Consider the following 50,042-nt stretch of genomic DNA (forward strand, 5'->3'; position numbering starts at 1 on the left):
TTTCGACTGGGGGCTGGCCTACGCGTCCGTCTCCGGCGACATCCTTCTCGACACCGCGCGCGGACTCGCCGAATCGCTGGCGGCCAAAGCTCCGTTGCCGCTGGCGCGGATGAAGGCAGCGCTGCGCCGCGACGATCCCCTCGACGTCGCCCTCGCCACCGAGCCGCGCCAGATCCTCGAGTTGATGGCGACCAGGGACTGGGCCGAGGGCGTCGCGGCCTTCGCCGAACGCCGCACTCCCGTCTTCGAAGGGAAGTGACATGACCACACTCGACGCACCGGTGCGCACCGCGCTCGAACGGCTGCTCGACCCCCGCTCCATCGTGGTGGTCGGCGCGTCCGCCGACCCGGCGAAGCGTGGTCATCAAGTCATCCGGGCCCTGCGAGAGGGCGGATACGCCCACCCCGTCTACCCGGTCAACCCGAACACGGATCGGATCCTCGGCCTCGACGTTCACGCATCGATCGATGAGGTTCCCGCAGGCGCCGATGTCGCGTTGATCGCCGTGCCCGCGGCCGCCGTGCCGGGGGTGCTGCGGGAGTGCGCGGCCGCGGGTATCGCCGGAGCGGTGGTGCTGGCCAACGGTTTCGGCGAGATCGGGGCGGACGGCGCGGATCTCGCCGCCGCGCTGGTTGAGGTGATCGAGGAGACCGGGATCCGGGTGATCGGCCCGAACACCTCCGGGCTGCTGAATCTGACCTCCGGTGCGAATCTCGTCGGCTTGCGGGATGTTCCGCGCGGACCCATCAGCGTCATCACGCAGAGCGGGAACATGTTGTTGTCGTTGGTGAACGACGATCGCGCGGCGAAGGGTCCCGGCTTCCACGCGTACGTGGGGTTGGGCAATCAAGCCGACGTCCGCTACGACGAATGCCTCGTCGAACTCGCCCGTCATCCGGAAACCGGTGTGGTGGCGATCCACTCCGAGGGATTCGCCGACGGGCGCTCGTTCCTGGTGGCGGCCGCGCGGACCGTGCCGGAGACGCCGGTCGTGCTGCTGCGCGGCGGGCGTTCGGAGGGCGGCCGCCGCGCGGCGGCCTCGCATACCGGTTCGATCGCCGGCTCGGACGCCGTGGCGACCGCCGTCCTGCGCCAGGCCGGGGTGGAACTGGTCGACCGTTCCGACGAACTCGCCGTCGTCGCCGGAGCGCTCGCCCTCTGCGCTCCCATCGCTCCCGGCCGCACGGTGGCGGTCCTCAGCGATGGCGGCGGTCACGCCGCGCTGGCCGCGGATGCCCTGGCCGCGCGGGGCATCGAAGCGGCGCGGCTGAGCGAGCGAACGCAGCAGCAGTTGCGGCACCTGCTCGGCGCCGCCGCCGCGGTGGCGGGCCCGGTGGACCTCGCGGGCGCCGCCGACGCCGACCCGATGGTCTTCGCCGAAGCCGCCGAGATCCTCATGCGCGACCCGGCTGTCGGTCTCGTGCTGATCATCGGCCTGTACGGCGGCTACCACCTCCGGTTCGATCCAGCGCTGCGCGAGACCGAGGACGCCGCCGCGGGCGCCTTGCTCGCGCTGTCGGCCGAATACGATGTGCCGCTGTTGATCCAGAGCTGCTACGCGAATCTGGACATCGCCAACCACGACCGCCTGCGAGCCGGCGGCGTACCGGTGCTCGGCTCGATCGAGCACGCTGTACGGGTGGTCGCCGCTTTGCGGCGGCGTGGCCTGGCGCGGGCCGACCGCGCCCAGCGCTCCGCGCTGCTCTTGCCGCCGCCCGCCCGGCCCATCCCGGGGTCGGGCGTTCTCGACGAGCCCGCCGCGCGGCGGGCGCTGGCGGACGCGGGAATCGACGTCGGCGGATGGACCTTCGTGCGCGGCGTCGACGCGGTGGGCCCGGCCGTCGCCGCGTTCGGGCGGCCCTGCGCGGTGAAAGTCGTCTCCGCGCAGGTGATCCACAAGTCCGACGTCGGAGGGGTCAGGCTGGGCGTGGTGGCCGCCACCGCGACCGAGCACGCCCAAGGCATCGTCGACGCGGTCACCGCGGAAGTGCCCGGCGCCCGCATCGACGGCATGATCGTGACGCCCATGGCCGAGGCCGGTGTGGAGTTGCTCGTGGGCGCCACTTGCGATCCGGTCTTCGGACCTGTGCTGGCTTTCGGCACCGGCGGGGTGCTGGTCGATGCGGTGCGGGACGTCACCTTCCGGGCCGTCCCCCTCACCGAACCGGAAGCCAGCGAGATGATCCAGGAGACGATCGCTGCTCGGATGCTCGACGGTTACCGGCATCTGCCCGCCGTCGATCGCGGCAGCCTCGCGCGGTTTCTCGTGCGGGTCGGGGACTTCGTCGCCGCGCACCCGGAGATCTCCGAACTGGATCTGAATCCGGTGATCGCGTCGGGGTCGGTGATCACCCCGGTCGACGTGCGAATCGTGCTGGCCGAGAATCTCGCTGGAGAACGTGATGAGTGAGCCGATACTGATCGAGCGGACCGGAGACGTGGTCGTCTGGACGTTGAACAACCCGCGAGCCCGCAATCCGATCTCCGACGCCGACACCATCGACGCCATCGAGGACGCGGTGGCGGCGGCCAACCGGGACCACAGTCTGCGGGCGGCGATCCTCACCGGCGCGGGCCCGGCGTTCTCCTCCGGCGGCAACGTCAAGCACATGCGCGGGCGGACCGGGATGTTCGGCGGCGCACCGGCGCAGTTGCGCCAGTCATACCGGCACGGCATCCAGCGCATTCCGAAAGCCCTCTACCACTGTGAGATACCCACCATCGCCGCCGTCAACGGCCCGGCCGTCGGCGCGGGTCTGGATCTGGCGCTGATGTGCGATATGCGCGTCGCCGCCGCGACCGCGGTCTTCGCCGAGAGCTTCGTCAAGGTCGGGCTCGTCCCCGGGGACGGTGGCGCCTGGCTGCTGCCGAGGGCGATCGGCATGGCCAGGGCCTGTGAGATGGCCTTCACCGGCGAGCCGATCGATGCGAACACCGCACTCGACTGGGGACTGGTCTCCGAGGTGGTCGAGCCGGGCGCGCTCATGGCGGCCGCCCGCGGGCTCGCCGCCCGAGTGTGCGGCAATCCGCCGCACGCGCTGCGGATGACCAAGCGTCTGCTGCGCGAAGGAACACAGCAGACCTTGGACAGCCTGCTCGAACTCTCGGCCGCGATGCAGGCCGCCGCGCACCACACCGAGGACCACCAGGAGGCCGTCGCGGCAATGTCGCAGCGCAGACCTCCCGAGTTCACGGGCCGCTGAGCCGAGTGTGTGCCGCGATCGACCGGGGCGCGGAGGCCGGACGGGGCAGGAAGCCGATATCGATGAGATGGTCGAGATGGCGGTCGAGCAGTTCGATGGACATCGGTGGGCAGCTGATCGCGGATCCGGCCAGCGCGGCGGTGGTGTTGGCGTCGTCGAAGTGGACGGCGCCCGCGCCGGTCCGCTGGCTCAGCGCGAGAGCGCGCGCGAGGCCGGGGTCGCCACCGGCGGCGGAGGTCAGTCTCGCGACGAGTTCGTGCGACGGCAACGGCCGGAGGCGGAACCGCTTGCGCCGCAGCAGGTCCCACAGTGCGGAAAGTGGAATCGAAGTCTGGTTCACCACATGGTGCACCCGGGCGCGGGCCCCGTGCAGCAGGACGTGGACGATGACCGCCGCGACGTAATCGGCCGGCACGAGTCGAACCTCGGCGTCCTCCGCCGGTACGGCGCCGAGGACGACGGCGGCGCGCACGAGTGTCCAGAACGCGTCGTCGGTGCTCACCGCGCCGACGGCGACGCGTCCACAGACGCGGTCGGGCCGATGAACGACCACCGGAAGACCGTGAGCGGCCGCCTGGGCCATCAGTTCTTCCCCAGCCCATTTGGTCAGCGTGTAGCCGCTGCTACGCAGCTGTCCCAGCGTAGGACGAGCGGATTCGGGCACCGGTTCACGCGGCGCCCTTCCGTCCGCGACCGCCACGGACGTGGTGGAAACGAAATGGACAGGGACGCCGCGTGCCAGCGCCAGGCGCAGCACGGTCCGCGTGCCCGTGACATTCGCCGCCCGGAGCCGCGCATAGGGTTCGACGTGATTGACCCGCGCGCCGTTGTGCACGATCGCGTCCACTCCGCAGAGCCCGCGGAACTCTGCTTCGCGCAGTCCGAATCGCGGTTTCGTGAGATCGCCGAGCACCGGCACGATCCGGTGACGCGCGCTCGACCGCCACAAGCGGTAGTGCCGCAGCGCGGCCTCGATCCGTGCCTGCGCCTCGCTTCGATCCGCCGCGCGCACCAGGCACAGTATCTCGGCGTCGGTGCGAGCCGTCAGTTCGCTCAGTTGATGTGCGCCGAGGAATCCGGTCGCGCCGGTCAAGAGAACCCGTGCCGGTGCGGGCACGGACATTCCCGCCGCCGGACCCGGGATGGGTCCGGACTCCCATGCCGTGTCCGCCGCTATCCGCGCGCGCAGCTCTTCGGAGAGCGAGGGCGGCGATGCGGAGGCAGACGAGACGCTGGATCCGATCAGCTCGGCGATCGAGCGCACATATCCCCGCATCCGGTGTCCCATCGAACCGCGACCATTCGGTCCCACCACTATCGTGTGCGGCCGCGGGTGCGGCGAGACCCGTGATCGAGGGGCAATCGGCCGAGGGGCACCAGTTCCGCGGTGGCTAGACCTTGCGATTCTCCGACTTGATGAGCCACGCCAGTTTCTCCAGCGAGGCGGTGATCTGGTGGAGCAGATCGCTGGTGCTCGGGTCTTCGGCGTCCACGGCGTCGTGCACGTCGCGGAGGGTGTCGATCGCCGCGTACGTCCGGGTCGTGATCAGGTCGACGACGTCGGCGGAGTTCACCTCTTGGGCCGGGAAGGGGGAAGGCTCGTCGTCGCGGCGACGGTGTCGGAGCGTCCGTCGGGCACCGCGTCGAGGGCTCGCATCCGCTCGGCGATGGTGTCGCTGCCCTCCCTAGCCGCATCGACGAGTTCGTCGAGCGCCAGGTGCAGGTCGCGGAAGTTGGGTCCGACGACGTTCCAGTGGGCCTGCTTGCCTTGCAGGTGCAACTCGACGAGATCGACGAGGACGCGCTGCAGATCGGCCGCCAGCCGAGGGGAGCCGGTGAAATTCCCGACCTCGTCGGCGAGGCGACGGTTGGTTCGCTGCTGGGCCTGGTGTGCCGTGGTCATGGTTGCACTCCTTTCGAATCTTCACGGAGAACAACGCGGGCTTTATTGGAACCATTCCAGATTGTAGTGTCGGGTAGGTCACGCGGCGGCAGGACCCCGCGCTCATCTCGCCCGTGGCGCGGCGCCGCCGCCGGGGATGGCGGCAGCGTGGACCGTCGTGTATTCGGCTTGCACCTTGTAGTAGCGCGATCGCGGGCCGTAGGCGGCGTAGAGGGTGATGCCGCGTGGCCCCTCGAAGGCGCGCGGCGCTCCGTCGACGAAACGAGTCAGCACCGGATCGAGGTCGCGCGGGAAATTCGCTTCCTGATAGCGCTGCGGGAAGCAGATGCGTCGCATGCGCGGCGACGTCCAGGAGAACGTGCGGTAGACGTTGAACGTGCCGTCGAACAGCGCCAGTTCCTCGTCGGTGGCCGCCACGAAATCCAGATCGGTCAGCATGGTGGCGATGTCGCCGGAGGTGATCGTGCCAGGGGGCAGCACCTGGGAGTACAAGTTCATGGTTCGCCCGGCGAAATCCACCGCGAGGATGCCGATCTTGCCGCCGTAGCGGGTCAAGTGCTCGGCATGCGAGCGTGCCGCGTCCGGAATGCCGGGGAACGCGAGCATCCGCTCGACATCGAGGACATCGGCGAAGAACAGCCAGACCTTCTGCACACCGCCGGTGAGGGAGAGGTCGACGGCCGACCCTGCCGGGACCTCGGCGCAGACCTCGGTCAGCAATCGCTCCATCGGATGTCCGGTGAAGCTGATCAGCCCGGCTTCGCGCAACGTCTCCAGCAGCTCGGCCGGTGCGCCCGAGTGCTGCACCCTGGCGTTGACCTCGCGGTCGGGGACCGGATGGGTCGTGGTGCGCACACCGACCACCGACCCGGTCCATAGATCGGCGAGGGCCTCCAGCGCCGGATCCACCACCGCGGGGTCGTAACCCGCTCGTGCCAAGCGCGCGAATTCCCGCAGATCCCGGCGCAGCCGGTCGAGCGTGACAGTGGCCGATGTGCTGCTCATACGTCAACCCCGAATACTCTCACCGCGGGGTGAGAAGCCAAGTGCATCAACAACGATCGTCACCATAGCCGCGCGGTCCGCCCGGCCGCTACGCGGTGGCCGGCGATCCCTTCGGGCAGAAGACCGCGAAATGCGCTGTCGCCCGAACCATGGCATGTTTGCGGCGTGAACGTGTCAGAGTTGATCTACAACGTCGTAGTCGTCGCGCACCTGCTCGGCATGGCCGCCGTGGTGGGTGGTTATGTGGCCGGGCGCCCCGGCGTCTCGGAGGTCATGGTCTGGGGTGCGCGGTTGCAGGTGGTCACCGGGCTGGTCCTGGTCGGCATGGCCGAATCGATCGACTCGCTCGGCAAGGATCCGAACATGGTGAAGATCGGCGTGAAGCTGGTCGTCGCGGTGGCGGTGGCGGCCTTCGCCGAGATCGGGCACGCGGACCGGAAGCGAGGCAAGCCGGTGCCGTGGCTGACCGACGCCGCCGGTGTGCTGGCGATCGTGAACGTCCTGGTGGCCGTGCTCTGGACCTGAGAGGTGTCCGGCGCCGCGGGGCGCCGGACCTGGCTCAGGACTCGAACAGCGATTGCCCGAGATAGCCGCCCGGTGCGGCGACCCCGGGCGGGATCGCGAACACCGCGGAACCGATCGGTGTCGTCCATACATTGAGGGCGTCGAACTCCGCGAGTCTGCGCTGCACCGGAAGGAACTGGTTGTCGACGTCCCGCTGATAGGCGGCGAACAGCAGACCCGAGTTGGAGGTCGCCCCCGATGCCGGCGCGTCGTCGTAGTTGTAACCGCGGCGCAGGAAACGTTCGCCGTCGTTGGTGTGGTGCGCGCGAGCGATGTGTGACGACGGCGGGATGACCGGAATCCCGTTCGGGTCGACGGCCGTGAAGTCCGGTTCGTCGAACTCGTGTGCTCCGGTCAGCGGCGCACCGTTGGCGACGGTGCGGCCGATGGTGAGTTCCCTTTCCTCCCGGTCGATCTGATCCCAGGTGTCCAGCGTCATCGCGATCCGCCGCAGCACGCACGAGGTCCCGCCGCCCAGCCAGGGCTGCGCGGCACCGTCGTCCCACACCAGCCGGTCGAACTCCGGTGTGCCGGGCGCCAGGTTCACCGTGCCGTCGACCTGACCCATCAGGTTGCGCGGCGTCCGGCCCGGTGCGGCGTCACGGAACCCGCGCTGCACCCAGCGCACGGTGACCAGCGAGGTGACGCTGCGGCACAGCGCACGCACCGTGTGCGACACCGTGGTCGCCTCCTCGGCGCACACCTGCAGAAGCAGATCGCCTCCGGTCCAGGCGGATTCGAGCCGGTCGATGGGGAACGGCGGCAGCGGCCGCAGCCAGGACGGCTTGCGGTGCTCCAGCCCGGCCGCCGTGAACATCGCGGGCCCGAAACCCACCGTGACGGTGAGTCGCGCCGGGCGCAGTGCGAGTTCGGGTTCGGTGTCCGCGAGGGCGGGGCGGCCCTCGGTCAGCCGGGCGGCGTCGCCGGTCCATATCTTCAGCAGGCCCACGAGGTCGTCGCGTCGGACACCCGGTCGCAGATCGAAGGCGACGAACGCCGCGTGCGCTTGCGGGCGGGTGCCGATCCCGGCTTGATGCGGTCCGTAGAACGGCTCCGTCGCCGCGGAGGCCGGTGGATCGGCTTCGCGCCGTCCGGTGCGGGCGACCGCGCCGAGCCCGACACCGGCGGCGCCAGCCGCGGCGGCCCCGCCGCCGACCAGACGCCGCCGGTTGATCCGTGCGGGACGCGGTCCGTTCCGGTCAGCCACCGTGCGCGGGGGTCTGCGCGCCCGCGTGCGTCGCGCCGTCCGCGTGATCGGGCACGTAATTCTCCTGGTTGCCCGCGAAGTCGCGCACCTGAGCGGTGAACGTGCTGGTCGAGCCGTCGTCGAAGGTCAGCGTGACCGACGTCTCCGACCCCGTGCGCAGCGGCGCGCGCAGGTCCATGAACATGATGTGGTCCCCGCCGGGACGCAGCTGGGTGCGGCCGTGCGCGGGAATCACGAAGCCGCCGCGTTTGGGCCGCATCGCCTTCGTCCCGTTCGCGTCGGCGACCACCTCGTGCAACTCGATCCGGCCGGAGGCGGGACTGGTCGCCGAGACGATGGTGCGCGGGGTGTCGCCGCTGTTGATCAGGTCGCCGAAGGCGGCCGACATCCCGCCGTCGGCGGCCTTGACCCACTGGTCGGAGATGGTCACCGCGTCGGCGGATGCGACGGCCTCGGGCTTGTCGGCGGACGAGCACGCGGTCAGGAGAAGAGGCACCGCGGCGACGGCGAGCGCGCCACGCAGAAGGCGAGCGGCGCGCGGTGGAACGGAAAGGTTGTCAGGCATGGAAACTCCACAAGTCGTGAGATTCGGTGTGGTGCGCGCGGACGAGAGCGCCGGGCATGGGCCGATCCGCCGGCGCGCGTCGATCAGCCGCGCTGTCGGTGCACACGCCGGGCATCGCGACGAGACCGGGTGGTCCGGCATCGGGGCCTTCGATCGAATCCCGAAGCCGCCCTGCGGATTCTTCGAAATCGCAGAGCATTCGCGGAGATCCGAATCGTCGGTCGATGCCTCTGTCGCGTACTGCGGGGGCCCGTTGCCGGACGGCGTGTGCCAGTCGCAGCGGACGGCGTGTGCCAGTCGCAGCGGACGGCGTGTGCCGCGACGAGCTGGTCATCCAGCGACGACGGCGACACGAGCGCGACCGCTCGGCGCACCGAAGGCCGCGCCGGCAGCGCCGTCTCGATCCGCGGCCGCGGACCTTGACCCTGGAAATCGGTCCGGCCGAGACAGTCGAGCACCGGCGGGGATTCGCCAGCCGCAGACGACAGCCTGTGCCGGCGCGGACGACCGCGTTCGTGAGCCGCAGCGGCACGGCGACGATCCGAGATCGGAGCGATCGTCGAGCGCGGCCCGGGGTGACGGTGTTGCTCGTCGGCGCGAGGAAGAGGTCAGCGCGGCGGTGGCGGCCCGCGCAGGCCGGAGCCCGAACTGAGCAGTGGGCGACGTGGTTGGGGCAGAATGTGCCCGAAGGCGGGCGACCCGATGCGGGGCGGTGCGCTCGGCCCTTCGCCGAGCACGCGCACCGTGTCGCGCACGTCGGAAGCCGCGCGCAGCACCGCGTGTTCGGCGGCGCGAATGAGCAGCGCGCCCAGCGGGACGGCCGCCAGATGCGTGCCGAGCATGACCGAGGTCGCGCCCGCGTCGTGATGATGCGGGGCCGACAGCGTGGACGCGATGTGCGCGACGGCTTGCGCCACCGCGAGCGTGACCATCATCCTGCCGAGGCCGTGCCGACGAGGTCGCGCCCCGGCCAGCACGCCCACCGCCGCGCAGGCGGCGATCAGCAGGGCGATCGGCGCGGCACCGGGCGCCATCGCGCCACCGCCGAGCGCGTGCGCGGCGATGCTCACCGCCGCGGCCGCGGATCCGACGAACGCGCCGCGCAGTCGCGCCGCCACTACCGTCGGATTACGCACCGGCTCATACTACCGCCTGTCGTAGCGTTTGTTCGCACCGGAACGGATGCCTGCCGGGACGTCCTGCCGAACTCGCCTCGACCTGCCCGGCCGCGCGAGCGGAGTCCAAAGACTGTGTATCGCGGCATTTTTGCCCACAAGTCGGCGACGCATTCATCATCCGGCCGAGCGGGCTACCCGGCACCTGGCATCGTTCCGGTAGGTCAGGCGCTCTTGCGGCATCACGCGGCTCGGCAACCGGTCGGCGGGTCCGGCGGCGCCCGTCGCCACGAAAGACGCGATAAGAGAGGGAATTCGGGACCATGAACGTCCCAGCACTCCGGACGTCGCCGCTCATGTCGTGGAAACCAGCCCGCGGTCGCGTTCTCCCGCACGGCTCGCAACCGAATTGCCGCGGTACCGAGCTCGCGGCCCTTCGGCGTCGGCAGGGCGACAGTCATGAACGTGAACCGGGCGGAACCTCACACCGTGACGGTCGCGTGCACCAGATTGTGGTCGGACACCCCGCCGATGTCGTGGACCGACGCCGTGGTGACGGTCGCGCCGTGCACTACGACATGGTCGATGTGCTGTGACTTCGTGCCCGAGGAACGCGGACGGGTCGGTGGTCCGTCGGCGCTGTGTTCGGCGACCACGAAGTCGTCGCCCAGCGCGGCGGCGACGGTGGCCCGGTCGGTGTTGAAGTCTCCCAGCAGCACCGCGGCGTCCTCCGGAGCGTCGGTGGCGAGTTCGGCCAGGCGGGCCAGCTGATCCGCGCGCCGCCGGTCTCCGGTGACATGGGTGGCGATCACCGTCAGGCCGCCGACGTCCACGACCAGCGCGCCCTTGCCGTGGTCCTGTGCGAAGGATTCGGCGGTCACCTCCCTGCTCGGCTCCGCGGTGAGCACCACGAGGTACTCGCCGCCGTCGAGCAGCGAGCTGGGCATGCGCCGCGGCGTCGGCAGCCGCTGATACCGCATCGCGTGGAAGGTCCGGTCTGGCAGCGCCATTCGCAGGCTGGCCAGCTGATCGCCGCTGACCTCCTGTAACGCGATGATTCCCTCGGTGCGTTCGGCCACTCGCGCGGTGACTTCGGCGATCCGCGCGCCCTCGTCCGGCCAGCGGGTGGCGACGTCCTCGTACCAGTTCTCGGCGTGGACGCGATGCAGGACGTTCCAAGTGGCCACCGTGATCACCTTCGCGATGGTAGGCGAACCGGGTGGAACAGGTTGCGGTGCGGGCGTGCCGATCCGGTGCGCGCTCAGCTCGCGCCGTCGATATCGATGCCCTGCTGCAGCGATGCGATGGCCTGATCGAGGACGCGGTAGAGGGCCGGAACCGAATGGTCCGCCCCCATCATCCAGTGATCGAGGCCGACGCCGAAGGCCGCGAAACAGGCCGAGGCCGTGAGCTGCGGTCGCAGGTCGTCGGCGGGAAGCCGGGCGCGGGCAGCGAAGTTCAGCGCCATCGCGCGCTGGCGTCCCAGTGCTCCGATGAAGTTCTCCCGGCGCAATTCCGGGTTGCCGACCAGCAGCTGCCTGGCCCGGCGCGCCGTCTCCGCCTGGCGGTCGCGCGACGGGACGTCCCGCTCGTCGAGCAGGAAATCGCGCAGCGCCGCCCGCAGTGCGGTGAGCACCGATTCGCTCGCCGGGCGCCGGTCGACGGCGGCGAGCAACTGTGCCATGAGGTCTTCCTCGTGGCTGAAGACCACCGCGAGCTTCGACGGGAAGTGACGGTGGAAGGTGCGCCGGGAGACCAGCGCCGCGTCGGCGATCTGCTGCACCGTGGTCTGCTCGAACCCGTGCGACTCGAACAGCCGCAGCGCCGCGTCGACCAATTCCCGTCGCACGCGTGCCTTCTCGCGTTCCCGCGCGCCGTTCACACCCGTCATGCCCGCACTCTCTCCGCGCGATGTCGCCCACCATTGATGTCTCAAAGTGACACTTTAGCGGCTACAGTGTCTCGACGAGACACCAAACCGATGACCGAGAGGTGGCGCCATGTCGGTGCGACGCGCAGGAATCACCGTGGCCGTGGCCGCACTGCTTTTCGCTGGTCCTCCGGTGGGTTCGGCCCTGGCCGATCCCGCCCGTGGCGCGGCCGCGGGCACGGTCGCCACCGACGAGGCGCTGCCCGGACAGCTCTGGATCGAAGGCGCGGGCGCGGCTCGCCGCTTGACGTACTGGACCAGGACCTCCGACGATCGACCCGCGCTGGCCGGCGGCGCTGTCTTCGTTCCCGCGGGGACGCCGCCGAGCGGCGGCTGGCCGGTGCTGTCCTGGGAGCACGGGACGGTCGGCCTCGCCGACGAATGCGCGCCGTCGGCCGCGGGCCGCAGCAAGCGCGACCTGGATTATCTGGCAACCTGGTTGCGCCAGGGCTACGCCGTCGTCGCGACCGACTACATCGGCCTCGGCACCCCGGGGCCGCACGCGTACCTGGACGGGCGCGCCGAGGCGCACGCGGGGATCGACATGGTGCGCGCGGCCCGCGCCGTCGACGATTCGCTGTCGTCGAAATGGGTGGCGATCGGGCAGTCCCAGGGCGGCGGGGCCGCGGTGTTCACCGCCTCGCTGGCCACGGCTTACGCCCCGGAACTCGACTATCGCGGCGCCGTCGCCACCGGCCCTGCCTCCAATGTCGTCGAGGCCGCCTCGTTCCTGGGGCCCGACGCGCCCCCGATCGACAACGCGCACCTCACCGCCTATGTCGCGTACGTGCTGAACGGACTGAAGGCGGCACGGCCCGGCTTCGATCTCGACAGCTACCTCAGCCCGGTCGGCAAGCAATTGGCGACCGCCGCCGAATCGCTGTGCTTCCAGCCGCTGGCCGACCGCGCGCAAGGGATCTCGGTCGACCGGCTGTTCTCGCGTCCGCTCGCGGACGGCGATTTCGTCGCGACGGCCCGGCCGGTGATGGACGTTCCGCTCACCGGCTACGACCGGCCGCTGTTCATCGGGCAGGGCACCAACGACACCGACGTCCCCGCCCCGCTGACCGCGAAGCTGGTCACCGATATGGAATTGCACGGAGTCCGGCCCGAAGTCCACGTGTATCCGGGCAAGGATCACAGCGCCACGATGGCCGCTTCGCTGTCGGACAGCATTCCGTTCGTCGCGCGCCTGTTCGCCTGACCCGCGTACGGGCCGCGGCGCTCAGGCGCGCGCGGCCGCGGGCTCGGGGTCGGTGGTCTCCGGCAGCGCCGAGGTGGGCTTGCGCGCCGGAATGGCCAGTGCGACCAGCGCCGCGAGCACCGAGACGGCACAACCGATCAGCAATCCGGTGCGGAAACCGGCCTCGGTGGGGATGGTGTGCCCGCCGAGACGGGTGCTCATCTGCGCGAGGACGACGCCGACGACCGCGGCCGAGACCGTGGTGCCGATCGAGCGCATCAGGGTGTTGAAGCTGTTGGCCGACGCGGTTTCCGACAGCGGGACCGCGCTCATGATGAGCGCGGGCATCGAGCCGTAGGCGAGGCCGACGCCGCCGCTGCACACGCAGGTCACGATGAGCAGCCCCCAGGTCGAGCCCATCAGAGCGACCGACGAGCCGTAGCCGATCGCGATCACCATGCTGCCGACGGCGAGCGTCACCTTCGGCCCGCGCGCGGCCGAGAGCCGGGCGCCGAGCGGCGAGACCGCCATCATCACCAGCCCGGCGGGCGCCATCCACAATCCCATCGCCAGCATGGATTGCCCGAGCCCGTAACCGGTCGCCACCGGCAGTTGCAGCAATTGCGGCACGATCAACGACTGCGCGTACATGGCGAATCCCACCACGATCGAGGCCGCGTTGGTCAGCAGCACCTGCGTGCGCGCGGTCACCCGCAGATCGACCAGCGGGTCCGCGGTACGCAGTTCCCACCAGCCCCAGACCGCGAGGACCAGGACCGCGACCGCGAACAGGCCGAGGACGGTTCCGCTCGTCCAGCCCCAATCGCCGCCCTTGGACACCGCGAGCAACAGGCACACCAGCGCCGTGCCGAGGCCGAGCGCGCCCGGGACGTCGAAACCGCCGCCGCCGCGCGCCGGGATGGCGGGCACCAGCAGCCAGATCAGTGTGGCCACACCCGCGCTCAGCGCCGCGGAGCCCCAGAACAACACGCGCCAGCTGGCGTTCTCGGCCACCGCGGCGGCCAGCGGAAGCCCCAGCGCGCCACCGATGCCCATCGACGCGCTCATCACCGCGATGGAGGTGCCGAGGCGTTCGGCCGGCAGGACATCACGCAGCGCGCTGATGCCGAGCGGTACGACGCCCATGCCGATGCCTTGCAGGCCGCGACCGGCGATCATCGGCACGACCGAACTCGCGAGCGCGCAGACCACCGATCCGGCGATGAGCGGAACCGTGCAGGCCAGCAGCATGCGGCGCTTGCCGTAGAGATCGCCGAGGCGTCCGGTGATCGGGGTGGCCACCGCGCCGGCGAGCAACGTCGCCGTGATCACCCAGGACGCGTTGGACGCGGTGGTGTCCAGGATCCGGGGCAGGTCCCCGATCAGCGGCACCACCAGGGTTTGCATCAGTGCCGCGACGATGCCCGCCGCCGCGAGGACGCCGACGATGCCCTCGGACCGAGCTGCCGATGGTGCTGTCACGCGGGTCTCCCTCTCTCTCAATTCTTGTGCACCGTACACATGAATTGCACTATGCACAAGAGTTGTATTATGCAAATGCGCTGGTCCGGCCATGGGGGTGTGGTATAGGTGCGGAGATAAGCCCGGCAGCTGGCGAATATCGGCAGGAGCGTTGTGTGGACAAGCCCGTATCTTCGGTGGAGTTCGAGACCATGCTGCTGGGGCGGCACAGCCTCAGCGCCAAGGCCCGCCGAGGTCGCGGCCACCTCGACCGCAGCGCCTACACGGTGCTGAGCAGACTGCGCGTGCAGGGCCCGATGTCCGTGGGCGAGCTCAGCGACGCCTTCGGCCTGGACACCTCGACGCTGCACCGGCAGACCACGGCCATGCGCGCAGCCGGCCTGATCGAACGCATCCCGGACCCGGACGGCGGCATGGCGCGCAAGTTCCGCATCACCGCGGAGGGCGGCCGCCAGCTCGACGCCGAGCGCGCCTACAACGTCCGCGCCCTGGAGAACGTGCTGGCGGATTGGTCGGCCGGGGACGTCGCCGCGTTCGCCGCATTCCTGAAGCGGTTCAACACCGACATCGAACGCATCGACAAGCGTCCGTGGCCCCGGCCGTGAACGCCGGACCGCGCCGGCGAACGCACACGAAATCTCCACAATCGACGCCGGAACTCTCCACAGCCGGTGGCTAGGGTTCGGTGCATGGAACACAGCGCACCGGCGCAGGCCGCACGGCGGATCCTGGTGGTGGACGACGAGCTGACCATCGCCGAATCCGTCGCCGCGCGTCTGCGGGCGGAGGGGTACACCGTCGACCTGGCGCACGACGGCCCCTCGGCCGTTGCCGCCGCCGAGGCCGTCGGTCCCGACCTGGTGGTGCTCGACGTCATGCTGCCCGGGTTCGACGGATTGGAGGTGTGCCGCCGCATTCAGGCGCGCCGTCCGGTGCCCGTGCTCATGCTCACCGCGCGTGCCGACGAAACCGACCAGCTCGTCGGTCTCGGCGTCGGCGCGGACGACTATCTCACCAAGCCGTTCTCGTTGCGCGTGCTCGCCGCCCGGGTGCACGCGCTGCTGCGCAGGCTGGAACGGGCGGCCGACCGCGACGGCGCGACGATCCTGGTCGGCGACCTGCGGATCGATGTCGATCAGCGCCGGGTCTGGCGCGCGGAGGTCGAGGCCCTGCTCACGCCACTGGAGTTCGATCTGCTCGCCCGGCTGGCCCGTCGCCCGCGCACGGTGCTCGCGCGCGAGCGGCTGCTCGAAGACGTGTGGGACTGGTCCGACGCGGCGGGCACCCGCGCGGTCGACAGTCACATCAAGGCGTTGCGCCGCAAGCTCGGCGCCGACCTGATCCGCACCGTGCGGGGCGTCGGATACGCCCTGGAGGCCCGATGAGCGCCGGTCCCGCGGGCGCTCCCGGGGTGGGAAGCGGAAGGCCCGCACCGGATTCCACCGAGTGGCGGCGGGTGCGCCGCGTGAGCGACCGGATCGCCGAGCTGCTGCCCCGGCCGCTGGACCCGGTGAAGTCGATCAAGTTGAAGCTCGCCGTCCTCATGCTGTGCTCCGGCGGCGTGGCGTTCGGATTCTTCCGATTCAAGATCGGCTGGCTGCCCCCGCGCACCACGCTCACCGCGGTGGGGATCGCGTTGCTCACCTCGCAGTTCCTCGCCCACGGCATCACCAGGCCGCTGCGGGAGATGACCGCGGCGGCCAAGCGCATGGCCCACGGCGACTACACCCTGCGGGTGCGGGCGAGCTCGCGCGACGAAGTGGGGCAGCTGGCCGAGGCGTTCAATCAGATGGCGGCCGACCTCGCCGCGGCCGACCGGCAACGCCGCGATCTCATCGCGAACGTGTCGCACGAGTTGCGCACGCCCATCACGGCTTTGCAGGCGGTGCTGGAGAACCTCGTCGACGGCGTCTCCCAACCCGACCCGGCGACCCTGCGCACCGCGCTGGCGCAGACCGAGCGACTCACGCTGCTGGTCTCCGAATTGCTCGACCTCTCCAGCATCGAAGCGGGCGTGTTCCCGCTCGACCGCGAGGAGCTGCCGATCGCGCCGTTGCTGGCCGACGTCGTCGCCGAGGCGGAGGTCATGACCGCCGCGCTCGGGCGCGGCGTGCGGTTCCGCACCGACGTGCCGCCCGGCGCCGCCCGCGTGTACGCCGACCGTGCGCGTCTGCACCAAGTGCTGTTGAACCTCCTCGACAACGCCGCGCGCCACGGGCCCGCGGGCGGGGAAGTCCGCGTCACCGTGCGCGCCGCGCAAGGCGAGGTCGTGATCGACGTCGACGACGACGGCCCCGGCATACCGCAGGCCGACCGCGCCCGGGTGTTCGACCGGTTCACCAGGGGCGGCCGCACCGCGGGCGGGGGCACCGGCCTCGGCCTGGCCATCGCCCGCTGGGTGGTCGACCTGCACGGCGGCACCATCGCGGTCGCCGAGCCGGGCTCCCGTATCCGGGTCGTGCTGCCCGGCCGCTGATCTGCCCATCATCCGACCCGGACCGCCAGGGCGGTGCCGGGGTGATTCCGCACGCCTATCGAAGGGACGAACCATGCCACCGGAACCCGAATCCGACCCCGCGGCCGCCGTGCTGTGGAGCGCCGAATCCGCCTCCGCGGCAAAGGACTCCGAGACCGCGGCGATCGCACCGCCGGTCGCGGGACCGGAGGCGCCGACGGCGAGCCCCGCGCCGGGCACACCGGACAGCGCGTCCGTCCGGCCTTTCCCGGGCGGACCGACTGTCCGTCGGCGGTTACCCAAGTGGCGGCGTGTGGCCTGTCCTCCCGGCGTGATTCCCGCCGCGCTCGTCTCGGGTCTGGCGGCAGCGATTCTCGTGCGCTGGGACCGGCCCGGCATCGGCTGGGTTCTCGCGGCCGTTGTCGCCGCGACGGCGGTCTTCCTCGTCGACCGCAACGCCCGCAAGGCCGTGAGCGCGACGGAAGACGCGACCGTGAAAGCGGCGCAGAAGGCCGAAAGACCAATCGCTCTATGGATTTCCGCGCGTACAGCACGGTTCGTGGGGCGAGTGTGGTGGGCGACGCTCGCGCTCGCCCTGCTCGCGGTAGGCGCCGTCCGCGCCGCGGGCTGGCTGTTCACCCTGTGCGTCATCGCGGCAGCTGTCGCCGGTTCGCTGGCGGTCGTCGGCCGCCGCTCGGCGAACGGCGTGCTCTACGACACGCTGGCGGTGGGGCTCGAAGCGGTCGCGGCGGTGCCGTGGGCGTACGCCGGCACCGCGGGGGTGCGCGGTGCGAACGCGCCACGCGCCAGGCGGCTCGGAATGTCGGTGGCGGTGACCGTGGCGTTGCTCGCGGTGTTCGTTCCGTTGCTCGGCAGCGCCGACGCGATGTTCGCCGAGCTGCTCGACACCGTGACGCCGGACCTGGACGTGCCCTCGCTGGTGCGGTGGATCGTCCTGTTCGCCGTGGTCGCGCTCGGCGCGCTGGGAGCGTTGTTCGTGCTCGCGGGCCCGCCGCCGCCCGCTACTGCCCGAGCGGCTGGGCGAACGCTGCGCCGCTCGGAATGGGCGCTGCCGGTCGGTGCGCTCGCGATCCTGTTCGCGGCCTTCGTCGCGACCCAGTTCGTCGTGCTCTTCGGCGGCGACGACCATGTCAGGAAGACGGCGGGGCTGACCTACGCCGAATACGCGCGCAGCGGGTTCTGGCAGCTGTCGGCCGTCACCGTCCTGACCCTCGCGGTGCTCGGGGTCGTGTTGCGCTGGGCTGGTCAGGACACGCCCGCCGACCGGTGGTGGCTGCGCGGGCTGCTCACGGCGGTGAGCGTGCTCGCCCTGGTGATCGTCGCCTCCGCGCTCGGCCGGATGTGGACCTACCAGCGGGCCTACGGCTTCACGGTGCTGCGCCTGCTGGTGGAGGCATGCGAACTGTGGCTGGGCTCGGTCTACCTCCTGGTTCTGGCCGCGGTGCTGGGGCTGCGCCGGGCGTGGCTGCCGCGCGCCGTGCTCGGCACCGCCATGGCGACCTTGCTGGCGCTGGCCGTCCTGAACCCGGAGCGGCTGATCGCCGAGGAGAACATCGATCGCTCGCAGCGGGGCAAGGCGCTGGACACCGAATACCTGGTCACGCTCTCGCCGGACATCCTGCCCGCGACCGAACGGCTTCCCGAGCCGCTGCGTGCGCAGGTGCGTGCCGAGCTGCGGTCGGGTCTCGGCGACGACACCTGGCAGAGCTGGAATCTGTCCCGGGCAAGAGCGCGGTGAGCTCCCGTGCAATACACTTGTATTATCGCTGATCGTGGGTTATAACTGGCCTGAGTGGGCGCTGTTGTCGCTGGTGGGAATCGACCCGCGGGAAGTGCTGCAGGTGCTCATGGGCGCTCGCCGATGGCCTCGGCGGGCGCGCGGCCGGAACGAGCTCGCGGTCCTGACGGTGTGGGGCCGGACCGAGGCGGGCCGGCCGCTCATCGTCGCTGTCCGCCGCACCGAGGGCTGGCAGTGGGACATCCTGGGCGCGGTCGAGATGACCGAGGCGCAGGTGGCCGAACTCGAGCGTTGGGAGCACGCCGATGACTGACTATCCGACCAACCCGGAGGACGTCCGGGACTTCCTGTCCGGTCTGGAGTACAGCGACGCGCCGGTCGAGGCGGCCGACGTGCCCCCGCCGCTGCGCGCCGAGGACACCGTCACCGTCACCACGTCGTTGCGCATCCCCCTGGAATTGCACCAGCGGGTGAAGAAGGCCGCCGAACAGCGCAACGTGACCATGTCCGCGCTCATCCGCGACTGGATCGAACTGGAACTGGCCGCCCTGGAGAACGACCAGCCCATCTCACGCGCCGATGCCCTGCGGGCGCTGGCCGCCCTGCACCCCCTGCGCCAGTCGGCTTAGTCGGCGGCGGCCGCAGGCGGTCCGCCGCTCGTCTCCCGTGCTCGAGCCACTGCGAGTATGCGCTCCAGGACGGTCACCGTATCCAGCTTGTCGAGATGACGGAAGGCGGCACGAAGCCACCTGGCCGTGGTGTGGGTGATGGTCGGAGAATCCGTGACCAGGTGTTGCCGCCGCTCGGGAGGCAGGCCGAGATCCGCCGCGCCGGGCTGTGGTGCGCGTGCCGGGGCATCGTGCAGACGATACAACGTGATCCGCAGAGCTGCAATCGCTTTCAGTCGGTTCATTGGCAGGGTATCGCCGCGTCCTCGTTCATCCGGCACCGGTTCCCTCGCGGGTCAGGAGCGGTCGAGTTGCGCGGCGACTCGTCCTCCAACGAACTACATCGGCTTCGTATGACGACCTACCGCTGAGAATTTCCGGCGTGGGCATTCATTCGCGGCACGGGCCAATTCACGACGGCCCGGATTTACGTGGAGTGGATCGCGGTACCGAGCTTTCGGAACGTGACTGGCAGCCGCTGCAAGGAGGCTATACAAGACTCTCGCCCTGTTTCGCCCATACCTCTGGTGCAGCGTCGGAAACCGACCGGTTCGGGCGAAGCGAACGATGGTCGGCTTGCGAAAGCGTTGCGGGGGTGCGACGCTGACCTCGGCGAAATCCGAACGTCTTTCCCGGCCGTCGGTGGTTGCGCAGCGCAATGCCCAGGTAGCGCCGATCGAAAGGTCGAGGTTTGTGAAGAAGAAGAGCGCACCGATCCGGCGGAACAAACAAGTAGAACGGCATCCCGACATCCTCTCGGTGCACGGCATCGGAAACGAGCAGGCCGGTACGATGGTCAACGCGATTATTCCCGTACTTCCTGCTTTCTACGCAGCGGAACCCGCGAAGATCGAGGAGGTGGTATGGTCGGATGAGCTGAAGAAACCGAATCGTTTCCTTTTCGGGCTGTGGGCTCTCCGCAGTGCGCCCATGCTATTCTTTCTGGCCCTTGCCCACGATGTCAGAGATACGGACCCTGGCGTATCCAAGCGGCTGTCACGCTTGTCCGTCGTCATCTTGAGCGCGGTATCGATCTACATCATGAAAGTTCCGGTCGGCATATGGATCGCTGTGGTGATCATACCCATCGGGTGGTCCGACAACTCGCGGCGACAACTCTACAGGTTGATGATGCTGAGCATCCCATTCGGGCTGCTCCTGTCTTTCATCGATATTCGATGGATTGCCGTGTCGGTTGCGGCGGGGGTTGCCGGGTTCGTCGCCTGGGAAAAGAACATCGTCCATGCGGTATATTTCGCCGTTGCCCGCGCGGATGCGGTGACGCATATCGTTTCGGATATTCGGGAACGAATAGATCGAAAGGTGACAAACAGGGACGGATTAATAGTCGTCGCCCATTCGATGGGCGGCTACCTCACTCGCATGGCGCTTATGGACAGGACCGAGCGCCGCGAACCGACGACCGAGTGCCAGAATGTGTCGGTATTGACCTACGGGTCCGGATTCCGTCCGATACACATAGTGGTCCTGATGTTCCGCTCGCTGCGCACTAGGCTACTGGTCTACGCGTACTGCATTTGTACGATCATCGCAATCGCGGGGCTCAGCTTTGCATCGGGTGTCTTCGTCAAGAGCTTCTACGGCTATCATGTAGAAAGCAAAGTGGTCGACGAGTGGTATGCCGAAGCCGACCGCGAATTCTTTGCGAACCACGACATATGGCACAGATTCTGGAGTAGTTTCTACCATTTGGGTTTCGAGACTTTCCACACGGCCGACGGCATGGTGTCCAGCCTCGTTGTGGCGGCAATAGTGCTCGGCTATGTCGCGCTGGTGGAGAAACTGGCCAGGATCATCTTCAATCGTCTGGAGGCAGAAGGAGATTGGAGGCCCGTCCGGTGCAAGGACTGGATCGACTTCACGACGGTGCATGATTCTGTCGGCCGCATCGCAGCGCCTCCGGTACCCGGTGCTGTCCAATATTCGGTTCCCGGGTTCGGTCTTCCGCTGATCGATCATCCGATCAGATACTACTTGAGACCAGGCTCGGTCGGCGGAAGTGTCCTGCGCACGCTCGTCATAGGCCGGTTCCGGCAGGAAGAATTCCGCCGAAGAACGTCGGATCAACTTCAGATTCTGAGCTACGTCGATCGAATTCGAGATCTCGTCCTCATTCTCGCCATAATAGGGATCGTTTCGAGCGGACTGCTGTTCCATGCCGGTTTGGGTTCGATGGGTCTGGTATTCGCAGTCGTTTACGTAGCGGCGGGATCACTCCGACAAGTTCTCTACCGCAGAGTCTCTGGCAGGCTGGGAAACAACCCCCTGGCCTATCTCGTGCTCGAATCCAAGCACCCCCCGGAGTCGAAGCCGGTCGTTACTGCGGTTCTGCTGTCCGCTCACCTCGCCGTTTCCATGGTTTTTCCCTACATGTTGATGACTCGTACGCATATACTGGAGACATCTCTTTCGGACAAATTGCATCCGCAGTACAGGTTGGTCGGCGGGTTGTTTCTTCTGATTGTCGTCTACGACTTCCCGAAGTACCAGCAATGGCTGTACCACCTGATCGGTCTATTGACCTACATATTGTTTTCGGCCCTGATAATAAACGCGCTTCGCGCACTTCTCTCGTTGCGGGTCTCATCGAAGCTGATCGTGATTCAAGCTATAGCCGGCGCGGGCAGCATGGGTGCTTTGCATTACTTGACCTCTGAATTCGATGTAACCATGAAGTGGGAGAGCGTCGTGTACGTGGTAGGGTATTCGGTTCTTTGGCTTCCGTCGTTGTTCTTGGCCTATATCTTGAACCGATCCGATCGATGAGGTGTCAATTCGACTGATCGCTGTCTCGTGGCGCGACGGCTTTCCCTACCTCTCTGGCCAGCACTGACTGCCAGTACTCGGCGTGGCTTCCGGTGAGCTGCATGTAATCATCGAAAATTTTGTCCAGTTGCGCGCGCTTGTCCTCCGGATCGGATGCCCTGAGGTAGTTGAAGCGCTCGCGGAGCGCAACCAGGTCGTTGTAGATTACCTTGCGTTTCAGCCAGTACGCGTCGAGGTTCCAGTAGGTCAGGAGACTCGCGATCAAGGTCGTGAGCGCGACTATTACCAGGGCGACATTCCTGGACACAGTCGCATAGGTCTCGCTGTCGATCTGCAATCCGAGCAAGATGGTGGAAACCCCGCCGAGCACCATCGCGCTGATATGTAGGAACCACGACGCGCGGCGCAGCGTATTCTTTCGTGTTCCGTGGCTTTCCACCGCGCTGTCGAGCAGTTCTTTCAGGTGCTTCTCGAGATCGGCCGACACTCGGACAGGGTACCTGTGTCGGCACGGGATTCGAGCGCCGAATCCGGCGGTCACGCGCCCGCCGCGACGATCGGCTCAGTCGGCGGTCGCGGCGGTCTCGCGGGTCAGGACGCGGTCGAGTTGCGCGGCGAACTCGTCCGCGGCGGTGCGGTAGCCGACGTGGTCGCCCGCGAACTCGACGAGGTCCAGGCCGAGTTCCTTCGCGAGTACGGCGTTCGGGAATCCGGGGAAGGTGTCTCGCGATTCGTGCCCGACGCCGAGCACCAGGCGGTCGGACGCCGCGCGCAACGCCGTCAGGTCCGGAGCGTAGCGGGGATATTGCCGCAGTTCGTGTTCCATCCAGAACAGCAGGTTCTGCTGGATCCTGGTGACCATCGCGGCGACTTCCGGCGGCAGCTGCTCGACCGGGGGAGGCGGTGTGGGCCGCATGCCGATACCCGCCGTGAACTCGGCCATGGCGGCGGACGGCCCGTCGGTCCTGCTGCGCTCGTGGATGCCGTCCAGGAAGCTGAGCCACTTCTCGCCGTCGGGCAGCAGCGTGGCCAGCGGTGGTTCGTGGGCGACGAGCGTGCGCACCAATTCCGGCCGGGCGCGCAGCAATTCGAGCGCGACGATCGCTCCGGAACTGCTGCCGAGCACATGGGCGGGCTCGTCGGTGAGGTGGGTGAGCAGCGCCGCGGCGTCCGCGCCGTCGGTGACGATGCGATCGTGCGGCGGGCCGTCGAGGGGGCTGCGGGTGAAGCCGCGCCGGTCGTAGGCCACCACGGTGTAGCGGTCGGCGAGTCGTTCGGCGATGGCGTCGAAGCCTCCGGCGTCGCCGTTGCCGCCCGGGATGAGCAGCAACAGCGGGCCTGCGCCGCGGATCTCGTAGTAGAGGGTCGCGCCGGGCACGGCGAGGGTGTGCTGGGTCGGTACATCCATGGGAAACGCTCCTGAGAGATGGGACAACTGGCGCAACGCCTCCCGGATGACCGGTAGCGCGGGAACGGGGGGATCGGCCTCGACCCATCGGTCGATGGCCACGCGCAGTGCTGCCGTGACGGCCCCGGCCACGACCTGCGGGAACATGTCGGCCTCGATCGCGCGGCCGGTGCGCTCGGCGATGGCTTCGGCCAGCGCGGCTTCGATCACCGCCTGTGATCTACGGTATTCGCCCTGCAACGACGGCGCGCGGGTGATCAGGCGAACGCCGGCGGTCCAGGCGGAATCGGGTGGCTCGGCGTCGCGGAACTCCGCCAGCACGGCGTGGATCACCGCGGGCCACAGCGGTTCGGTGGCCGGTCGGGCGCGCAGGTCGTCCGCGATCCTGCGGGCCCGGTCCACCGCCACCGAGCAGACGGCCTCGTACTTGCTCGCGAAGTAGTTGTTGAACGTGCGCGCGGAGACCCCGGCCGCCGCGGCGATGTCCTCGACGAGAACGTTGTCCAGCCCGCGCTCGACGGCCAGGCGCAGCGCCGCGAAACCGAGCGCCTCGCGGGTGGCGAGCTTCTTGCGCTCGCGCAGGCCGAGGACGAATGCCACACGTCCACGGTAGCGAAACTTGCGTGATGCGCAAGATTGCGTGATCGGAAAAAATTGGGGGAGGGCGAGTTCGGTAGCTTGGCAAACCGGACCGGCCGTGGCAGCGACGAACTGGCTGGCGACAGCAAATCTTCGCGCCGATCTGCGGCGTAGTCCGTGCAAGCCGAATCCCGCCTGGAGCAACCGCTATCGGCGATACGAGCCACGCAAGGAACGGTCGCCTCCTGGCACCTGGTGCGCTACGCCGATGATTGCCCGCCCGTCCGGGTCGTCGCCGGTCTCAGCTCGATTCGGAACCGATCCCGTCCAGCGCCCGGCGCACCGCATCGGCCGGGTCGGCCGCGCTCACCGTCGCCGCCACCGGCCACCCGTCCGCGTCGCGGATCTCCCAACCGCCCAGCGCGACAACCGGTATGCCACCGCGCCGGCGAGCCAGCGCGACCTCCGACAGCGTGCCCCACGAACCGCCGATGACGATCACCGCGTCCGCCGACTCGACCAGGATCGCGTTGCGCGCCTCGCCCATGTTCGTGAACAGCACCGCCGACAACCCGGGACACACCGCGGCGCGGTCGGTGTCCGGCCGCACGCCGATCACCAGTCCATCGGCCGCGGCGGCGCCAGCGGCGACCGCGGCCATCACCCCGGACCCGCCGCCGCACAAGACGGTGACTCCCGCCCGCGCCAAGAGGCCGCCGACCGCACGCGCCCACTCCGCTTCCCGCCGAGTGCACTCCCTCGGCCCGCAGACCGCGACCTGCCGCACCGGCGTCACCGGTCCGATTCCGCCGGCCGTGGCGATACGACCGACGCCAAGCGCTCCCGCAGCGCGATGGCATCGCGCGGCGCACGCACTTTCGCGTCATTGTCGAAATAGGTGTAGACGTCCAGCGTTCCGGCCCACGCGCGAATCTTCTCCGCCCACATGTCCAGACCCTCATCGGTGTATCCGCTGACGTAGAGCTCGTCGTGCCCGTGCAACCGTATGTAGACGAAGTCGGCGGTGACCTCTTCCAGTAGCGGATACTTGCCCGCCGCGTCGGCGACGACGAGGGCCACGTTGTGGCGGCCGAGCAGATCGGTGAACGCCGGGGTCAGGAAGCTGTCGTGCCGGATCTCCATGGCATGCCGCAGCGGCCGGTCGGCGTCGGTGCTGGTGTACGCGGGATCGACGCGGTGATCGTGCCGACGAGCGATCTCCGCGGCCTGCTCGGTGCCGCGCGGCAGGCGGGACAAGAAGTCGTCCAGCACGTCGGCGTCGAAACGGAACGTCGGCGGCAGCTGCCACAGGATCGGCCCCAGCTTGGGTCCGAGCGCCAGCGGCCCGGAGGCCAGGAAGTTGGCCAGCAGATCGTCACCGTCGCGCAAGCGCTTCATGTGCGTGATGAATCGGCTGCCCTTCACCGCGAAGAGGAAATCGTCCGGCGTCTGCTCGGCCCACTTCTGATAGCTCGATGGGCGTTGCAGCGAGTAGAACGACCCGTTGATCTCCACGCTGTCGAGCTGTTCGGACAAATAGGTCAGCTCGCGCTTGTGCGCCAAGCCCTCCGGGTAGAACGTCCCACGCCAGGGCGGGTAGACCCAGCCCGACGTGCCGATCCTGATCTGGCCCATCTCTCCATGGTGGCAAACGCGCTACGCCGATGGCGTCCTCGCCGCCTTGCCGACCGGCCAGGCCACCGCCAGCGCCGCCAGGAACGACAGCAGCGACGCGCTCATCCACGCCTGCGCGGTGAAGTGCAAAGCCTGCCGGACCCGCTCCCAGAACTCGGTCCACACTCCGGCATCACCGGGATTGATCAGTTGATACACCGCGAACCCGGCCAGCCACGCGAGCACCATGCCCCATCGCGCCGGCGCGTCGGGCGCGGTGTTCCACTCGCGGTGGCCGCGTAGGAAGAAGTCGGCGACCAGCACGCCGAGCAGGGGCACGAAGACCGAGCCGATGAGTCCGAGGAAGCCGAAATAGTCGGCCATGTCCAACCACAGGGCCGAGACCGTGATCAGCGCACCGAGGCCGATCGAGAGCGCCCTGCGGTCGACGCGCGGCGCGAGGTTCTGGATCGACACGGCGGTGGAGTACACATTGGCGAAGGATTGGTCCGCTTCGCGCAGTACGAAGACGAAGAAGAACAGCGCGCCGAGGTTCACTTGCAGAAACGGCGCGTACGGTCCGCCTTCGCCGGTCGCGAGCGCCAGCGCGAACAGGCCGAGGACGTAGGCGACGATCTGGGTGAGCGCGTACGCGCCGCCTGCCGCGCCGAACGCGGAGCGACCGGTGCGGGCGTGCCGGGTGTAGTCGGCGGCGACCGGCACCCAGGAGATCGAGACGGCCAAGGCGGCGTCGGTGGCGATCCAGAAGAGATTCCAGTCGACGCCGAACGGACCGCTTCCGCTCGGGCCCGGATTCGCCCGCAGATCGGGCAGACCGGCGCGGAAGAACTGCGCGTAGAACCAGATCAGGGCGATCACGACACCGGCGGTCACGAACCTGCGCAGCAGACGGACCGAGCCGAGCGGCCAGATCGTGAGCACGGTCGTGAGCCCGCCCGCGACCACGACGTAGAGCCAGTGCGGTCCGCCGCCGAACAGTTCACCGGCCGCGTCGCCGATGACGATCAGCTCGAACGTCCCCCAGCCGATCAATTGCGCGATGTTGAGCACGGTGGGCAGATAACTGAGTTTCGCGCCGAACAGCCCGCGCAGCAGCACCATCGCGGGTTGCCCGGTGCGGGCGCCGGTGAGCGCCGCCGCGCCGAGCATCAGCCCGCCGACCAGGGTGCCGAGGACGGTCGCCAGGATGCCCGCCGCGATCGAGATCCGCGCCGCGCCCGCGGCGTCCGGCGCGAGCACCGTGTACGCGCCGGAGAACGCGATGAGGCTGACGCCGAGATTGGCCCAGAACGCACTCTGGTCCCAGAACGAGAGCACTTTGGGGGCGGGCTGGTCGAGGGTCAGCGGGGCTTCTCGCGCCGCGTTCGCGCGGGTCGACGACATGACGGAAACGCTCTCCCTACGCCGGCATTACCCGGACAGGTTCATGCGGTCGGCGACGCGTGCGGTTCGCCCTCTCAGCCCGGCCGTGCCCGAGCTCCCGCGGTGGGGTGATTCCGGCGAATAGTACACCCGCGCCAGTTTTCGCGCGCCGGGAACGAGGGCACGACGGAGCGGGCGAGCGCGACCGCGCTGACCCGCTTTCGGGGCATCGACGATGTGCCGTGGCGGCTCAGCCCATGAGGAACGAGGCGGCGAACCACGCGAGCAGGACCAGCACCGCGCCGACCAACGCGCCGGGGAACATCGCGCGTCCCTGCCGGGCCGCCAGCACCGACAGCGCGGCGCCGAGGGCGAACCCGACGATGCCGCCGCCCACCATGATCCAGACGCCCGCGCTGGTGTCGACCCGGCATTCCGGCTTGGACGCGCAGATGCCGCCCGCCATCAGGAACCACGGCGCGAGGACCGTCGACATCGCGGCCAGCGTCGCGGGCAGGAACCACAACAGCGCGCTCACGACCAGATCCGCGGTGCGCGGCGGCTCGACGGCGCGGGTCTCGGGCTCGCGCGTCGGATAGCCGGAGGGGGTCGTGCCGTGGGACACCTGGTTGAGGTAACCGTGCATCGTGTCTCGCTATCGCTTGTCGGTGGAGTCGACCGGGCCGATGGAAGTTATACACCAGCCACCTGCACGTCGAAGTGCTTGTCTCCCCGCAGGATGCGGGCGAACGGCAGGCCCGCCGCCCCGGATCGGATGCGTCCGCCCACCCTGCCGCCGGTAGCGAACACGGAGCGCCACCGCGGGATTCGCGCGCACGGTGTCGCCGGGGCGCGCCTTTCGGGAGATCGTGGCCGGTCCGGGGCGGTGAGTCCTCGGCGATTTCGTCGCGGTGCGGAGGAGGTGGCCGCATCGCCGCAGCTCGCGCGCCACTACCGATGCCCGCGAGCTACCTACGCGACGATCCTGTGTGTCGATCCGCTGCGCGGTCGGGACGATGCGTCGCAGTGGTGCGCCGTATGGGCCGAGCGCCGTCGCGACGATCCGCGCCGGGTGCGCCCGCGCTCGGTGCGAACGCTTCTACCGTGAGAGCGACGCGTTGACCACACCCCGAGACCTCGACCGCACCGCGGATGCCCCTGGCGCGCACCATGGTTCGCCCATCGGCCACGACGTCGAGCGCGTATCGCTGTATTCCCCGGAGTTCGCGGCCGATCCGCATCGCGCCTACCGCGACATGCGTGCCCGCTACGGTTCGATGGCGCCGGTCGAACTGGCGCAGGGCGTACCCGCGACCTTGGTGCTCAGCTATCACACGGCGGTGCGAATCATGCACGATCCGGCGCGCTTTCCCGCCGACCCGCGCACCTGGCAGGCGAACGTGACCGCCGACTGCCCGGTGTTGCCGGTGCTGGAGTGGCGTCCCAACGCCATGCGCAGCACGGGGGAGGAACACGCGCGCTACCGCCAGGCGAACACCGCGAGCATCGACGCCGTCGACCTGCACGCCTTACACGAGACGGTGGAGCGGATCGCGGTGCCGCTGATCAACACCTTCTGCGCGACGGGCAGCGCCGATCTCGTATCGCAGTACGCCTTACCGCTGGCCTTCGAGGTGATCAACGCCATGCTGGGCTGCCCGCCGGAGATCGGGAAGGAAGTCGCCGCCGCGACCCGCGCCGTGTTCGACGGAGTGGACGCGGAGGAGGGCAACCGCCTGCTCGTCACCGCGCTGCTGCGGCTGCTCGAGCACAAGCGCGCCGAACCGGGCGCGGACATCACGACGCGGCTGCTGCGGCATCCGGCAGGCTTGGACGAGACGGAGGTGATCCACCAGCTCGTCGTGCTCTACGGGGCGGGGATCGAACCGCTGCAGAATCTGATCATCAACACCCTGGTGCTGATCCTCACCGACGCCCGGTTCGGCGGCGATGTCCTGGGCGGGAGCCTGTCGACCCGAGACGCGCTCGACGAGGTGCTGTTCACCGATCCGCCGATGGCGAATTTCTCGGTCACCTATCCGCGCCAGCCGATCCTGATCGATGATGTCTGGCTGCCTGCCCATCAGCCGGTCGTGATCAGTTTCGCGGCCTGCAACAACGATCCGGCGATCAGCGGGCACGACCACAGCGGCAACCGATCGCATCTGGCGTGGGGCGCAGGCCCGCACGCGTGTCCGGCGCGCAGCGCGGCCTATCTGATCGGCCAGGACGCGATCGACCAGTTGCTGGACGCGCTGCCGGAACTGCGGCCCGCCGTGCCGGTGCACGAATTGGTCTGGCGGCCAGGACCTTTCCACCGCGCTCTGACCGCGCTGCCGGTCGCTTTTCCCGCAACACCGCCCTGGCGGCCATAAGCGCGGAATCGGTCAGGACGGGGCGGTCGCCGCGAGCCGGGCGAGGTTCGCCGGCCGCGCGAAGGTGTTCGCGAAGGCGTCGGCCAGTGCCGTGTCGTGCTGGGCGGCCAGCATCATCTCGCGCATGCCGGGCGGCGGATCGAGCACCGTGGCCGTCCACCGCGCGGCGGGGTGGGCCACGGCCGTCAGCCACGGCGCGGCCGCCCACTCCATCCACGCGCGGTCGTAGGGGCCGTCGGGATCGTGCAGGATCGCCTCGCCGTAGCGGACCGCGCAGTGCACGGCGTTGTTGGCGCCCTGAGCGCCGCCCGGGTCCATCCGGCAGACGACGTCCCCTGCGCCCAGCACCGGCCTGCCCGACGGCAGGATGCCCACCGGACGGCGCATGACCGGAGTCACCGCGCCCACCAGCGTCGCCCCGGCATCGGTCGGCTCGGCGTGCCGGTACCGTTCGGCGATCTCGGCGGGCAAGTGCGCGTTCAGCAGTTCCCTGGCCTGCGCCCAGCGTCGCGCGGGCGTGCCGTGCTGCTCGAACACGTCCAGCGCACCGCCGGGCCGCGCCTCGAAAAGCAGCATCTCACAGCGGCGTTCCTGCCCCGGCCGTCCGGTCAGGCCGGGATAGGAGACCACCTCACCGTGCTCGGGCAGGGCGGTGTAGGAACCGAGGCCCTCCGGATCCGGCTCGACACCGTCGAGGTACAGCACCGCCAGCCGTCGCATCGGCGCGGCGTGCACCGGCCACGCCGCATCGGCCTCGAAACAGCCGGCCAGCTCACGACCCGCCCGGGTCACCACGGTCAGGTCGTGCTCGGCGGCGCGCTGGTCGAGTTCCGGTACCGAGAGTTCGGCGATGCGCAGATCACCGCCTTCGGCCAGGAACTCGCCGAGCCAGCGGGCGAACACCGTCCGCTGATCCACGCTCTGCGCCGGGCGGGTGAATCGGCCGGTCCAGGTGACCACCACCGCGCGCTCGACGGCCATGGTGAACCGGATGCCCTCGATGTTCGGCGCGGTCGAGCGCCAGAAGCCGAGGCCGAGGTCCGATTCGAGATCGAGCGTCGGCGGGAATTTGACCTGGGTGCTGGTCACGGTGCCCGCGAGCACCGCTTCGGCATCGCGATCGGCGACCAGCGTCACCGACCGCCCGCCGCGCAGCAGACGGTGAGCGAGGGGTAAACCGCATTCGCCCGCCCCGAGTACCAGTATCCGTCCCACCGTCGTCTCCTTCCGATCGTGCGATCGACTGCCGCGCCAGCGCAATCGTCCGCGTATAGGTGGGTCGCGCACATCGGTAGAGACTCGGGAATCGCGGGAGCGACCCGACTACGCTGCCCTGCTGTGTCGGTAGGACGTGCGTCGGGTCCGGGGTCTGCGCCCCCGGGCGCCAGTGATTTCGTAGGACGTCAGCGGGAGCTGGAGAAGGTCGGGATGGCGCTGCTCGGCGGCACCCGCCTCGTCACGCTGATCGGTGCGGGCGGCATCGGCAAGACCAGACTGGCGACCGAGGCGGTGCAGCGGTTCCGCAAAGCGCGGCGGGTTCCGGTGCATTGGGTGCGCTTGGCCCTGCTGGCGCGGGGCTCCGACGCGGCGGCGGTGGAGGAGCAGGTCGCGCGCTCGCTGATCGATGCCGACTTCTCGGGGCGGTCGGCGTGGGAGGCGGTGCTGGACACGCTGCGCCGCCGCGACGCGGTAGGGCGCACCCTGCAGACCATCCTGGTGATGGACAACTGCGAACACGTGCTGGACGGTGCGGGGCGGGTGATCGCCGACCTGCTGGAAGCGGCTCCGGGGCTGACCGTGCTGGCCACCAGCCGCGAGGCGATCGGATGGGTCGACGAACAATTGGTGCCGGTACCCGCGCTGTCGCGGGAACAGGCGCTGACGCTGTTCCGTGCCCGCGCCGGGCTGACGGGGCACACCGTCACGGAGGAGGAGAGCGAGCTGGCGGTGGAGATCTGCCGCCATGTGCACAACCACCCGCTCTACATCCGGTTGGCCGCCGCACGGCTGCTGCGCCAGCCGCTGCCGATGATCCTGCGTGACCTCACCGGCGAGGCCGGCGACCGGCGGCTGCGCTGGTCGCATGGTCCCCGGGTCGGCGCGGACGCACGGCACCAGGGTATTCGCGACGTCATCGCCTGGTCGTATGACCTGTGCCGGGACAAAGAGCGGCTGCTGTTCGACCGGCTGTCGGTCTTCGCGGCCGGGTACGACGCCGACCCGGACAACGCGGACCCGGCGCAGTCGGACGTCGGCGCCGAACTGGAGGCGATCGAGGCGGTCTGCGCCGACGACGAGCCGGACGGGTTGCACCGCGCGGAGATCGACGGCCTGCTCGAGCGGCTCGCGGACCAATCGCTGGTCACCGTGCATCTGACCGCCACAACGGTGCGGTACTCGCTGCTGGAGAGCGTCCGCTTGTTCGCCCAGCAGCGTCTGGCCGAACGCGACGGTGAACCGGCGCGGCTGGCGCGCAGGCACCGCCGCTACTACCGCGACAAGGTCGTCGCGGCGCGAGCCGGATGGTTCGGGCCGGGCGAACAGGACCTGCTGAACTGGGCGCGCGCGGCCTGGGACAACCTGCTGTGCGCCATGGCGGGCAGCCTCGCGATTCCGGAGGAGGCCGCGGTCGGGCTGGAGATCGCCGCCGGTCTGATCGCGCTGCGCAGCCCGTTTCTCGCCGGTTCGCTGCGCGAACCACGCCGCTGGGCCGAGCGCACGCTGGCCGCCAGCAGGGCGCTGGACCCGCAGCCGGTGCCGCTGCAGGTGACGGCGATGTCGCTGATCGCGTGGATCTGCCTGTGCCAGGGCATGCACCACGATGCCGAACGGATGCTCGACGAAGCCGTCGCCCTCTGCCTGCCCGACCACGCGGCCCGAGCGGGGTGGCGGGAACGACTCGACGACCTCGATCTGCCCGCCTCGATCGAATTCGCCAGGGGCGCCGAGCTGATGCTGGTGCGTCGTGACGTGCGCGCGATCGCCGTGCTGGCCCGCGCGCGAGAGAAGTTCTGCGCCGAAGGCGACCGCGGCGGGGCCGCGATGAGCGAACTGTTCGAAGCGCTGGCGGGGGCGTTGCTCGGCACACCGGCGCAGGCCTTGGAGATCTCCCGGCGGCACCTGGACCACGCCGAACGCTCCGGCGCGCGGTGGGCGGCGTCGTGGGCCGGATTGGCTCGGGGGATCGCGCTGACCAAACACGGTGACACGGAACAAGCGCTCGCGATGATACGGGCCGCGCTGACCACGCAGCGGGCGTTGCGCGATCAGTGGGGCGTGGCGTGGGCCGTGCACCTGAGCGCCTGGGCACTGGCGCGCTCGATCCGTGACGCCGGCGGTGACCACGCTGTCACGGTGACGGCTCGAGCGCGCGATGTCGCGCGCCTGGTCGGCGGCGGCGCCACGTTGCGCGACAGAATCGGCGTAAACTTCGTCAATCTCGGTCCGTTCGCCACCGAGACCGAGATCGCCGCCGACACCGCTCGCGCGGTTTTGGGTGAGTCCGATTTCGCGGAGGCCGAGCGCGAGGGTGCGCTGCTGCGTCCGGAGCTGGACGAGGTGGCGCAGCTGGCATTGGGGGAGTTGTCGTTGGACCGGCTACCCGTCGAACATCCGGTCCGGCGGCGCCGTCCCTCGCACTGGGAGGAATTGTCGGCGGCCGAACAAGAAGTGGCCGTGCTGGCGGCGGCCGGTTGGACGAACACCGCTATCGCCGCCCGGCGCGGTAGCTCCTTCAAGACCGTCGACGCCCAGATGAGTTCGATCCTGCAGAAACTGATGATCGGCTCCCGAGACGACATCCGCGCCTTGGTGCCCGCCGAACGACAGGCGCTGGTAGCCGAGGAAGCCGCACGCAATCCCCAGCGCGCCCGGCGCTCGTGAGAGCACCGGATCGGGCCGGGCGACGTCTCGGCCGTGACGCCGCCCGGCCCGGTCACCGGCCGGATCCGCCGGCGCTCACTCGTCTCGCTTGCGCGCGGTGATCAGAATGCCGGGCTCGCAGGCGATGCGGCGCACCGTCGCATCGGTGACCGGGAGACCGGCCACGAGCTCGCGGCCGTCCTCCAGGTCGAGGCCGTAGCCCGCTATATAGGTGCGGAAGAAGGGCAGGCAGGCCCGCGCCATCGGCTGCGGCAGCTTCCAGCGGTCGACGAACGCCCGCGCGTCCTCGAAGGTGCAGCCCCGGTCCGCCTCGATCACCAGCAGCAGGCCGCCGGGCCGCAGCACCCGGATCATCTCCGCGAGACCCTTGCGCTGATCGGGCCAGTGTTTGATCGAGCCGGAGCTGATCACCGCGTCGTAGGCGCCGTCGGCGAACGGCAGATCCATCGCCGATCCCTCCCGGAACTGGATCCGGCTGCCCAGCGGCGCGCCGCGCTTGCGCGCCCTGCGCACCTGCTGCGGGGACAGGTCGATGCCGGTCAGCCGCAATGTGGTCCCGGTGGTGGCCAGCCCCACCGCGAGTTGCCCACCACCGCAACCGACGTCGAGCACCTGCGCGCCGTCGTCGAGCTGGGCGACGATGTCGTCGAACAGGGTCGGGGTCATCTCCCGCACGGCGTCGGAGATGAAGTTGTCGTAGAACCACGAATCGATCGGGTTGTAGCGCTTGGTCTTGTCCAGCAGGACGGTCATGGCGTGCTCCTAAACGCGGGTGGCGAACTTGATCTTGCGGCCGAGAGTGGGTGGTTGCTGCTGGGCGATGATCGTTTCCTGGACGCGCTCACGGCTGCTGCGCACGATCTCCATCGCCTCCTTCACCGCGACGTCGACGTCCATCACGGTGGGGATGTCGAGCATCGAGACGATGGATTCCAGGCGCTGCTCCGGGGTGCCGCGCACCGTGACGACCGGCTGCCCGAGCTCGCTGATCGCATGCAGCAGTTGCTGATCGGAGATGGCGCGGTAGCGTTCGTCGACGGGCCGGTGGCCGTCGGGGTCCATCGGCACCTCCACCGGAAGGTGGAAGAAGATGTCGTAGTTCTGCCGGGCCCGCTGCTTGGCCATGTCGCCGTAGGCGTTGAGATAGCGGCGGTAGAACGGCCGGCCGGGCAGGGTGAGGGTGTTCTTGACGGCCTTGTGCCATCGCGACGATCCGGGGTTCGGCCCGGTGATGAGCCGCGTTGTGCCGTAGATCCACTCGTTGAGCACCGAGCCGTCGGCGATGAATCCGCCTTGGGCGTCCAGGATCGCCTCGGCCTGGATGCGCAGCTCCAGCCTGCGGAAGCCGAGCGCCATCAGTTCGGTGGTGCTCAGGTCCTGGAACCGCATGCCCGGATAGAGCTCGGTGACCACCTCGCGCGCGGAGGAGGCATCGACTCGGGGGATGCCGGTCAGCAGGGACAGTGCCGTGGAAGTGGTGGTCTTCCCGGTCGAGTAGGTCCCGGAGATCACGATGCGTCGATAATTGTTCGCCGACATGAAAGTGCCTTTCTGAACGTTCGGAAATGCGCGGGTTAGGCGGGCAGCCGGTGCGCGAGGTCGTATCGGATCTCGCACCCGGCGAAGTCCGACGCCCAGCTGGAGATGCGCCAGTCGCCGCCGCCGAAAGCGAGGACCATGGATCGCGCCATGCGCGTGGTCGCGGTGCCCGAGGTGAACGGCTCCGGGGGAGCGGACGCGCGCGCGGTCATCCGGCGCATCCACAGCGTTTCGCTGTCCTTGCGGGCGATGTTGTCCAGCTCGTAGAGCACGACCTGGGACAGCTGCGCCAGGATCACCGTCGCGTCGACCAGCGTGACGGAAGGCTGGTAGGCGTCGGCCACACCGTGCCATGGACCGGCCGGATCCGGTTCCGCGAGAGCGAAATCGGCCCGGGCGCGGCTGCCTCCGTCGGAGACGACGACATTGCGCAGGTACTGTCCGCGGGCGTACACCCCGCCGTGGAAGTACCCGCGTCCCGTCTCGTGCACGGTGCGTCGTGCGGTGTCGGCCGGTCGCGGTGGCGTGGGCAACGCCACGGTGGCCTCCAGGCTCATGCCGCCGCCCAGTGCGCCGGCGATGCCGATCGTGTTGCCCTCCACCGCGACGACGGTCGCGCTGATCGGGAACTCCGCCAGCGACTCCGTCGCGATGGTCCCGCTGCTGAACTGGACGAAAGGCACCCAGCAGGAACGGATCTCGCCGTCGGTGAGCCCGTAGCACTCGCGCAGGATCACCTCGAGCAGCCGGTAGCCGAAGATCGAGCAATCGATGCTGCTCACGTGCGGAACCAGCACCCGGGTGCTCTTGCGCGACCAGTCCAGCGGATAGTGCACGCCCGCGGTCGCCGTCAGCCGTGGCCTGCCCTCCGCGTCGCGGTCGAGGGTGATGTCGAAGATGCTGTGGGTGATCCGTTTGTAGCCTTCGCCGAAGAACCGTCCGTCCCGGTGCCCGAGCACGGTGTCGATATCGGCGTAAGCGACGAGTTCGGTGGACATGTCGGTGCCTTTCATGCCGCGGCCTTGGCGTCGGCGGGCTCGGCGAACTGGCTGACCACTTTGGCGCCGATACCGCGCAGCGACAGGCCCCTGCTGAGCTCGAGCGCGGAGATCTTGACGTCGAGCTCCTTCTCGGTGCGGGCCCCGAATTCCATCGCCATGAGCGAGTCCATGCCCAGATCGGTGACCGGCTCGTCGATGTTGATGGCGTCGGTGTCCACGCCGAGCACCACCGCGAGCTGATCGGCGAGGCGCTGGGCGACGAAGTCGGCGCGCTGTTCGGTGGGCAGGGTGAGGATCTCGGTGCGCAGGGCGCCGCCCGCCTCGTCGCCGACGCCGATGTCGGCGAGCAGTTGGCGGAAGCGACGGGTGTCGGTGGACGGCCGCGCCACGCGCGACCACACCGTCCAGTCGATGTCGGCCACCGCGACCTGCGTGGTGTCCAGCGACAGGCATTCGCGCAGCAGGGCGGTCGCCCGGTCCATGTCGATGGGCAGGAAGCCGATCGACTTCACGTAGTCCGCCAGCGCCTCGGTCTTGTCGGCCATGCCGCCGCCGCTCATGAAGCCCCAGTTCACCGCGAGCGCCGCGGCGCCGCGGGCACGGCGGTCGGCGGCGAGCGCGTCCAGGGCGGCGTTGGCGGCGGCGTAACCGATCTGCGGGGTGATGCAGCCGAGCGCGCTGATCGAGGAGTAGAGCACGAACAGGTCCAGCTCGATGCCCGCGGCCTCGATCGCCCGGTCCAGATGCTGCGCTCCGCGCACTTTGGCGAACAACTCGTCCAGTGACTGCTGGGTGATCTGCGGGATGGGCAGGTTGTTCACCACTCCCGCCGCGTGGAAGACGCCGCGCAGCGGGGCGACCGACCGGATGCGGTCCACCAGCGCGGCCGTCGCGGCGTAGTCGGCGACGTCCACCCGCTCCTCGATCACCGACACGCCGGCCGCGGTGAACGCCGCGACCTGCTCCCGGGCCTGCGGCGTGGACGCGCCGCCGCGTCCGGCGAGCACCAGTGTGCGTGCGCCCTCGGCCACCAGCCAGCGGGCGGTGGCCAGGCCGAAACCGCCGAAGCCGCCGGTCACCAGATAGCAGCCGTCCGGATCGATCCTGGGATGGGCGAGCTTCGGGCGCACCATCGGCCGTTCCTCGCGCAGGTCGAGCACGACCCGGCCGATCTGATCGGATCGCGCGACGCACTCGAACGCCGCGGCCAGCTCCGACACCGGATACGCCGTATACGGAAGGTACTGATACGCGCCTGCGCGCAATGCCGCGTGGCTGGCGCGCATCGGCGTGCGCAACAGTTCCGGATCGTGCGCCAGCGCCCGGTCCATGTCGACGGAGAAGAACGTGAGATTACGATCGAAGGGAGCCAGATCGATGACCCCGCCGGTGTAGATGTCGGCCTTGCCGATGTCGACGACGCGGCCGAATTCGGCGGCCACCCGGAAGTTCTGGCGCAGGATCTCGCCGGGCGCCGAACTGTAGACCACGTCGACGCCGCGGCCGCCGGTGAGATCGGCGATCTCGTCGACGAAGTCGGCCGACCGCGAGTTCAGCACGTGGTGCGCGCCGAGTTCGCGCACCTGCGCCCGCCGCTCGGGCGTGCCCGCCGTGGCGATCACCGTCGCGCCGATGTCCAGCGCGACCTGCACCGCAGCCATGCCCATGCCGCCCGCCGCGCCGTGCACGAGCACGGTCTCCTCCGGCCGCAGCCGCGCCAGGGTCCGCAACCCGAATTCGGCGGTCAGGAACGGCAAGCCGGAGCCGCAGGTCAGCGGGTCGTAGACTTCGCCGGGCAGCAGCCGGTGCGGCAGGGTCGCGCCCGCGTCGACGGGCATGGTGACGTACCTGCGCAGGATGTCGCGGGCGCACACCATCATCCGGTCGCCGACCGCGACATCGGTGACGCCGGACCCCACGCGTTCGACCACGCCGGACCCCTCCATGCCGACCGTCGTGCCGAAATAGGTGCCGGTGAGCTCCTTCTCGGTGAGCACCCCGATGACCTTCATCGCGTCCTTGTAATTGAGCCCGGCCGCCTCCATCCGGATCTCGACCTCGCCGGGGCCCGGTGCGACCCGATCGGTCTCGCGCAACGCCAAGTCCGCCATCAGACGGGATTTGGGGATCTCCACCACGAACGAGGCCTCCGGGTCCGCCAGCGGGGCGGCCTGGTTGCGTTCGTCGAGATGGGTGCCGAAGTTGCGGTCCAGCCGCACGGCCCAGTGGTCGGTTCCCCGCACACCGATCTCGTCGAGCACGTCGTCGGCGAAGACGAGATCCGCCTGCGGTGCCTCGGACCCCGAGTGCGCGTCGACGAGCCGCCAGCCCGCCGCGGGTTGTTCGTTGAGCAGGGCGCGCCGCGCGCCCACCAGCGCGCCGTGCGAGACCTTCGCGCCGCTGTCGGCGGGCGTGCACAACGCGTTCTCGGTGACGACGACGGCGCGGACACGGACCTGCGGCGCGTCGGCGAGCAGGTGCTCGACGGCGTTCGCCGTACGCGCGAGCCAGTAGACGTTGCGTGACCCGTCGAACGCGTCGCCGAACACCACGACCACCCGGATCCGTTCGGCGATCGGCACGCCGTCGGGTGCGCGCAGCGCCAGCCGCAGGCGCTCGTCGTTGTCGGCGGCGTCGGGATCGGCGAGCGCGACGGTGACGTCGGTCCGCTCGCCCAGCAGCGCCGCCGCACGGTCGGCGGCGTCGGCGCCGACGCAGACGGCCACCACGACCTCCTGCTCGGTGGCCCGCGTATCGGTCTGGGTCTCGACGATCTCCCAGATCGGTTGGTAGAAAACGCGTTCCAGCTGATGGGTGACCTCGATCGCCGTGCTGACCGGGCGGAACTCGACGCCGAGCAGCCGCATGGCCACCTCGCCCTGTTCGCCGACGAGCGCGATGTCGGCGCGCAGCGGGTCGGCGCCGCGCCGGGTCACCACGACCCGTGGCCGCTGCGGCAGCGGGCCGAGCAGGCGCACCCCGGCGATGGCGGCGGGCACGATCGCCACGCCGGTGTCCGAGTCGGCGGCCAGCGCGGCGATGCATTGCAACGCGGCGTCGACCAGGGCCGGGTGGGCCAGGTGCCGGATCGGCGGGTCCTGATCGACCGGCGCGAGCGAGGCGACCACCGCGTCCGCGCCGACGACGGCCGAGACGATGCGCTGGAAGGCGGGCCCGTAGTCGAGGCCGCGAGCGGCCAGACCGCGATACAGATCCGGGCCCGCGACGGCGACGGCGTGCTCGGGGGCCTCGACATCCACCACGGCGGAGGTGAAGTCGGCTTCGATGAGCCTGCCGTGGGCGTTGAGCGTCCAGGTGGCCGCGGTCGCCGAGCGGGAGCGGATCCGGAACCGTTTGGTCGACTCCTCGACGCTCACGCGCAGTACCGGGATGTCGTGCTCGTCGATCACCAGCGGCGCGACGAATTCCACCGACTCCAGGCCGACGCTCGCGCGTCCGGTGCGCTCGACGGCGGCGCTGAGCGCGGCGTCGAGGTAGGCCGCGCCGGGGAGCACCACATGTCCCGACACGACGTGGTCGCGCAGCCACGGCAGCCGCGCGACCGACAGTTGCACCTCCCACTCCGAGCCCGCCGCCGTCGTCGGCTCGCCCAGCAGCGCGTAGCCGTCCGGCGTGCCGAGGCGATCGAGCAGGGTGACGGCCTCGTCGTGCCAGACCCGTTTGCGCTGCCAGGGATAGGCGGGCAGGTCCAGATGCGCGACGACGGAGTCGGGACGGCCGGGCACGGACGAACCGTCCAGCGAGCCGGCGACATACAGGTCCGCGACGGCGCGCAGCACGTTGTTGCGGTCGCGCAGATCGCGCGAGAGCGTGGTCACCGCGGCGCCGATCACGCCGCGATGGATCAGCATCTCGCGGATGTTGCCGCTGAGCACCGGATGCGGGCCGACTTCGAGGAAGACGCGGTGACCCGCGTCGACCAGCGCGCCGATGGCGTCGGCGAAGCGGACCGGCTCCCGGACGTTGCGGCACCAGTAGTCCGCGTCCCAGTCCGTGCCCGCGATCTCGGCGGCGGTCACGGTGGAGTACGTGGTGAGTTTGGCGTCCCGCGGCGTCAGCTGGGCCAGCGCGTCGCGCAGGTCGTCGAGGATCGGGTCCATCAGATGACTGTGGTAGGGCACCTCGACCCGCAGACTGCGCGCGAACGTGCCGGTGGCGGACAAGGTGTCGCGCAGCAGTTCCAGGTCCTCGCTGTCGCCGGCGAGGGTGACCGCGCCGGGACTGTTGACCGCGGCGATGGAGATGCTGTCGGTGCGGGCGAGCAGCTCTCGCGCTTCGCTCTCGGACATGCCGAGGGCCAGCATGCCGCCGCTGCCCGCGGTGGTCGCCTGCAACCGGGCGCGGTGGTAGCTGACGGTGAGCGCGTCGCGCAGCGACAGCGCGCCGGACACATACGCGGCGGTGACCTCGCCGACGCTGTGGCCGACCACCACCGCCGGATACACGCCGTAGTCGGCCAGTTCGGCGGTCAGTGCCGCTTGCAGCACGAAGTTGGCGGGCTGGGCGTAGGCGGTCTGCATGATCCGCGAGCCGTCCTCGTCGGCGAGCATCTCCTCCAGGATCGACCAGCCCGCGATCGAGACGAACTCGCGATCGATCTCCTTGGCGACCTTGGCGAACGTGCTGTCGGTCGTCAGCAGCTCGCGGCCCATGCCCCACCACTGCGGGCCCATGCCGCTGAAGACGAAGACGGGCTCCACGTCGCCGTCGCCGATGATCCGGGACGGGGCGCGGCCCTCGCCCGCGGCGAAGGCACGCAACTGGCTGCGCAGGTCGTCGGCGTCGTCGTAGGCGAAGCCGACCCGAAGGGGATGGTGGGCGCGGCGGGTCCAGGCGGCGGCGGTCAGCGTGTCGGTGGGGTGCCGGTCGAGCGCGTCGGCGAGGTCGCCCGCGAGCGCGCGCACCGCGGTCTCGTGGCGGCCGGAGATCGGCAGCACCCGTGGCACCGGGCGCTCGTCTTCGGCCCGCGCGACCGAGGCAGGCGCTTCGACGAGGATGGCGTGGGCGTTGGTGCCGCCGTAGCCGAAACCGTTGACCGCGACCACACCATTGCCCGGCGCCGCGGGCAGTGGTTCTGGGCGCAGGGGGACACGTAGTCGTAGCTCGTCGAACTTGATCTGCGGGTTCGGCGTGGTCAGCTCGAACTGGGGCGCGACCGTGCGGTGGTGCAGGGTGAGCGCGGCCTTGATGAGGCTCGCGACCCCGGCCGCGGCCTCGGTGTGCCCGAAGTTGTTCTTCACCGAGCCGACCGGCACCGGTTCGCCACGGCCGTCCACCGCGCCGTACACCGCGCCCAGCGCGGACATCTCGATCGGATCGCCGACCGCGGTGCCGGTGCCGTGCGCCTCGAGATAGCTCACCTCGTGCGCCGCGACGCCTGCGTCATCGCGCACCTGACGGGCGAGCTGTTCCTGCGCAACGGGATTCGGCACCGGAATGGCCATGGTGCGGCCGTCCTGGTTGACGCCGGTGGCGCGGATGACGGCGTAGATGCGGTCGTTGTCGCGCTGCGCCACGTCCAGCGGCTTGAGCAGCACCGCGCCCGCGCCCTCCGCCCTGCCGTAACCGTCGGCGGCGGCGTCGAAGGTCTTGCAGCGGCCGTCGACCGACAGGAACCGGCCCTTGCACATCGAGATGAACGTCTCCGGCTGCAGCATCGCGTTCGCCCCGCCGGCCAGCGCGATCTCGCACTCGCCGTTGACGATCGCCTGCACCGCCAGATGCGTCGCCACCAGCGAGGACGAGCAGGCGGTGTCGACGGTCAGGCTTGGGCCGTGCAGATCGAGCAGATAGGAGATCCGGTTGGACAGCAGGGTGTGCGAGGCGCTCATCGCGGTGTGGCCGGTGATCGCCGAGCGGACCAGCGGACCGCTGCGTCCGAGCACGTTGTCGAGGATGAAGCCGCCGACGTAGACGCCGACGCGATGGCCGGAGACCCGGCCCGCCATACCCGCGTCGTCGAGCGCCTCCCAGGTCACCTCCAGCAGCAGCCGCTGCTGGGGATCGAGGATGGCGGCCTCCTTCTGGGCGATGCCGAAGAAATCGGCGTCGAAATCCCACAGCGGCTGGGTGAGAAACCCGCCGCGCCGGGTGTACATACGGCCGGGCGCGTCCGGATCCGGGTCGTAGTACTTTTCGATACTCCAGCGGTCCGGCGGGATATCGACGATCCCGTCGCCTTTGTTCAACAAAAAATTCCAGTAGCTTTCCGCATCGAATACGCCGCCTGGAAAACGGCAGCCGATACCCACTATTGCAATGTCGACCATTATTTCTCCTGGCCTTTTATGCGGGACCATGCTGAGCCCCCCGACCGCAGCAGCACAAATATTATGACGAGCTCCTTCGCTCGAATGCATGCTATTGCTCGGGGCGCTCGGGCGTCAATTGCCTTGTGTTACAGACGCTTCAATTTGCGTAACGTCGCCACCAGGGACGCGTTCGAAATCATCCCCTGTGTGACGCTCGGATGAATTGCGCTGAGATTCATGAGCACGGCATAGCGCAGACCGTGGTCGCGCCAGTGCGCGACCTGCTCGACGATCTCGTCCGGCGTTCCGGCCAGGCAGAATTCGCGCACCAGCGAAGCCGGGATCTTCTCGATGTAGTCCAGCACGGTGCGCTCGTCCAGCGTCTGCGGCAGGTAGTCCTGCAGACCGGTGAAGTCGTCGCCGAGCGGGTGGGTCGCGCCGTGCCTGGTCCACATCTCCCCGGGAGCGCACAGCGTCAGCGCCCGCGCGCCGACGCTCTCGACCAGGGCGTCCACCTGCCCGGGGCGGGCGGCGGTGAGCACGCTGAACACGGCGGCGGGCGCGACCGACGACGGGTCGCGGCCCGCGTCGGAGGCCGCGGCGCGCACCAGCTCGAGGCGGTGCCGGTATTCGTGCGGGCGCTGTGCGAAGCCGGGGAACCACACGTCGGCGTAGCGCCCGGCGGCCCGCAGCATGCGCGGACCGCCCGCGGCCACCCAGATCTCCGGGCGGCTGCCCCGGTACGGCGGCACGTCGAAGACCGCGTCGCGCAGCGGGAAGTACGGGGAGTCCCTGGTCACCAAGCTGCCGTGGGAATCCCACAGCGCCCGGATGGTCGCCAGCGCCTCCTCGAACCGGCCGACCGGAGCGGACCAGTCCACGCCGTAGGGCTCGTTGTTGTCCCTGATCCCGGTGCCGATGCCGAGAATCGCGCGGCCCCGGCTCAATTGGTGCAGCGTGGCCGCGGCCTGCGCGGTGACGGCGGGATTGCGGCGGCCGGCGTCGGTGACCCCGACGCCGAGCCGCAAGCGGGCCAAGCGGTTCTGCGCGGCGAGATAGCCCAGCGCCGTCCACGGTTCGTAGATGCCGTCGGCGTGCGGCGCCAGCCGGGTGATGCCCACGTGCCGCGGTTTCCAGATCGAGGCGGGCAGGATCGAGGGCAGGTGATCGGTCACCCACAGCGAGTCCGCCCCGCCCGCCATCGCCACCGAGCGGCTGCCGCGGAATTGCAGATCGGGCGCGAACCGGGTGTAGACGCCGGAATCCATCACACCTGTGCGGAATTTCGCCATGTTGTTCCTCTCGCACTACTTGGGTACTGGCTCGAGAGCGGCGCTGGTCTCGGGGATTTCGATGCGTTCGTGCCAGCGGGCGAGCCGGCGCGGCGCCCACCAGTTGGCGGCGCCGAGCAGGCGCATCAGAGCGGGCGCGAGCACGCCGCGGATCAGCGTCGCGTCGCTGAGCACGGCCAGGGTCAGCCCGAGGCCGAACAATTGGATGAACGACACGTGCGAGGTCACCATCCCCGCGAAGGCGATCGCCATCAGGCAGGCGGCCGCGGTGAAGATCCTCGCGGTACGGGCGACGCCGGTCGCGACGGCGCGGGTGTTGTCGCCGGTGGACAGCCATTCCTCCCGGATCCGCGACAACAGGAAGACCTCGTAGTCCATCGAGACGCCGAAGGCGATGCAGAACATGAGGATCGGCATGGTCGGCACCAGGTAGCCGGTCGGGGTGAAGCCGAGCAGGCCGGCGAGGTGCCCTTCCTGGAAGATCCAGACCATGGCGCCGAAGGTCGCCGCCAGCGACAGCGTGTTGAGCAGCAGCGCTTTGATCGGCAGCAGCACGCTGCCGGTGAAGAAGAACAGCACCACCAGCGTCGACAGCGCGATCACGACCACGGCGAGGGGCACTTTCGCCGCGAGTGCGTCGAGTGAGTCGGCGCTTTCGGCGGCCGCGCCACCGAGCAGCGCCCGGCCCGGCGCGGGAACCGCGCGCACCTGGTCGAGCTGAGCGAGCGCGGCGGGGGAGTACGGGTCGAGCCGGGTGCCGACCCGCAGATACGTGCCCGCGTCGTCGCGCATGCCGGGCGGCGCGGCGGCCACTTTCAGCCCGCCGGCGTAGACGCCCGCCGCGGACAACACGGACGTCACGTGCTCCACCCGTGACAGACGCTGGGCGTAGGCGGCGATGTCGGCGTCACCGCCTCGGTAGCCGGGCATGGCCACGAGCACACCGGCCATGGCGTTCTCCTGGAAACCGGTGCGCAAGGCGTCGCCGACCACGTGACTGGACGCTCCCGCGATGACCCGGTCGTCGGCGGCGCCGAACCGGATGGACAGGAAGGGCGAACCCAGCACCAGCAGCAGCGCGATCACCGCCAGCGCGGCTACGACCGGGTGGCGCATGACCAGCCGCACCGAGCGGTACCAGCGGGTGGCGGTGAGCTCGACCGGCATGGGTGCCGGCCGCCGGAACCGGCGGCGCAGGAGCACCCGCACATCGAGCGCGTCGACGCGCGGGCCGAGCAGCGCGAGCGCGGCGGGCACCAGCAGCAGCGTGGTGAACACGGCCGCGCCGAGCACGGCCAGTCCCGCGTAGGCCAGCGATCGCAGGAAATACAGCGGGAAGACCAGCAGCGTCGACAGCGACAGCGCGATCACCACACCCGAGAACAGGACGGTGCGTCCCGCGGTGAGCGCGGTGCGCGAGACCGCGGCCGCGGTGTCGCGCCCGGCGGCGAGCTCCTCGCGGAACCGGCTGACCATGAACAGGCTCGAGTCGATCGCGACCGCGAAACCCAACGCGCTCATCATGTTCAGCGCGAAGATCGACACGTCACCGACCTCGGTGAGCAGCCGCAGGATCGGCAGCGTGGCGAAGATGTTGAACACGCCCACCGCCAGCGGGACCAGCGCGGCGGTCAGGCTGCCGAAGACCAGGATCAGCGCCAGACCGGTCAGCGGTATCGCGATCGCCTCGGTGATCAGCAGATCGGTGACGATGCGATGGCTCATCTCGTCGAACGCCACCGCCTGGCCGCCCGCCCGCACGGTCACGCCGTCGAACTCGCCGCTGACCTGCTCGGCGATCGCGCCGGCCCGTTTCGGCGCGTCGGTGTCGTCGCCGGTGACGTGCGCCAGGACCAGACCGTCGCGGCCCTCGGTGCCGCGCAAGCCCTGGCGCAGATCCGGCGGGAGTTCCCAATAGGACTGGACCGCGTCGACGTCGTCGCGGCCGCGCAGATCCGCGGTCACGCGCTCGCCGACCGTCCGGGCCGCCGGGCCGTCGAGCCCGTCCGGCGCGGTGACCAGCAGCACCAGATTCGGTGCCGCGCCAGGGAAATCGCGGTTGAGGAACGCGGCCACCTCGGCGGATTCGGTGTCGGACGGGATGTAGCCGCCGGACTTCAGGTGGGCGGGCGCCGACCAGCCGAGCGCGACGCAGACGACGCCGATGAGCAGCGCGCCGTACAGGATGGCGCGCGGACGCCGGGTCGCCAGACGTGCGAGACCAACAAGCATGATGAAAGACCTTTTCTCGAACTCCGGCCGTGGCGAATGCGGCTGTGGCCGGTGCTATTCGGCGGCGCCGGAATCGATGTAGCCGGCCAGCGCTCGCCATTCCTTGGCATTGCGGTGGGCGAGCTCGGCGACGGCCGGGATGCAATGCGGGGGGACCGTGGCCACCAGCGCGGTCCACACCTCGCGCTGCATCGAGTGGGTGTGCAACCAGCGCAGCAGGTCGCGGCCCTGCTGGCTGTGACGCATGGCCGGGTCGCGGGTGAGCTGTTGCAGCAGCAGCGCGCTGCCCTCTGGCTGGTCCGCGGTGTTGTCGTCCTCGCAGGATCCGGTCTCGCGCAGGCGTTTGCGGATCGAATGCGCCGTGCTGATGGACACCTCGGCCGCGGCGGCCAGCGCGCGCAGCGGCATGTCCGGCGAGGTCGCCAGCAGCTCGGCGACCCGGCGCCTGCGCTGCGCGCGGTCCATCGGCCTGCGCCTGCCGTCGGCGCCGACGCGGATGTTCGAGTGCGGAATTTCCGCACTCGAACGCTGGCGGATCGTGGCCACGGTGCGCGCGGACAGTCCCGTGGTGGCGGCGATCGCCCGGTCGGACAATTCCGGCAGCGACTCGATGATCCGCTCGGCCGCCGCTTTGCGGTCCGAAAGCGTCAGCGGCAGACCGTGCGTCGTATTCAGTTCGACACCGCGCAGAAAAGCCTCTGCCGGTGTCCCGTCGAAGAACACGACGTCGATGTGCTCGCGGCCGAGCCATTGCGCGGCGCGCAACCGGTGCATTCCGTCGATGACGCGCATCGTGCTGCGATGCACCAGAATCGGCGGTAATTCGGTGTCGCTCTCGGCCAGTCGCGCGATATGCCTGCGGTCTTCCCCGTTCGACCGCGGCGAATCCGCGGGCAACAGGTCGTCGATCGACACGAGATAGCTTGCGTTCGATGCCAGTGGCACCACATCGCCGCTCACCAATTTAAACTCAGCGGACATTTCGAACCCCCAGGGTCGCCCGGAATCAGATCGGTCCTCGATGACCCGATGGTCCATCCGGAACCCGGCTAGGCTTCGACCGACCGATCGGTCACAGCGTAGGTGCGGCCGGTGCACGACACTAGGCTTTTCAGAAAGAGTGGGGAGAATTCGGAAACATGACAGTCATTGCCGACCCCGGGCGCACGGCGCTGCTGATCGCGGGCACCGTGGTGGCGGAACGCGAGGGGCTGCACCGTCTTTCGGTCAACGCGGTGGTCGAGGAAGCCGGGATGGCCAAGGGCACCTTCTATCACCACTTCGTCAACCGTCGCAGCTACGTCATCGCGTTGCACCGCCGCTTCTTCGACGCGCTGTCGCAGTCGGTGGCCGCGGCGCTGGCCGGGATCCCGCCGGGGGTGGAACGGATCGCCCCGAGTCTGGACGCCTTCCTCGATGCCTGTCTCGATGCCCGCGGCACCGAAGCGTTCATGGTGCAGGCGCGCACCGATCCGGACCTGCGCGAGGAGATCCGCCGCAGGCACGAGCTGTTCATCGCGGTGGGGCGGCCCGACATGGTCGCCGCCGGATGGCCGGACCCCGACGCCGCTTCCCGGATGAAAGTGGCCATGGTCGGCGAGATCTGCCTGGCCGAACTGACCGCCCGGCGTGCCCGCCCGGATCTGCGCACCGCGGCGGTGCGAATGCTCACCGCCAACCGCACCGGTCCGCTCGCCGCGGAACCGCGCGAGCCCGGCGCGGCGGCGACCTAGGCGCGGCCGTTCAGCACGTCGCCCCAGGGCGCGGGCAGTCGACCGGTGGGTCTCCAACGGTACGGAGAGTAGTGTTTCACCTGGCAGAGCCAGGAGAGTGCGCCTCGATCCGGCAATGCGGCCGGGCGGTCGCGTCCTTCGGGCGAAGGATTTCCCTGAGGAAGGCCGCGCCATGAGTCACGCAACCGACGGCGGCGGGGCGCGCACCAGCCGCACGGCGTCCGCCTGGCAGTACGTGCGCACCGCCCCGTGGACTTTCGCCTGGCTGACGCTGCTGCTGGGGACCACGATCATCCAGCACCTGGTGCCGCGCGGTGATCTCGAGCGCCTGCTGGGTGAGCGTTCCACCAATCTGCGCCACCTCGAATCCGATCCGGTGCACGCCCTCGTGACCAGTCTGCTGTGGATCGACGGCTACTTCTGGCTGCCCTACCTGGTGTTGTTCTGCGTCTTCCACGCCCCGGCGGAACGGTGGCTGGGCTCGTTGCGCTGGGCGGTCGTCGGTCTGTGCGCGCACGTCGCGGCCACGTATGTCAGCGAGGGCATCCTGGCCGTGGCCATCCGCCACGGCTACGCCGATCCCGCGATGGTCGATGTGCGCGATATCGGCGTCAGTTATTTCCTGGCCGCCATCATCGGCGTCCTGACCTACCACGTCGCCCGGCCGTGGCGGTGGCTGTATCTCGGCGGAATCCTGGTGTGGTTCGCCATCCCGTTGCTGCTCCATCCCACCTTCACCGGCATCGGGCACTTCTCGGCGCTGCTGATCGGGCTGGCCGCGTTCCCCCTCACGCGGGGCCGTACTGCGCGGGACTGGAACCCGGCCACCATGTGGCAACGCCGGGCCGATGCCGACCGGGTACCGCAAGGACGTGCCGGAACAGCGGAGCCGCGAACTCCGCAGGACGGGCGCCGGTAGCGCTGGGGCCGCCCGGCAATTCGGCGATCATTCCGGGGTGGCGTTCGCCTCGAGCGCTTCGTCGTAGGCGTACCCGGCGTCGCGGACCTTGGTCGCGAGGAATCGCATGCGCTCCGAGGTGAGGTAGCCGCCGCGCAGAGCCGTGCCGTCCAACTCGGCGGCCACCTGCTCCAGTGCCAACCGCGCGAACCGCGTTCGATCGACCATGGCGGAGTTCTACCAGGTGGTAGTGGCGGACGCGAGCACACCACGCGGGGCGTTCCCGGAGCGCGACGAAATCGATCCTGCACGGCCTTCCCACCAGTGGCGAACTCCTGGCTATCGAGTCGGCCTATTCTCCTCAGCGGCCGCCGGATCGGGGCCCCGAGCGGGAGGCGAACGCCGCACCCGTCTCGTGCGGACTACGTGTTGGACAGGCGATGACGCGACTCGTGCACTTCGTGGGCAGCTTGCCCGCGCCATTGACGACCGATGACAGCGCGGTGCTGGAGTGGTTCGTCCAGCGCAGCCGGGGCCACCGGCTCACCGGTGTGCCGCGCGACCTGGATCCGAGCTGGGTCGTGCAGTACCTGCGCGAGCGCGAAAGGCACGACGACGTCTTCGAAGTGGTGCGCGGCGGTGACTTCGCCGACTACGCCGACATGCGCGTGTACGGCATCCGCCGTGGCGCGACCCTCGAGCCCCGCCACGTGGCGATGGACCGCGTCGACCGCATCGGCGCGGCTGTCACCGCCTTTCGCGCGTTGCGGGCGCGGCATCCGGAACTCGCCGGAACACGATTGCAGATCAGTCAGCCGAACCCGCTGGATCTGGCGCTGTTCGTGTTCGGCGGGGCCGCGGTGGCCGACGGACTTCCGCTCGTGCGCGCGCTACGCCACCTGCGGACGGTGGCCCCCGCGTTGCGCAACCTGCCCGTCTTCGTCGAGGCCGTACTGGACGAAATGGCCAGGGTGACGGCCGAACACGGCGAAGTGATCACCTGGCAGGTGGAGTCGCCGATCGCCCAGCTCGCACTGGTGAAGGCGGCGCGGTTCGGCGCGCAGGCTCCGGTCGGCCGTCTGGTCGCGGGTCAGTTGGCCGGCTTCCTCGCGCGGGCACACGACATCGGCGCCCAGACCGTCCTGCATCTCTGCTATGGCGACTATCAGCACAAAGAACTTCTGGCGCCGCGCAGTCTCGCGCCGGCGGTGCGGCTGTTGAACACCGTCGCACGAGACCTGCGCGCTCGCGCCGTGCCGCTGCCACCTGCGCACATCCCCTGCGCTTACGGTGCGCACCCGGCCCCGCTGGAGCCCGCGTTCTACCGGCCGCTGCGCAAGCTGGACCCCGACTGGCGCGTCATCGCCGGCGTGGTGTCGCCGGCGGGAACGCAAGACAGCATCAGGAGCCTGGCCTTGTTCGAGGCGGCCGCGGGCCGGGCCGCGTACGGTGTGGCGACGGCGTGCGGCCTCGGCCGATGCACCGTCGAGGAGGCGGAGCGGGCCGCCGAAGCGACCGTGACGACCGCCGCTGCCGCCGAGCCCGCGCCGAGCGATGCGGCGCGAGCCCCAGTCGAACCGAGCGGTGACGGCTCGACTGCCTGATCGCAAGTCCGCCAAGGAACAGCGGCCGTGCGGCGGAGTGGTTTTCGACCGGTCGTCGATGCCGAGGGGTAGTGCGCCGAGTATCGCGGATGGGAATAGTTCGGCGACGCCGTGACGGCCGAGAGGCGCCGCGCGGCAACGCATCACGCGTCGTGAGCGGCGACGGCGACGGGCGCGACGGGCACGGCGCCGTTCGGCTCGGGCCGGTACCCTGGATTCAAGCGTGGTCGCCAGAAGCGCTAAGTTACCGCGAATTTCCCTGATCCCGACCGCAATGTGCTCGGCATTGTGTACCTTATGTTATCGAGGGTTCGCTTCGCTGCGGCGCGCGGACCCTGGTCGTGGATACGGCCAGGCAGAAGGACTCCGTCGTCCTGTGCGGTGCATCCGCCCCGAGACGCGG

The 50,042-nt window shown here is 69.6% G+C and carries 41 protein-coding genes, 1 pseudogene and 1 riboswitch (1 of these 43 cut by a window edge); of the genes and pseudogenes, 17 read left to right on the forward strand and 25 right to left on the reverse strand.

Features of this window, described 5'->3' with window-relative positions; all coding sequences use genetic code 11:
• The 3 genes in view from NB3_RS27495 to NB3_RS27505 are tightly spaced (at most 1 nt apart) and all read left to right on the forward strand, a layout consistent with a single transcriptional unit that may run on beyond the window.
• Positions 1 to 259: the final stretch of an enoyl-CoA hydratase/isomerase family protein gene (locus NB3_RS27495; protein WP_067809152.1), read on the forward strand. Its footprint begins 515 nt before the window's first position; only the last 259 of its 774 coding nucleotides appear in the window; its start codon lies beyond the left edge, outside the window; its stop codon occupies positions 257 to 259.
• Position 260: 1 nt separating this feature from the next.
• The gene (locus tag NB3_RS27500) at positions 261 to 2,411 is read left to right on the forward strand and encodes an acetate--CoA ligase family protein (protein WP_067809154.1); all 2,151 of its coding nucleotides are present in this window, start codon (positions 261 to 263) and stop codon (positions 2,409 to 2,411) included.
• Entirely contained in the window at positions 2,404 to 3,204 is an 801-nt protein-coding gene (locus NB3_RS27505) for a crotonase/enoyl-CoA hydratase family protein (RefSeq protein ID WP_067809156.1), read from the forward strand. Before NB3_RS27500 ends, NB3_RS27505 begins: the two co-directional genes overlap by 8 nt.
• Here the strand turns inward: NB3_RS27505 and NB3_RS27510 are convergent.
• The 3 genes and pseudogenes from NB3_RS27510 to NB3_RS27520 all read right to left on the reverse strand — a co-directional run bounded on the left by NB3_RS27510 (position 3,191) and on the right by NB3_RS27520 (position 6,112).
• Entirely contained in the window at positions 3,191 to 4,492 is a 1,302-nt protein-coding gene (locus NB3_RS27510) for an SDR family oxidoreductase (protein WP_084823728.1), read from the reverse strand. The genes NB3_RS27505 and NB3_RS27510 overlap by 14 nt on opposite strands.
• A 103-nt stretch (positions 4,493 to 4,595) precedes the next feature.
• Positions 4,596 to 5,107, reverse strand: a pseudogene (locus NB3_RS27515) (Dps family protein).
• Positions 5,108 to 5,209: 102 nt separating this feature from the next.
• Positions 5,210 to 6,112, reverse strand: a complete 903-nt coding sequence (locus NB3_RS27520; protein ID WP_067809161.1) for an aromatic prenyltransferase — start codon at positions 6,110 to 6,112, stop codon at positions 5,210 to 5,212.
• A gap of 219 nt (positions 6,113 to 6,331) precedes the next feature.
• Here NB3_RS27520 and NB3_RS27525 point away from each other — a divergent pair, with 219 nt between their 5' ends.
• On the forward strand, positions 6,332 to 6,637 hold the full coding sequence (locus NB3_RS27525; RefSeq protein ID WP_067809244.1) for a hypothetical protein: 306 nt from the start codon (positions 6,332 to 6,334) through the stop codon (positions 6,635 to 6,637).
• A 34-nt stretch (positions 6,638 to 6,671) separates the two neighbouring features.
• On the opposite strand, the gene NB3_RS27530 is transcribed toward NB3_RS27525, so the two are convergent.
• The 5 genes from NB3_RS27530 to NB3_RS27555 all read right to left on the reverse strand — a co-directional run bounded on the left by NB3_RS27530 (position 6,672) and on the right by NB3_RS27555 (position 11,454).
• Positions 6,672 to 7,883 carry a Dyp-type peroxidase gene (locus tag NB3_RS27530; RefSeq protein WP_067809162.1) on the reverse strand — a complete coding sequence of 404 codons (1,212 nt, stop codon included), beginning with the start codon at positions 7,881 to 7,883 and terminating at the stop codon, positions 6,672 to 6,674.
• Positions 7,876 to 8,448, reverse strand: coding sequence for a copper chaperone PCu(A)C (locus NB3_RS27535; RefSeq protein WP_067809163.1), 573 nt, complete (start codon positions 8,446 to 8,448; stop codon positions 7,876 to 7,878). Before NB3_RS27535 ends, NB3_RS27530 begins: the two co-directional genes overlap by 8 nt.
• Before the next feature lie 608 nt (positions 8,449 to 9,056).
• Positions 9,057 to 9,584 (reverse strand): hypothetical protein, encoded by a 528-nt coding sequence (locus NB3_RS27545; RefSeq protein WP_157112038.1) that lies wholly within the window; start codon positions 9,582 to 9,584, stop codon positions 9,057 to 9,059.
• A 461-nt stretch (positions 9,585 to 10,045) separates the two neighbouring features.
• Positions 10,046 to 10,750, reverse strand: a complete 705-nt coding sequence (locus tag NB3_RS27550) for an endonuclease/exonuclease/phosphatase family protein (protein WP_244892113.1) — start codon at positions 10,748 to 10,750, stop codon at positions 10,046 to 10,048.
• Positions 10,751 to 10,824: 74 nt separating this feature from the next.
• Entirely contained in the window at positions 10,825 to 11,454 is a 630-nt protein-coding gene (locus tag NB3_RS27555; protein WP_067809170.1) for a TetR/AcrR family transcriptional regulator, read from the reverse strand.
• A 109-nt stretch (positions 11,455 to 11,563) separates the two neighbouring features.
• Between NB3_RS27555 and NB3_RS27560 the strand changes: the two genes are divergently transcribed.
• On the forward strand, positions 11,564 to 12,697 hold the full coding sequence (locus tag NB3_RS27560) for an alpha/beta hydrolase (RefSeq protein ID WP_244892114.1): 1,134 nt from the start codon (positions 11,564 to 11,566) through the stop codon (positions 12,695 to 12,697).
• Positions 12,698 to 12,718: 21 nt separating this feature from the next.
• On the opposite strand, the gene NB3_RS27565 is transcribed toward NB3_RS27560, so the two are convergent.
• On the reverse strand, positions 12,719 to 14,158 hold the full coding sequence (locus NB3_RS27565) for an MFS transporter (RefSeq protein WP_067809171.1): 1,440 nt from the start codon (positions 14,156 to 14,158) through the stop codon (positions 12,719 to 12,721).
• Positions 14,159 to 14,313: 155 nt separating this feature from the next.
• On the opposite strand from NB3_RS27565, the gene NB3_RS27570 reads away from it, so the two are divergent.
• The 6 genes from NB3_RS27570 to NB3_RS27595 all read left to right on the forward strand — a co-directional run bounded on the left by NB3_RS27570 (position 14,314) and on the right by NB3_RS27595 (position 19,001).
• Positions 14,314 to 14,763: a MarR family winged helix-turn-helix transcriptional regulator gene (locus NB3_RS27570; RefSeq protein WP_067809172.1), complete on the forward strand. Its 450-nt coding sequence runs from the start codon at positions 14,314 to 14,316 to the stop codon at positions 14,761 to 14,763.
• A gap of 84 nt (positions 14,764 to 14,847) precedes the next feature.
• Complete coding sequence (locus tag NB3_RS27575; protein WP_084823730.1) at positions 14,848 to 15,543, forward strand: response regulator; 696 nt, start codon at positions 14,848 to 14,850, stop codon at positions 15,541 to 15,543.
• A complete protein-coding gene (locus NB3_RS27580) occupies positions 15,540 to 16,634 on the forward strand; it encodes a HAMP domain-containing sensor histidine kinase (RefSeq protein ID WP_084823731.1) in 1,095 nt (364 codons plus the stop codon). The genes NB3_RS27575 and NB3_RS27580 overlap by 4 nt, the downstream gene beginning before the upstream one ends.
• 73 nt (positions 16,635 to 16,707) lie before the next feature.
• Positions 16,708 to 18,372, forward strand: a complete 1,665-nt coding sequence (locus NB3_RS27585) for a DUF4153 domain-containing protein (RefSeq protein WP_084823732.1) — start codon at positions 16,708 to 16,710, stop codon at positions 18,370 to 18,372.
• 34 nt (positions 18,373 to 18,406) lie between these two features.
• Positions 18,407 to 18,685: a hypothetical protein gene (locus NB3_RS27590; protein WP_067809176.1), complete on the forward strand. Its 279-nt coding sequence runs from the start codon at positions 18,407 to 18,409 to the stop codon at positions 18,683 to 18,685.
• A complete protein-coding gene (locus NB3_RS27595) occupies positions 18,678 to 19,001 on the forward strand; it encodes a ribbon-helix-helix domain-containing protein (RefSeq protein ID WP_067809178.1) in 324 nt (107 codons plus the stop codon). Before NB3_RS27590 ends, NB3_RS27595 begins: the two co-directional genes overlap by 8 nt.
• Here the strand turns inward: NB3_RS27595 and NB3_RS27600 are convergent.
• Positions 18,998 to 19,285 carry a hypothetical protein gene (locus tag NB3_RS27600; RefSeq protein ID WP_067809180.1) on the reverse strand — a complete coding sequence of 96 codons (288 nt, stop codon included), beginning with the start codon at positions 19,283 to 19,285 and terminating at the stop codon, positions 18,998 to 19,000. The two genes, NB3_RS27595 and NB3_RS27600, sit on opposite strands and share 4 nt — an antisense overlap.
• A 322-nt stretch (positions 19,286 to 19,607) precedes the next feature.
• Between NB3_RS27600 and NB3_RS27605 the strand changes: the two genes are divergently transcribed.
• Complete coding sequence (locus NB3_RS27605) at positions 19,608 to 21,827, forward strand: hypothetical protein (protein ID WP_157112039.1); 2,220 nt, start codon at positions 19,608 to 19,610, stop codon at positions 21,825 to 21,827.
• Positions 21,828 to 21,831: 4 nt separating this feature from the next.
• On the opposite strand, the gene NB3_RS27610 is transcribed toward NB3_RS27605, so the two are convergent.
• From NB3_RS27610 to NB3_RS27635, 6 genes are all read right to left on the reverse strand, one after another.
• Entirely contained in the window at positions 21,832 to 22,314 is a 483-nt protein-coding gene (locus NB3_RS27610; protein WP_067809184.1) for an SLATT domain-containing protein, read from the reverse strand.
• A 75-nt stretch (positions 22,315 to 22,389) separates the two neighbouring features.
• Positions 22,390 to 23,835 carry an alpha/beta fold hydrolase gene (locus NB3_RS35965; RefSeq protein ID WP_218020649.1) on the reverse strand — a complete coding sequence of 482 codons (1,446 nt, stop codon included), beginning with the start codon at positions 23,833 to 23,835 and terminating at the stop codon, positions 22,390 to 22,392.
• Positions 23,836 to 24,115: 280 nt separating this feature from the next.
• On the reverse strand, positions 24,116 to 24,610 hold the full coding sequence (locus tag NB3_RS27620; RefSeq protein WP_244892115.1) for an SLOG cluster 4 domain-containing protein: 495 nt from the start codon (positions 24,608 to 24,610) through the stop codon (positions 24,116 to 24,118).
• On the reverse strand, positions 24,607 to 25,449 hold the full coding sequence (locus NB3_RS27625) for a DUF72 domain-containing protein (protein ID WP_067809186.1): 843 nt from the start codon (positions 25,447 to 25,449) through the stop codon (positions 24,607 to 24,609). The genes NB3_RS27620 and NB3_RS27625 overlap by 4 nt, the downstream gene beginning before the upstream one ends.
• Before the next feature lie 21 nt (positions 25,450 to 25,470).
• Positions 25,471 to 26,832 (reverse strand): purine-cytosine permease family protein, encoded by a 1,362-nt coding sequence (locus NB3_RS27630; protein ID WP_067809188.1) that lies wholly within the window; start codon positions 26,830 to 26,832, stop codon positions 25,471 to 25,473.
• Positions 26,829 to 26,943: riboswitch (TPP riboswitch) on the reverse strand. It overlaps the preceding gene by 4 nt.
• Positions 26,944 to 27,061: 118 nt before the next feature.
• Positions 27,062 to 27,457, reverse strand: coding sequence for a hypothetical protein (locus NB3_RS27635; RefSeq protein WP_067809190.1), 396 nt, complete (start codon positions 27,455 to 27,457; stop codon positions 27,062 to 27,064).
• A gap of 472 nt (positions 27,458 to 27,929) precedes the next feature.
• Between NB3_RS27635 and NB3_RS27640 the strand changes: the two genes are divergently transcribed.
• Positions 27,930 to 29,186 carry a cytochrome P450 family protein gene (locus NB3_RS27640; protein WP_067809256.1) on the forward strand — a complete coding sequence of 419 codons (1,257 nt, stop codon included), beginning with the start codon at positions 27,930 to 27,932 and terminating at the stop codon, positions 29,184 to 29,186.
• A 12-nt stretch (positions 29,187 to 29,198) separates the two neighbouring features.
• On the opposite strand, the gene NB3_RS27645 is transcribed toward NB3_RS27640, so the two are convergent.
• On the reverse strand, positions 29,199 to 30,401 hold the full coding sequence (locus tag NB3_RS27645; protein ID WP_157112041.1) for a styrene monooxygenase/indole monooxygenase family protein: 1,203 nt from the start codon (positions 30,399 to 30,401) through the stop codon (positions 29,199 to 29,201).
• Between the two features lie 123 nt (positions 30,402 to 30,524).
• Between NB3_RS27645 and NB3_RS27650 the strand changes: the two genes are divergently transcribed.
• Positions 30,525 to 33,068, forward strand: coding sequence for a helix-turn-helix transcriptional regulator (locus NB3_RS27650; RefSeq protein WP_157112042.1), 2,544 nt, complete (start codon positions 30,525 to 30,527; stop codon positions 33,066 to 33,068).
• Between the two features lie 75 nt (positions 33,069 to 33,143).
• Here the strand turns inward: NB3_RS27650 and NB3_RS27655 are convergent, their stop codons facing one another.
• The 7 genes from NB3_RS27655 to NB3_RS27685 form a co-directional block, all read right to left on the reverse strand.
• Complete coding sequence (locus NB3_RS27655) at positions 33,144 to 33,821, reverse strand: class I SAM-dependent methyltransferase (protein WP_067809196.1); 678 nt, start codon at positions 33,819 to 33,821, stop codon at positions 33,144 to 33,146.
• Between the two features lie 9 nt (positions 33,822 to 33,830).
• Positions 33,831 to 34,607, reverse strand: a complete 777-nt coding sequence (locus NB3_RS27660) for an ATP/GTP-binding protein (protein ID WP_067809198.1) — start codon at positions 34,605 to 34,607, stop codon at positions 33,831 to 33,833.
• A 35-nt stretch (positions 34,608 to 34,642) separates the two neighbouring features.
• On the reverse strand, positions 34,643 to 35,620 hold the full coding sequence (locus tag NB3_RS27665) for an AvrD family protein (RefSeq protein ID WP_067809200.1): 978 nt from the start codon (positions 35,618 to 35,620) through the stop codon (positions 34,643 to 34,645).
• Complete coding sequence (locus tag NB3_RS27670) at positions 35,617 to 41,898, reverse strand: type I polyketide synthase (protein WP_067809202.1); 6,282 nt, start codon at positions 41,896 to 41,898, stop codon at positions 35,617 to 35,619. Before NB3_RS27670 ends, NB3_RS27665 begins: the two co-directional genes overlap by 4 nt.
• 128 nt (positions 41,899 to 42,026) lie before the next feature.
• Complete coding sequence (locus NB3_RS27675) at positions 42,027 to 43,172, reverse strand: LLM class flavin-dependent oxidoreductase (protein ID WP_067809207.1); 1,146 nt, start codon at positions 43,170 to 43,172, stop codon at positions 42,027 to 42,029.
• A 15-nt stretch (positions 43,173 to 43,187) separates the two neighbouring features.
• Positions 43,188 to 45,404, reverse strand: a complete 2,217-nt coding sequence (locus tag NB3_RS27680; RefSeq protein WP_067809209.1) for an MMPL family transporter — start codon at positions 45,402 to 45,404, stop codon at positions 43,188 to 43,190.
• 54 nt (positions 45,405 to 45,458) lie between these two features.
• The gene (locus NB3_RS27685) at positions 45,459 to 46,385 is read right to left on the reverse strand and encodes a ParB/RepB/Spo0J family partition protein (protein WP_157112043.1); all 927 of its coding nucleotides are present in this window, start codon (positions 46,383 to 46,385) and stop codon (positions 45,459 to 45,461) included.
• A 158-nt stretch (positions 46,386 to 46,543) separates the two neighbouring features.
• Here NB3_RS27685 and NB3_RS27690 point away from each other — a divergent pair, with 158 nt between their 5' ends.
• On the forward strand, positions 46,544 to 47,137 hold the full coding sequence (locus tag NB3_RS27690; protein WP_067809213.1) for a TetR/AcrR family transcriptional regulator: 594 nt from the start codon (positions 46,544 to 46,546) through the stop codon (positions 47,135 to 47,137).
• 172 nt (positions 47,138 to 47,309) lie between these two features.
• A complete protein-coding gene (locus tag NB3_RS27695) occupies positions 47,310 to 48,056 on the forward strand; it encodes a rhomboid-like protein (protein ID WP_067809214.1) in 747 nt (248 codons plus the stop codon).
• Positions 48,057 to 48,083: 27 nt separating this feature from the next.
• Here NB3_RS27695 and NB3_RS27700 read toward each other — a convergent pair whose 3' ends face one another.
• Complete coding sequence (locus NB3_RS27700; RefSeq protein WP_067809217.1) at positions 48,084 to 48,263, reverse strand: hypothetical protein; 180 nt, start codon at positions 48,261 to 48,263, stop codon at positions 48,084 to 48,086.
• Between the two features lie 212 nt (positions 48,264 to 48,475).
• Here NB3_RS27700 and NB3_RS27705 point away from each other — a divergent pair, with 212 nt between their 5' ends.
• Positions 48,476 to 49,639, forward strand: a complete 1,164-nt coding sequence (locus NB3_RS27705) for a hypothetical protein (RefSeq protein WP_067809219.1) — start codon at positions 48,476 to 48,478, stop codon at positions 49,637 to 49,639.
• Positions 49,640 to 50,042 lie beyond the last annotated feature (403 nt).

Source organism: Nocardia beijingensis NBRC 16342 (assembly GCF_001612785.1).
GTDB lineage: Bacteria > Actinomycetota > Actinomycetes > Mycobacteriales > Mycobacteriaceae > Nocardia > Nocardia beijingensis.

Excerpts from the sequence above, each read along its gene's own strand:
- NB3_RS27500 (WP_067809154.1), top strand. The coding sequence starts at position 261 with ATGACCACACTCGACGCACCGGTGCGCACCGCGCTCGAACGGCTGCTC.
- NB3_RS27505 (WP_067809156.1), top strand. The coding sequence starts at position 2,404 with ATGAGTGAGCCGATACTGATCGAGCGGACCGGAGACGTGGTCGTCTGG.
- NB3_RS27510 (WP_084823728.1), bottom strand. The coding sequence starts at position 4,492 with ATGGGACACCGGATGCGGGGATATGTGCGCTCGATCGCCGAGCTGATC.
- NB3_RS27520 (WP_067809161.1), bottom strand. The coding sequence starts at position 6,112 with ATGAGCAGCACATCGGCCACTGTCACGCTCGACCGGCTGCGCCGGGAT.
- NB3_RS27525 (WP_067809244.1), top strand. The coding sequence starts at position 6,332 with ATGGCCGCCGTGGTGGGTGGTTATGTGGCCGGGCGCCCCGGCGTCTCG.
- NB3_RS27535 (WP_067809163.1), bottom strand. The coding sequence starts at position 8,448 with ATGCCTGACAACCTTTCCGTTCCACCGCGCGCCGCTCGCCTTCTGCGT.
- NB3_RS27555 (WP_067809170.1), bottom strand. The coding sequence starts at position 11,454 with ATGACGGGTGTGAACGGCGCGCGGGAACGCGAGAAGGCACGCGTGCGA.
- NB3_RS27560 (WP_244892114.1), top strand. The coding sequence starts at position 11,564 with ATGTCGGTGCGACGCGCAGGAATCACCGTGGCCGTGGCCGCACTGCTT.
- NB3_RS27575 (WP_084823730.1), top strand. The coding sequence starts at position 14,848 with ATGGAACACAGCGCACCGGCGCAGGCCGCACGGCGGATCCTGGTGGTG.
- NB3_RS27580 (WP_084823731.1), top strand. The coding sequence starts at position 15,540 with ATGAGCGCCGGTCCCGCGGGCGCTCCCGGGGTGGGAAGCGGAAGGCCC.
- NB3_RS27585 (WP_084823732.1), top strand. The coding sequence starts at position 16,708 with ATGCCACCGGAACCCGAATCCGACCCCGCGGCCGCCGTGCTGTGGAGC.
- NB3_RS27595 (WP_067809178.1), top strand. The coding sequence starts at position 18,678 with ATGACTGACTATCCGACCAACCCGGAGGACGTCCGGGACTTCCTGTCC.
- NB3_RS27600 (WP_067809180.1), bottom strand. The coding sequence starts at position 19,285 with ATGAACCGACTGAAAGCGATTGCAGCTCTGCGGATCACGTTGTATCGT.
- NB3_RS27605 (WP_157112039.1), top strand. The coding sequence starts at position 19,608 with ATGGTCGGCTTGCGAAAGCGTTGCGGGGGTGCGACGCTGACCTCGGCG.
- NB3_RS27625 (WP_067809186.1), bottom strand. The coding sequence starts at position 25,449 with ATGGGCCAGATCAGGATCGGCACGTCGGGCTGGGTCTACCCGCCCTGG.
- NB3_RS27630 (WP_067809188.1), bottom strand. The coding sequence starts at position 26,832 with ATGTCGTCGACCCGCGCGAACGCGGCGCGAGAAGCCCCGCTGACCCTC.
- NB3_RS27635 (WP_067809190.1), bottom strand. The coding sequence starts at position 27,457 with ATGCACGGTTACCTCAACCAGGTGTCCCACGGCACGACCCCCTCCGGC.
- NB3_RS27655 (WP_067809196.1), bottom strand. The coding sequence starts at position 33,821 with ATGACCGTCCTGCTGGACAAGACCAAGCGCTACAACCCGATCGATTCG.
- NB3_RS27660 (WP_067809198.1), bottom strand. The coding sequence starts at position 34,607 with ATGTCGGCGAACAATTATCGACGCATCGTGATCTCCGGGACCTACTCG.
- NB3_RS27665 (WP_067809200.1), bottom strand. The coding sequence starts at position 35,620 with ATGAAAGGCACCGACATGTCCACCGAACTCGTCGCTTACGCCGATATC.
- NB3_RS27670 (WP_067809202.1), bottom strand. The coding sequence starts at position 41,898 with ATGGTCGACATTGCAATAGTGGGTATCGGCTGCCGTTTTCCAGGCGGC.
- NB3_RS27675 (WP_067809207.1), bottom strand. The coding sequence starts at position 43,172 with ATGGCGAAATTCCGCACAGGTGTGATGGATTCCGGCGTCTACACCCGG.
- NB3_RS27680 (WP_067809209.1), bottom strand. The coding sequence starts at position 45,404 with ATGCTTGTTGGTCTCGCACGTCTGGCGACCCGGCGTCCGCGCGCCATC.
- NB3_RS27685 (WP_157112043.1), bottom strand. The coding sequence starts at position 46,385 with ATGTCCGCTGAGTTTAAATTGGTGAGCGGCGATGTGGTGCCACTGGCA.
- NB3_RS27690 (WP_067809213.1), top strand. The coding sequence starts at position 46,544 with ATGACAGTCATTGCCGACCCCGGGCGCACGGCGCTGCTGATCGCGGGC.
- NB3_RS27695 (WP_067809214.1), top strand. The coding sequence starts at position 47,310 with ATGAGTCACGCAACCGACGGCGGCGGGGCGCGCACCAGCCGCACGGCG.
- NB3_RS27700 (WP_067809217.1), bottom strand. The coding sequence starts at position 48,263 with ATGGTCGATCGAACGCGGTTCGCGCGGTTGGCACTGGAGCAGGTGGCC.
- NB3_RS27705 (WP_067809219.1), top strand. The coding sequence starts at position 48,476 with ATGACGCGACTCGTGCACTTCGTGGGCAGCTTGCCCGCGCCATTGACG.